Source organism: Caldicellulosiruptor bescii DSM 6725 (assembly GCF_000022325.1).
In the GTDB taxonomy this organism is placed as follows: domain Bacteria; phylum Bacillota; class Thermoanaerobacteria; order Caldicellulosiruptorales; family Caldicellulosiruptoraceae; genus Caldicellulosiruptor; species Caldicellulosiruptor bescii.
The window spans coordinates 2,825,343-2,883,013 of record NC_012034.1 but is presented as its reverse complement, the minus strand read 5'-3'; the positions used below and the strand labels follow the sequence as shown (position 1 = coordinate 2,883,013).

Sequence of the window (57,671 nt, the reverse complement as noted above, 5' to 3'; positions counted from 1 at the left end):
TTTTTGGGTCAAACATCAAAATTCCACAGTCAAAAAGCTCAGAAGAAAATCTTATCCCTTCCTTTTTGAAAAGCTCATCAAGAAGCTTTCTTCCAACATACCCCAAATCACCTGTGATTATCATGTCGTAGTATTCAAAACTTCTTTTTGTATCAGAAAAGTGCCTCATAATAGTGTCAAACGCAGCCGGTGCCATTGCCGCTCCCATGTTGTTTGGGTCTTTTATTCCAAAATCAAGTATCCTGCCAACTGTGAAGTGTGTAATTTTGGGGGAATGCAAACTATCTTCTTGTCTTATCAAAAAGGCAGCAGCTCCCGTCACTGTCCACTGGGATGTTGGAGGTCTCTGTGTTCCAAGCTCCAAAGGGTATCTAAACTGCTTTTCGGCAGAGCAAAAGTGAGACGATGTTGCAGCTATCACATTTTTTGCAAAACCACCATCAACAAATATTGAGGCAAGCCCAATGCTCAGGGCAAAGGTAGAACATGCGCCGTATATGCCAACAAACGGAATATCAAGGTCTCTTACAGCAAAGTGTGAGCTTGACAGCTGGTTTAAAAGGTCACCGCTTAAAATCAGGTCTATGTTATCTGGGTTTTCCCCTACCCTTTGCACAAGCTTTGTAATAGCAATATTTAATAGCTTTCCCTCTGCAAGTTCCCAAGACTTTTGTCCTGCGTACTCATCTTCAATAACCATGTCAAAATATATTGAAAGAGGTCCTTGACCTTCTTTTTTTCCAACAACTGTAAAGCAGTCGGATATAGCCACATTTGATTCAAATCTGTATGTTGACCTTCCCAGCTTCATTGCAATGGCAGCCTCACTTTCATATCCCAGGAAATACTTTAACAAGGTAGTACAAAAGCCCTACCAGTATGGATGTGGAAATTCCATATACAAGAACAGGTCCTGCAATCAAAAACATTTTGCTTCCAACGCCAAACACAAACCCCTCTTTTTTGTACTCAATTGCAGGCGAGACAATAGAATTTGCAAACCCTGTGATGGGAACAATAGAACCGGCTCCAGCAAAAGCTCCAATTTTATCGTATACACCAAGGCCTGTCAGAAAAGAGCCAAGAAATATCATTGTGATAGATGTAAGAACCTGGGCCTCGTCTTTTGGAAAGAAGTTACTATAGAGATTCAAAAACGCCTGACCAACATCACAGATAGCCCCGCCAACTAAGAATGCCAAGATGCAGTTTTTAAAAGAGTTTGTCTTTGGCTCGTTTACCTTTACAAGTACCTGGTATTCAGAGGCTTTCTTATCTTTGATGTTCACTTTGCAAAGCACCCCCGTAAACAAAACCTCAAGATGATATTATTTTAAATTTTTTTGAGATTTATTCACAACCAAGCGAGATTTAGAACAATCTGATTGATATTTAGCTTAAAATATCACTCAGATTTTACAAACAAACGTTCGAATAATTTTTGAAAATGTCCCTATCAAGAGTTTAAAATAGAGGCAGAAAGGAGGTGAGGCGAAGATGGCAGCAAAACCACTTGTAGGCTCATTGCAGCTCAAACTTGAAAACGGCACGACATCCACTGGCAAAATAAGGCTCAAGACACTCTCTTTTGATATCAAGCCAGAAGCACAGGATATGGATGTGTATCAGGTTGGTCAAGCAATTGCAAGCCTTCAGTCAAAGCCGTTGTACACAATTATAAGAAGCAACAACTTTGAGCTTTTATACTAATTGACATTTCAAGCTTTTGAAAGCACAAAAAATAGCAGAAAGGAGGTGAAATAAGGATGCTTACTCTGGTGTTGACATTCAAGCTTCAAAACGGAAAAAACTTCAGACTTTCAATCCCCGACCCAAAACCAAGCTTAACAGCAGCCGAGGTTGACAGTGTGATGAACTTGATTGTTCAAAAGAACATATTTGTAACATCAAGTCCGATTGTTGAAAAGGTATCAGCAAGAATTGTTGACAGAGAGGTAAACACTTTAATCGGACAATAAAAAAAAACATAGAATGTGCCGACCTGACATTTTGAGTTTTGGCAGGTCGGCTTGTTTTTAAAAACTTTTAGTGTCCATAACAAACTAAGGGGATAGGAGGTGAAAAAAATATGCAAGATATAATTGCCAACATTGCCAACATAGGTTTTCCGATTGTGCTTTGCATCTATCTTCTTACAAGGTTTGAAAGCAAGATAGACAAGCTCTCTGATAGCATTGACAAGCTTTCTGAAAAGATTTTGCAGATGAAAAACAATTGACATGCAAAAAAATGTTCGATATAATAAAAATATACTTTTAAAAATATGGAAAATAAAGCCTTTTTCAGGATGGTGATATCACTTATGAACAGCATTCCAAAAGATATCATATATTTTGTGCCACACTACACGGAAAATGGTGACAGTGTGCTGATTCTTTTTTTAAGCGGCGAAAAGAAGATTGTACCAATGTCAATTCGAAGTTTTTCCAAAAAACTATATTCACTTTATGCAATAGACTGCCAGGCAATCAAAAAACTTATCGCACAGAGAATTGGTCAAAAAAATCTTCTTCCCATTGTTCTTCCGGATGCTACCTTCATTCCTGTAAAGACAAGAAAAGCAGTTGTGAAAACAGACCCCATATTTGGTTATGTGAACATGAGCCAGATATTCAGAATTGACGATAAAGACGACCACTTTGAGATGCTTTTGCGCTGCGGAGCTGTATTGAGCTGTCTTGGTTCTGCAAAGTACTTTAAAAAGAGGATAACTCTTGCTTCTGTCATAACAGACTATCTGCAGGGTATCTGGTCGCAGGGTGCACTTAAAATAAAAGAAGAGTGTGAGCTTGAGAATGTGTTCGGATTGGAGTAAAATAATGTAGCAGGCAAATCGCAATTTTTGAAGGGGAAGAAATGAAAATATGCAGCAAAACATTCAGGGCATGGTAAGTGATATAATCTACAAGAATATGGAAAATAATTATACAGTGTTTGAGATAATATGTGACGATGAAGTGTTTACAGCAGTAGGGATAGTTCCAGACATTGCAATTGGTGAAAAGGTAAGCGTGTACGGTGAGTTTTATGTTCATCCAGTATATGGTCAGCAGCTTAAAGTAAGTTACCTTGAGAAGCTATTGCCACAGACAAAGGATGAGATTTATCTTTATCTTTCCTCTGGGGTGATAAAGGGTATCGGTCAAAAGACTGCTAAAAAGATTGTTGATACCTTTGGGGATGACACAGCAAGGATTTTGCAACAAGAGCCTGAAAAGCTTTTGAGCATTCGCGGCATGACACCTGAAAAGGTTGAGCGGATAAGGAATATGTTCGCATTCCAGAAATTTTTGAAAGATATCATGTCAATCTTTTCACAGTACGGGCTTTCACAGAACCACGCAATGAGACTTTTTAAGCTTTATGGATTTTCTGCTCTGTCACTTTTGCAGGAAAATCCATATTTTCTTTTGGATGTATTTCCGGAGCTTGACTTTAAAAAAGTTGACAGGCTTGCACTTGACATGGGAGTTATGCCAGACGACAAAAGAAGAATATCTGCCAAGATACTCAATCTTTTGACATTGGCAGCAAACAACGAAGGGCACACATGCCTGCCAGAAAATAGGCTCAAACAGCTCTGTATCAGAACCCTTGACCTTCCAGTGGAAAAAATAGAAGAGGCAATTGAAGCTTTAGCTCAAGAAAGAAGAATTGTGAAAGATGAGGTTGACTCTCAAGAGATGGTGTTTTTGTACGGCTACTATGAGTGTGAAAGGTATATAGCAGATAAAATCCTGTCAATGCTAAAAGAATATGATGACATTGCTGATATAGATGAAAAAATCTCACAGTTTGAAGAAAAAAACGGTATTGCATTTTCGCCAAATCAGAAAAAAGCTATCAAGATGGCGCTGACACAAGGTGTTAGCATCATAACAGGCGGTCCTGGAACAGGAAAAACTACAATCATAAAATGCATCATTCAGATTTTCGAGGGCGAAGGCAAAAAGGTTTTTCTTTGCGCGCCGACGGGAAGGGCTGCAAAGAGGATGCAGGCAGCATGTGAAAGAGAATCAAAGACAATCCATAGACTATTAGAAATAACAGTATTAGACACACATGTTATATTCCAGAAAGGACCAAATAATCCCTTAAAATGCGATGTTATTGTGGTTGATGAAATGAGCATGGTAGACAGTTTCCTTATGAACTATCTTCTTGCTGCAACAAAGCCGACGACAAGAATTGTCCTTGTTGGAGACAAAGACCAGCTTCCATCTGTTGGTGCAGGAAATGTCTTAAAAGACTTTATAAAAAGCCAGATTGTGCCGTGTACAACTTTGACCGAGGTGTATCGCCAGAGCGAAAATAGTTTTATAGTTCTCAACGCTCACAGGATAAACAGGGGAGAGTTTCCACATCTTCAAAAGGAGAGCGATTTTTATTTTATCCAGAAAAACTCTCAGGAAGAGATTTTAAAAACTGTAATTGAGCTTGTGACCAAAAAACTTCCAAACTATCTTTCGTGCGACCCGATGACAGACATTCAAGTTTTGTGCCCTTCCAAAAAGGGAATTGTTGGGATGTACAATCTAAACCGCGTGTTGCAGCAGTACCTCAACCCGCCTCATCCATCTAAAAAGGAGTATGCCTACAAGGAAAACCTGTTCAGGGTTGGGGACAAGGTCATGCAGGTGAAAAACAACTATTCGCTGGAATATGAGATTGTACAAGGAGAGGAGAAGGGCAGGGCCTCAACAGGGATATTCAACGGCGACATTGGAGTTGTAAAGGATATCGACAGGGCTCAAGGTGCTTTGGAAATTTTGTTTGACGATGAAAAGCTTGTGTATTACGACTTTTCGCTGCTTGACGACTTAGAACTTGCATATGCCATGACTGTTCACAAATCTCAAGGGTCTGAGTTTAGGTGCATAGTGATGCCGGTTGTTGAGACCTACCCCATTTTGATGACAAGAAACCTCCTTTACACTGCCGTAACACGGGCAAAAGAACTTGTTGTGCTGGTGGGTAAAAAAAGCGCCTTAGAGTATATGATAGCAAACCAGAAAGAGGCTATGCGATATTCAGCGCTTTGCGACTTTTTATTGCGCGGGCAATCAAATATGCAATTGCAAGCTTTATGATGTCGGGGATTATAAATGGCAGAACACCTGCTGCAAAAGCTTTTTTAAGTGTCATGTGTGCAGCCCACGACAGATACAAAAATCCAATGATATAGATAATTGCAAGCCCTAAGATGAGCGCCAAGATAGAGTTCGCTATTTCATTTTTTAATGGCTTTTTGGTATTTATGTAGCTTGTAACAAAAGCTGCAATTGGGAATGCTATCAAATACCCACCAGTGGGTCCTACAAATTTAGAAAGTCCACCGGAAAAACCAGCAAACACAGGCACGCCGACAGCCCCTAAAAGGTCATACACAAGAAGACTCAAAAACGCATACTTTGGCGGCAGAATCAAGCTTGCTAAAAAAATTGCTAAAACCTGCAGTGTAAATGGCACAGGCCCAATCGGAATTGAAATTTGTGCACACACAGCAACTATTGCCGTAAAAAGCGCAGACAGAACAAGCATTTTTGTTGTATATGTGGTCTTTGCATTTTCCATGTTCTTTACCTCCTTAATGTAAACCAATAATTTAAAATGGTTTACTAAAAATATAACAGCAAAAAATCAGCTTGTCAAGAATAATTGTTCAAATAAAAAAGGGGCCATAGCAAAAGAATTTTACTTAAGCCCCTCATATCAAGAATAATTTTCGATTATAAAATTATCTGAGCAACTTCATGTGTCCTGTCAAGTGTAAATTTTGATTTTTTATCTTTAAAAGATACTTCATATTCGCCCATAAAACCTGATACCTTCACAAAACCATCCTGGTCTGTGACAAGGTTTTGTGTGCCTGTCCACCATTCTTTTTTAATAAGATTATAAAGAGCATTATAAATTGGTTTTACCCTTCCGTCTTTTGTAATAAATCCTGCTGGTGCGCCAAGCCAAGCAAAAGTATCAATGAAATTCCACCAGGTAATTGCTTCAACAAGCGGATGCGCAAAGAGCATTTTATAAAACAGCGTTGCTTCCATTGCCTGCCTTTCTTCACACTCTACGGTTGATGGCCAACTTTCAGGTTTATAGTCGTTGAGGTCTTTTATATATGGAGGCATAAGCTTTCCTGAAATTAATGTGACTTCTGTAAAGTGAAGTGGCAAACCAAAACGTGAAAACCTTTCAAGCACCTCTTGAGTCTTCTCAACTCCCCAGAAACCCTGGTGCATGTGCGACTGTATTCCTATTGCATCAATCTTCACACCTTTGTCAAGCAACGCCTCAATCAGTATTTCATATGCATCTGATACAATATAGTCGTTGATTAGCAAAATAGCTTTTGGGTTAGCTTCTCTTGCCGCGTCAAACACCATTTTAACAAGACCCATCCTGCCAAATTGTTTGCAAATTCTTGTAATTCCATTATCGTATTTATTAAAGTTTGGCATTATGACAACCTCATTTATTACATCCCACATATCGATAAGACCGGCAAAATCGCTTACTTCGCGTTTTATACGCATAAGCTGTGCTTCTAAAATCTGGTTGTTAGTAAGTTCCAAAAGCCAGTCAGCAGTAACTGTGTGCCAGCAAAGTGGATGACCTTTGAGAACAAATCCAGCATTTTTAAGGAACTTGGCAGCGTTTTTGAGTCGCTGAGTATCTGGTTTTCCTCTGACAGGTTCGAACCTGCCCCAGTAAAAAGGAAGAGTGGCAAAGTTGAAAAGGTCAACAAATTTTTCAAAAGCCATTTCAGCTTTTTCTTTAAAGTCACCTGAAAACTCACCGTTTACAAAAGGAACAACTGAAAATTCTGCACATCCAAATAAAAACTTGTGTTTGATTTGACGAACTGTAATTTCAGCATTTTTCAAGGGTTTACCATCAGCTGTGGTAATTTTCAATAACATCTGGCTTTTTCGATGATTGTATCTATCCACCTTAAAAACCTCCCAAAAAATGTTTTTTCTCAATTATTTAAGAGTTACAATCTGACCACCGCTTACCTCAACAACATTGCCATTTACCAAAAGCCATACTGAAATAGCCGAAGGATTATAAACAACATCTCTTTCTACAGAAAACTCAAGCATTTTCAATGCCTTGACGTATCTTACAATTTCAATATTTGTCGCAAACCAGACAGAACTTGCTTTTGAAATCATCTTGCAGAACTCTTCAATCAAATCCCAGTTGTTTTCTCGTTCAAATTCAAAACTGTGTCCCCACACATACAAAAGCTGAAGCTGATTTTTGTTTTCTATTTCCAAAAATCTTTTTGTAATTTCCAGCAGATTTTGTTTGTGGTGGCATGTGGGATTCCAAACAATAAAATTTTCTGGCATGTTGAAGTTATAAGTTGAATTTACTGTCCTTGAATACTCAATGCCAAGTGATGGTAAAATTTTTATCACATCTTCATTATAAACTCCATATGGATATGACATTCCTTTGACAGGATATCCAACCATACCTTCTAAAAATTTCCTGTCCTCAATAATTTCTTCGATTATACCTTCAAGGGGTATAGAATCTAAAAAAGGATGGGTTTTTGCATGTATGCCAACTTCATGCCCTTTATAAAGAGTTACAACTTCATCAGGTTGGATAAAGATGTCTTTGCCAAGAGTTTCAGAGTTTAAAAAGAAGGTTCCTTTAATCCCGTATTCGTTAAATATGCTGACAAGTTTTCTGTCATATACCTGTCCGTCATCATAGCTTACTGTAAGAGCCTTGGACCTGCCATTAGGAAACAGATAGCTTACTTTCATCTATAATCACCCCATTTAAAAAAAATTTTAAATCTCATCTTCGGTTGTAAAAGGTGATGCAGGCAATCCTTCTTTGTTATAAAGATTTGCGCCTTCTGGATTGTCAGCCCAAGCGTATCGCACGTAAACAGGGTTTTTAATACTGTCGTTCCAAACAATAACTTTGTTACCTTCAATAATAGCATTTGCCCAAATAAATCTTTTATCTTTTTCAGCAATTGCAAAATGTTTAAGTATACTATCACCTTTTGCAATAAGTCCGCTTCCGACTTCTGAAAATTCCAAAATAATTTTATTTCCTTCAATTTTCATAGACTTGTATAAAGGCCCGGATGCAACCAAGTCCTTTTCACCGTATGCAACTTTTTGTGCAAGTAAAGCAAGTCTTTCACCCACATCTTTTTTGTTCGATGGATGAAGGTCGTTCCACTCACCAAGGTCAATTGCAACTGCCATTCCCACATTGTCAAGATGCAAAAGTGCTCTTCTTTGTTCTTCCCTCAACCTTGCCCAGTTGCTCTCACAAGGCTGCGGTTTTGGTTCCATAAAGTTCGCAAGCTGTACGTATAGAAAAGGTAGACTGCTATCACCCCATTTTTTTCTCCAATCATCAACAAGATTACACAGTTTATTACAGTAATCCTCAGGCCTGTCTGTATTGGATTCACCTTGATACCATATTATACCTTTTATACTGTAATTTAATAGTGGTGCAATCATTCCATTAAAAAGACCTGTAGGTTTGTACTGCCAAAAAGTTTGTTGCGGCAAAGGTTCTGGGCTTCTAACACCCACCTTGCACAGCCACTGACCTTTGAGGTCTATCTTGCAATCTTCTGTAAACAACTTGTATTCCTTTCCTTTTACAAACTCACCATTTCCATCATTGCTTATAACTCTTACAACAATTGTATTTTTTCCTTCTTTTAGAAGACCAGCAGGTATATTATACTTTCTTGGCGGATATCGATATGAAGTTGAACCAACAAGTTTTCCGTTGACATATGTAAAGTCGCTGTCAACAATTGTCCCAAGATATAACCTTGCTGGGTTTCCAACCATGCAAGAAGGTATGTTTATTTCTTTTTTGAACCATACAACACCTATTGTTGAATCAAGCCCCATCTCTTTCCATGTAGCTGGTATGGTTATAGCTTTCCAGTCCGATGTAGAACAATTTTCATCAAAAAATGGAGGATTGCTATTAAGACCAGTATCGTTTGCATTTAAATAATCAAACCAAGCTTTTATTTTAGCTTCCTCTTCTTTGGATACAGCTTCTATATAACTGTCATCTTTGAGTTTTTCAAGTTCATCGGGATTCTCAAGAAATTTGTATACTATATCACTGCTCATCCACGCCTCAATTGGTGTTCCACCAACACATGATTTAATCAATCCAATTGGTATATTGTATTTTTTATAGAGCGCTTTTGCAAAAAAGTATCCTACGGCAGAAAACTTAAGAAGTGTTTCTTTGCTGAGAACATCCCAAGTACCACCTTCTAACTCTTCCTGAGGACCTTTAAAATTGTATTTTTCGGGGACTGTAAACTGTCTGATAAGCGGAATATTGCAGTCATCAAGCTCTTCAGGATATAAATCGATGACTCTCTCCATCGGCAAAACCATATTAGACTGTCCAGAGCATACCCACACATCTCCAATGAGAATGTCTTTGATTGTAACAGCATGATGTTGGCATTTGATTTCCATAAAGTATGGACCGCCGGCATCCATGGGTGGCAAAGTAACTTTCCATTTTCCCAAGTGGTCAGCTACTGCCGTGTATGACTTTCCCAGGAAATTTACTGTTACCATCTTGCATGGTTCAGCCCAGCCCCAGATATTTATTTGTTTGTTTCTTTGAAGCACCATACCGTCGCTAATTAAATAAGGCATTCTTAACGACATACTCAATCACCTTAACTTTTAATATTTTAGATAGGAAAGCGATTTCATGAAAATAAAAAAATATACAACATAGTTTCTAAAAAGATTATATCATCTCACGAAATAAAATAAAACCAAAAAAATATTTTTGTTGTCTTTTTTGTCTGCCAAACTGCACTTGGCAAAATCTTTTAAAAGAATTATTTTAGCCTTTGAGTAAAAATTCAAAAGCAGCATAATGCTCCGTTAAAGGAATTTCAAAGGTCAAAAAATTTTCACTCAGACCCCAACCTTCTCAATCCCCAAAGGGGAGGCTACAAATTTTCATTGCGCTTATTTGCTATTTTTAGCAACTGCTGTTTCAATCCCCAAAGGGGAGGCTACAAATCGATGGTTTTTATATTGATGTTTTTGTTCAGAGGGAGTTTCAATCCCCAAAGGGGAGGCTACAAATCTCGGTCAGGTATTTTTGACAAGAGAGGTTGCAAAGTTTCAATCCCCAAAGGGGAGGCTACAAATTGAGGTAGTTTACACTTCTGAAGACGGTAAAGAAATGTTTCAATCCCCAAAGGGGAGGCTACAAATTGAGGTAGTTTACACTTCTGAAGACGGTAAAGAAATGTTTCAATCCCCAAAGGGGAGGCTACAAACTAAATAAAACATTTGAAGCAACCTTATCATAACTATCAAGTAAATTTAAATTTCCATTCTTATCAAATCTATAAATCATGAACATTCTTTATCTAGAATTTGGATTAAACGCTTCTTGTGCATAATATAACATCTTTTCATGATCTCTTGCTGTTGTTGCATTTACTAATCTGCCATCGCTGTCTATTACTTTAAACCATGGCCAGTCAAATACATAAGAATTTAAGTTTAATTTGTATACAAAATTATTCTCTATATTACCTCTACCTTCTATTATTTCTTTTAAAATTCTCTCTATACTTACTGTTGCGTCTGGTACTATTCCATCTGGAAGTTTTACATCGTTTTTTGCCAATTCTAAAAATGGAAATTTTATCGCTGTAGCATCTTTTAATTTAACAGCAACATCTTTTAAACCTGTGTTTATTTGCTCTCTGGTTAAATCTAAACCACTATATACCTTTGTTTCGTTTAATTTAGATTGAATGAAAAAATTGCCACTTGGTTGTAAAATATTTAAAAAAGGAATACCTTTAGTAAAAAATTTCTCTGCTATTAAATATATAAAATTATTACTATTAGACTCATTCGATATTACTGGTTGTATCAAATCACTTGTATAACCTTTTCTTTCTAACAAATCAACCAATCCCATTATATTTAAACTATACAAACCATGTTTTATCTTATAAAGCTTATCTTCTATATTGATCAATGGCTCGTATATAAATGATACTCTGTTGTTATTTTCCTCTGCTTTAACTGCATAAGGTTTAAATAAACTAAAAATAGTAATCATCATAATCACTAACACAACAAATCTCACAATAACTTTTATCTTTTCCCTAAAATTAATCCCTAAAATTTGACTCATCCAACTATACACCTCCAAATTTAATATTAGTTGCTTATGCTAAGTATATAAACATGGACACACAGGGTTACTAATATTAGTAACCCTGTGTGTTATATTATTTCTCAAATGCACTGCCTAAAATTGAACCGAAATATTTGGCTTTCTTTAAAATTACATCTTGTGTGATTGCATACTTCTTTGCTATTTCTATATCATTTTTTGTATAATTATAAGATGGACCAAAGTGTATACCAATAGTTTCTAAATCCTTACCTTGCTCTATATCTGACTTAACTGCCAGATTAGACCACCACCATCTCAATGGTATCTCTGCCCAATCTTTTGCTATCTTACCATCTGATAGTGGTATTGTTGGTTTATTATTAAATTTTACTCCTTCGAATATTATAGACTCTACTGCAAAATATGGGTATGTTGTTTTGTCTTTGTTTACAAACTCTGGGAAAAATCTAAAAATTATTGGCAATGTCTCACCTATAACACCATTTTTTTGTGATCTATACTTAAACGGCTTACCATTATTATCAAGCTCTGGATATCTGCTAGAAATAACCATTACATTGTATAAATGTGGCATTGCTGCTGGTACTAAATTCTTATAATCTTTTGTGGAATTTGCTTCAACAGAAATCGGTATTGCAAAATATTCTATATTATAATATTTGCTTAATATTGACTTGTTAGCAATCTTTTTATTCATTGCTTCTATTAATGTATAGTATTCTGGTGCATAGAAACAATCTTTTCCTATAGGCTTACCTACTCGATCCTCAAGATTGTATCCTGTAAATCCTACCTTCCCTATAGGCACTTTTCCTGCTACAAATACTGGATAAAGATCCTGTGATGTTTCAAAATCAAATAAATTTACTGGATCCAATGTTTTTTGGTCTGGTGTATTATAAACTGCACTAGCATATTTAGCTCCTAAATTCCATGCAGACTTAAAATCATCTAAATAGTCCATCTTGCTTAAAATATCGTAGAATATATCTACAATATACTTTCTCTTATAGTTTAAACAAGCTGCCCTGAATGTCGAAGTTGATGTTGTAACTACATATAATGGCTGCTTTGATTTGCCTAAATTTAAATAGGTGTCTCCTAACTTGGATGCATTTTTAAAATATTCATTAGACTTCCCACTTGTTAGCTTTGCTTTCTTTAAAAATTCAAAATACCCTTTTGCGCTTATCTTGCCGCTTCCTATTGCTTTATAAATTTTACCTAACTCAGTTAGTAATGGTCTCAAATCTTGCTCAGAATATAGTTCTGTTATATTGTATACTTTTTCAAATGAAATTGTATATGGGTCAAGCTGGATTACATATGCTAACTGATTTTTACCTATTTTTGGTACTTTTGTTTTAACTGGTTTTATATCAAGCGTAGGTTTAATATACATAAACTTTAAACTTATTGTGAATCGCTGTCCAGAATAATATTTTCCATACTTGAGAGGCTTACTTGACATTTTTACAGACACAAATGCATCTTTACCCAGCGACATTTTATATTTTTTAATTATAGAAGCCAATTTATTATAAACTTTTGTATCAAAATCCTTAAGAAATCTTACAGAAAGATAAGTGTATGCTCTTATCATGTCAAAATACTCCCAATTTATTAATTCAGCCTTAACATTGCTTCCACTATGTGATCCTATTTCCGATAGCTGTAAATAATCAGGGAATCTATCTTTTGCTCCATTTAAATCTGGCTCTAACTCCAAAACCAAATCGCAATTCATATAAAATTCTCTTCTATTTTTGCTTATATATTGATTGTCATACATATAAGTTGTATTTAACGTGTTACGATTAAGCTTAATAGGTGTAATTGCTGAAAACCAATTATAATAATAATTATACCACGATGCTACCATTCTCTCCATAAAAGACACTTGAGGATAATAATCTTCGCCTGAATCCCAACTTGCTTTATAAAATGGCTGTCCTATTCTTTTATAAAGCAATCCCCATCCTACTCTGTCATTACCCTCAACAACATACTTTTCTTTTACATCTTTTACCTCTAACTCATACAATATCCTGCAATACTTAGCTAAAGTTTCTGGAGAAACATCATTTAACCTATACAATTTTCCATTCTTCTGGTATATTACTGGGTTAATCTCCCCTGGCTGCCATACTGGAACTAAATATGGTGCGTCATTAACTATCTCATTATCTATATTGCCATCGCTGTCACTGTTTGTATTATCTGCATATGCTTTAAATATGTTCATCCAGTTGAACAATTTATCTGTTGTAATAGTGGATTTCTCAGATTTTAAATTGTTATCTGTAGTACCCATATTTATATTTTGCTTAATATCCCTTTTTGGAATTCTATCATAAAACACAGCACCAAATATTGTTACTAAAATAAATGCCACTACAATTATCAATGCTATAATCATTTTTCTACTAAATTTAACCTTTATCATGTTAATACGCCTCCTTCTATAAAAATAGATTTTAATTAAATTTTCATAGTTATATTAATTTCAACTGCAAGTTAATCTGATATATACATTTTTAATTTTTTATAAATACAAACTTCCATTCTTTGGTATATACTACCAAAACAAATCCCTCATGCAGTATACAAAAATAAATCTTATATATTACAAACTTTAATTCTGCATTTCCAGTAAAATAAGTTTATGTCTTTCCATAAGAGCCATTTTTATCATCCCTTTTATGTCATCATTAGCATTAACAAATTTTATTTGATTTCTAAGGACATCTTCTGATAAATCATAAAGTAATTTCCCAAATGCTTCATCTGCAAAAGAATGATTAATCATTTCAACACCTTCAAAATTAATTACAACTATATTACCATTTTTTATTTCCTTTAATATTTTTTCTCTTACTACTTCTCCATTTTCCCTTGAACAAATAATATTCCCATACTCATTAAGTTTTATCATAATTTTCCACCCCATTGTCACTAATTTCTTATAAATTTTCAAACATACCTTTCCACTATATTTCCAAAATACCGGTAAAATTAAGTAAACACTCTAAAGTATCTCAATTTTTAAACCAATCTCTAAACAACTTCCTACTTAAGTCAAACATCTACAAATGGAAACTTCTTACAAAACCCAAACCTCAAAACCAACAGCCAATCGAATTATACCCGAATTTTGCACAGAATTAGATCAAAATAAAACGAAAAAACATCGAGGGTTTCAATCCCCAAAGGGGAGGCTACAAACCAATTGAATACTGTGAGCGAGAAAACGAAAGCAAGTTTCAATCCCCAAAGGGGAGGCTACAAATGCTGCAAAATATGGATTATATGACCCAGAACACAAGTTTCAATCCCCAAAGGGGAGGCTACAAATCACCTCTTTTAAATCGTATATTCCTTGCTATCACATGTTTCAATCCCCAAAGGGGAGGCTACAAATAATAGGTAAAAAATAATTAACAGTTTTAAAAAGTCTGTTTCAATCCCCAAAGGGGAGGCTACAAATTAAGTAAAAGCAACATAAAAGTTGAAAAAGAAGCTGAGTTTCAATCCCCAAAGGGGAGGCTACAAATAAGAGAGGACAAACTGAATAGCGACGATGCGTTAATGTTTCAATCCCCAAAGGGGAGGCTACAAATTCAATTTTGATTTGATAAACCATCACTCTTCCCTCCAGTTTCAATCCCCAAAGGGGAGGCTACAAATTACCACTCCTCGAATTTGCAAGTCTTAAACTCTCTTGTTTCAATCCCCAAAGGGGAGGCTACAAATTACCACTCCTCGAATTTGCAAGTCTTAAACTCTCTTGTTTCAATCCCCAAAGGGGAGGCTACAAATAACGCTTATTCCGTTTGTAATAAGAAAAAAATACTTGTTTCAATCCCCAAAGGGGAGGCTACAAATCAAGATAAGAAATAAGATAGGGGGGTATTTATATGAGTTTCAATCCCCAAAGGGGAGGCTACAAATAAGGCTATATAACTTGTGTAAAGAGGCTGAGAGTTTGTTTCAATCCCCAAAGGGGAGGCTACAAATCAAGACAACTTACTTATCGTGATTTGGCAAAAGCTGTGTTTCAATCCCCAAAGGGGAGGCTACAAATTCGTCAAGCTCTGCTATCCACTGCCAATCATGCGGGTTTCAATCCCCAAAGGGGAGGCTACAAATTCTAAGGAAGAAGGGAAGACAGCATGACATACAAAAGTTTCAATCCCCAAAGGGGAGGCTACAAATGAACGCTGCAGCCTTGCGCCGCAGCCCCGATACTGTGTTTCAATCCCCAAAGGGGAGGCTACAAATAAATATTGCTTGTTATCACTGCCTATGTAGAGCTTTAGTTTCAATCCCCAAAGGGGAGGCTACAAATTGGCTGTTCCAAAAAACTCTCGCTGGGTAGTGGTCGAGTTTCAATCCCCAAAGGGGAGGCTACAAATAAAAATGTGCAGAAAATATTTTTATATAAATTTGTTTCAATCCCCAAAGGGGAGGCTACAAATGCGAGGAAATAGATGTTTTGCGTGGACAATTTAGAGGTTTCAATCCCCAAAGGGGAGGCTACAAATCAAATCTTGAGCAAGCTAACTGGGCTTTCAGGAAGAGGTTTCAATCCCCAAAGGGGAGGCTACAAATTTTTGGTGATGTATGATGCTCAAGAAGGAGCTGATTGTTTCAATCCCCAAAGGGGAGGCTACAAATAACGCTTATTCCGTTTGTAATAAGAAAAAAATACTTGTTTCAATCCCCAAAGGGGAGGCTACAAATCGGCACCCATGAAAACCTTACACGTGTCAAACCAGTTTCAATCCCCAAAGGGGAGGCTACAAATCATACCCCATTTGTGAATAAAACTGTTTATCTAGTTTCAATCCCCAAAGGGGAGGCTACAAATCTTGCACAGAAGGAAGCATATCTCCATGTTAATGGGTTTCAATCCCCAAAGGGGAGGCTACAAATGCTCATCATTTCTTGAGCATAGCTGTAAATTTTGTGTTTCAATCCCCAAAGGGGAGGCTACAAATTCAGGAAAACTATGAAAAACAAAAGAAAGAAGAATGTTTCAATCCCCAAAGGGGAGGCTACAAATTCAGGAAAACTATGAAAAACAAAAGAAAGAAGAATGTTTCAATCCCCAAAGGGGAGGCTACAAATTCAGGAAAACTATGAAAAACAAAAGAAAGAAGAATGTTTCAATCCCCAAAGGGGAGGCTACAAATTAAATCATAAGGTTAGCTATGATTTGCTCATTAAGAGTTTCAATCCCCAAAGGGGAGGCTACAAATTTGATTATAAAATAAAGGTTTCTCTTGGTTTAGTACGTTTCAATCCCCAAAGGGGAGGCTACAAATACGACATACGCCATAAAGTGGGGAGGTTTAAATTAGGTTTCAATCCCCAAAGGGGAGGCTACAAATAAGTTATTTTGCAGTAAAATGTATATTAAGAAATAGTTTCAATCCCCAAAGGGGAGGCTACAAATGAAACAGGCAAAAAGGAAATCGCACGTTTTTTATGTGTTTCAATCCCCAAAGGGGAGGCTACAAATACGTAGATAATTTGAGAAATCTCATAAGGAACAAATGGTTAAGTTTTCAAGCTGCAGTATGTTATTTCTATTATACACCTCAAAAGCCCACAAGTCAATACATGCCAAAATTTGTCTTTTGCTGTCGACCCCCGGGGGTTTTTGGGGGGATTGCAGGTCGACAGCAATTGGTAAATACAAAATCTAAAATTCTCTTTATTAGCAAAGCACAAAACATTATATGGCAATTAATGTATAAACATTAATAACATAATATAGAAAAATCAAAATAAATAGCAATATTTGATGAAATAATTTTATACTGTCCTGAGCAAATATATGGTAAAATAAAAATATAAAAGCAATGTTTTTCAAATCTTTTTGAATATCCTATATCAAAGAAGGAAGTTTACAGTAAGATGATTATTAGTGCAAGCAGAAGAACAGATATTCCAGCATTTTATGGTGATTGGTTTATAAACAGAATAAAAGAAGGATTTTCAATGTATAAAAATCCAATGAGATCCACTCAAGTTTTTGCAGTATCTCTTTTTCCTGAAGATGTTGATGCAATAGTATTCTGGACAAAAAATCCAAAAATTTTTTGAACAAGCTAAGGTACTTGGATGAGTATACATATTACTTTCTATTTACAGTTACGTCTTATGGAAAGGATATAGAACCGGGAATTCCTTCAAAAGATGAGGTATCAAAATTTTTATAGAGCTTTCAAATATGATAGGGAAAAAAGAGAGTTATCTGGAGAAATAACCCAATTATTATAAATGATAAAATGCTCTCAGTTACCATAAAGAAAAATTTGAAGAGCTTTATGAAAAACTTTCATCTTTTACCCATAAGTGTATAATTAGCTATGTTGAATTTTAATGCAAGTTGGCGGATAAGTTGAATAAAGTAAATGCAAAAGACCTTTCGGCAGAGGAGCTTTACAATGTCTTTAGTGAAATAGTCAAAATGGGGAAAGAATATAGCTTGAGCATTGAGATATGCGCAGAAGAGCTGCCAGTTGAAGAACTGGGATTGAAGAAGGCTCAATGTGTGGATGGAGATCTTATAAATGAACTAAAAAGAGAAAAAGGATTTAGAAATAATATAAAATACAAAAAAGATAAAAATAAAAGGAAGGAATGTGGCTGTGTTCAGAGTGTTGATGTAGGAATGTTCAACACATGCAGACATTTTTGCATCTACTGTTATGCAAATCATGGCAGAAATTCTATTGTTAAAACATACAAAAATATGATGTAAAATCACCTCTTTTATGCAGTTTTCTTGACATTGAAAAAGATGAGATAAGAATAAAGGTAAAAGATGATTCTTTGAAACTGAATAAAGAAGCTGTTCAAGATGTGAAATTGAACAGCATTAAATGGTATAGACAGCTTTGGTTTGACGATAGTAATGAAAGTCTGCCTGAAAGATTTAACGGCTGGCTTGAGAAAAAGGTTTTGGAGTATATTAAAAATTATACAACATCTTGTTACCACAAATGAAACTTTGGTATACTAAAAAGTATAATATTTATACTTTTAAGTATTAAAATAGATGAGGAAGATAACGAAATGGAGAAAAAAGTTGAAATGATGTTTAAAAAATTTTTAGAAGAACAGAAAAGAATGATAGGCAGCGATGTGGATATCAGTCAGATTGAGATGGGCTCTGTTACCAAATTATGTCCTTTTTGTTTGTCTGAATCTTTGTATAACTATCAGTATGATGCTTATTATTGCGAAAGATGCAACATTTGGCTTGAGCCAAAATGTGAGGATGACAGCTGCGAATTTTGCAAAAATCGACCTCTTCGCCCCTTATAGAAAATAGAATTTGTGGCAAGTTCTCTTGTTTGAAATAATATTAAATTAAACTAAAAGTTTAGGGAGTGACATAATTGAGGAAGCTGTTTTTGATTTTTAATCATGTTCTTACAGAAGAACAAGAAAAAGAAGCAAAAGAAGTGTTAAAAATAACTCAGATAATTTCTCTTCCTCAACACCTGCAAGATTTGTGGAGCAATATTCCCCCTGATAAAGAATTGAGCAGCGATTTATTTTCTCCAATCACATCTTATTTGCTTGTAAACAGAGGGGAAGAAGAAAATTATTGTCTCATTCAGGGTGATTTTGGCGCAACAGTGTATCTTGTTAGCTGGTGTTTCAAGCACGGTTTTATACCAATTTATGCAACAACAAAAAGAGTTGCTCAAGAGATTGTAAAGCCAGACGGTTCTGTTGAACTTATAAAGGTCTTCAAGCATGAAAGATTCAGAAGATATATCCTTTGCAGCTAAAAAGCTTTTTGCAAAAAATTTTATTGAAAAAGAAGGGGGTTTCAAATGAAGATTATCTATCAGATAGGGCGATTAGACAATCCAAAGACAGCAAAGAGAAAGTTTTTTATTACAAATAAATCCCAAAACGGAGATGAAATGATTCCAAAAGAATCAGAGCTTTCCAGCTTTGTTTTGAAAGATTTTTTGGAACAGCAAGGGCATAAGGTAAAAACAGTGGTGATTTATCCTGTCAGCATTCTTTTGAATGAGAAGATTAAAGAATACATCGAAGATGATGATTTAAAAGAAAAGCTTAAAAGCATTTGCGAAAACCCCTTGGAATATCTCAAATCTCCTTTTGATATAATAAACAAACTACCTTTAGAAAGTTTGAGAGATGATACGCTTGTAATTCATTCTCTGGGGACATATCTAAACAACGTGGAACTTGATGGCAGCTATGACGATATAGTCCTTGAAATACTGTTTGACATGATAGAAAGGTATATTGATGATAAAAAGGAAGAAAATATAGATGAGATTTATCTTGATATCTCAAGCGGGCACAACATATACATATCGGCAATGATTGAGGCATCAAGGCATTTTGCAGTTTTAACAAAGCTTATGCACTGGATTCATGAAGAAAGACAACCCAGAATTTATCTTACATTTTCAGACCCAATCACGGGAAGGACTGCAGAAAACTATGAGCTGCATATTCAGCCGCAAAGTTATACAGCCTTTTTCTCATCACCGATAAGCAAAAAAGAAGCGTGCGACCACAACTTTTCGTTTTTGCGAAACATTTACCAAGAACCGCAGGATGATAAGAATGGTAACAACAAAGTTTTGCAAAAAAAGCAGATACGCGAGAAGAGAAAAGCTTTAAAAGAAAAAATAGAGATGTTTACTATTTTATTTTCAGCAATCAAAAACAACGTCCCGCTGTATTTATACTACCATCCGTACCATTCAATAGATGAAATTAAAAATGAACTTAAAAATCTAATAAATCATGCAAAAGACCAACTTTCAAAAGATTTCAAAAGCTCACCAAGACTCAATAAAAAAGCATATCTGGATGCAATTTTAAGCCTTTGTTTTTACATGGGAATTGTTGAGGTTTTAGAAGAATACAATATAACAATGTTTTGCCAGCAGACAGGGTTTGATTTAGAAAAACTTGGACAGACTTTTGCACAGATTTACACAATATTTGGTATTCCAATGAACTGGACAATGCTTGGAAATGAGATTTCGAACGACACTGAAAAAATACAAGAACATGGTGAAATAGAGCAATGGACAAGGCTGAGAAAAATTGTCGACCCGGGGAAACCTATTTATGATGAGCCTGATAAGAGAAACTTTTTTGCACATTCTGGGCTTGAAGGCAATATTACAGAAGTAAGATATAACGGTGAAAAAGTTTATGTCAGATACATTCAAGTACTTCCACAGAGCACGATAGATTGCTGGTTAAAAGAAAGAGTGTAAAGAGAAAAACAACAAAAACTTTGAAAGTTATATAGAAAATAACAAATTATTTTTTTAACTTTTATGCAAGGGGTTTTTAAGGTGATAAAAAACAATATCGCAAATATTCTTATATGGGTCATAGGTAAAGGACGGTTAAAAAAAGATCAGACAGTAGGGTATGAACAGACTGAATATGTTTTCAATCCTGATACAAACAAGAAATTATGTTTTACGTGAAAAAGCAAGGGAAAGACTAAAATTAGAAATAGAAAATATTAAGAACAAAAGGTCAGATTTAACAAACTGATAAGGAACAGGATGAAGCAGATACAGTGAGAGAACTTGAATATGTAAGGAATGCTACAGTGCACGGTTCATCACCACATGGCAATTAAGAATACCTTGAAAATGTGGAAAAATTCAAAATATTATTAAATTCAGCCATGAATTTGTTTGAAAAAATGTTGCGAAGAAAATATTGAAAATTAATAAAGCAGAAGAGAAAGATTGACCATGAAAATGGGTATTTAAAAATTATGAGTTTTATGAAAAAAGGGGAAAGAAAAAAGTGATTCCACTTAAAGACACAATTCCAAGCAGGGAAAAGCCTTTTATGACATGGTTTATAATCATTGTAAATGTGCTTATTTTTTTATTTCAGGTCTCTATTCCACCTGAGGCAGCACAGGAATTTGTTTACAGATATGGATTTATACCAGAAAAATTCTCAAGGGCTTTGTCTGATGGACTTATAACAGGAATTATCTATTCCATATGGCCAATAATATGTTCAATGTTTATGCACGGAAGTTGGATGCACCTTATATCCAACATGTGGTCGCTCTGGCTTTTTGGCGACAATGTTGAAGACAGAGTGGGACATTTTAGGTTTTTAATATTCTATCTTCTGAGTGGGTTTTCTGCAGCTTATACTCACTGGTTTTTCAATGCACACTCTCTTGTTGCGGTTGTTGGAGCATCTGGTGCAATCGCAGGTGTGATGGGTGCATACTTTCTAATGTTTCCTCTTTCAAACATTGTTACACTTATACCGATTGGATTTATTCCACTTTTTGTAAACATCCCGGCTGTATTTTATCTTGGTTTATGGTTTTTATCGCAGGTATCATCTGGGATTTTAGAACTGTTTGGACCTGTATTTGGGAGCGGGATTGCATGGTGGGCTCACATTGGTGGATTTGTGTTTGGCGCACTTACAGTTAATTTCTTCAAAAAGAGGTACCGTAGATACAACAATTTTTTCGATGATGAAATTTTTTACTACAGGTACTATTAAAATTCTAACAAAGGGAAGTGTTTGTTATGAGTTTTTGGGATTTACTCATATTTTTCATAATAGCAAGTTCTCTTCAACCTGCTTTAAAACAGAGGATGCTTGAATCAGCAAGGCAAAAGTTAATTGCAAAAATAGAGAAAAAGAGAGGTTCAAGGGTAATACTTCTTGTTCACAGGCAAGAAACCATGAGTTTTTTGGGCTTTCCAATTTACAAGTATATTGACATAAACGATTCGGAAGAAGTAATAAGGGCAATCAACATGACAGACCCGTCAATCCCGCTTGATATAATTCTTCACACACCGGGCGGACTTGTTTTAGCTGCAACACAGATTGCAAGAGCTATAAAACGTCACAAAGGCAAAGTTACTGTTCATGTTCCGCACTATGCAATGTCAGGCTGTACACTCATTGCACTTGCAGCAGATGAAATAGTTATGTCAGAGGATGCGATTTTGGGACCTGTTGACCCACAGATTGGCGAATTTCCTGCTGTATCAATTTTAGAGGTTGTAAAACAAAAAGCTGTCAATGAGATTGACGACAAAACATTGATTTTAGCAGACATTGCTAAAAAAGCTATCAGACAAACAAAAGAAATAGTTTTGGAACTTTTGTCTGACAACTATTCTGAGGATGTTGCTCAAAAAATAGCAAATGAGCTTGTTGAGGGTAAATACACACATGATTTTCCAATAACATACGAAAAGGCAAGAGAACTTGGCTTGAAGGTAAACTGTTGTATAGACAAAGAAATAAAACAGCTGATGTGCCTTTATCCTCAGCCTGTTGCAAAAAAATCTTCGGTTGACTACTTATGGATACCAAGGAAATAATCAATATGGAAAGCTTTAGATGCAAAACTATGAATCTGCCATAAAATATTCCCTTATGGTTACCGGGCTGCCTGCAAAAACTGCAGACAGCCTATAGTTAGTCTCCATTTACAACATCTACAAAAGCATCCCATATTCTTCTCATTTCTTCTATGTTTTCATTCTTTATGATGTCGATATACTTTTTAATTTCCTTCTCTCTTATCTTTGGATATCTTTTCTTCCAGTTTTCTTCAAGTTTTTCGACAATTCTTTTAACCTTGTTTATGTTAACCTCACCGATGACAATAAGAGAACCAAATTCTTCAACAAACCATTTTATGCCGTTGTATTCAATTATTTCTGTTGGTTGATTTATGTCAACTGGAAGTTCTGGATTTTTTGCTGTTGAGAGAATTGAGAATCTGTAGACAAGGCACAGACCTTTTTTTGAAGGAATTATTCTAAAGTATCTTTTGCATGCCATCAAAGCTTTGAACACAAGCCTTGCGCTTTTTATTGATTTGATCAGCTCAAATAGTGTAGTGTAATCATCTTCAATTGGCATTCTAAAATCCCACCAGGAGTTTAAACCTTCTTCTTGCAAAACGTATTGGCGAAATCTTATTGATGAGAGCTTTTCAAGAAGTGATTTTTGCTGCATGCTTATCATCTCCCTTTAAATTTTTTGCTGCAAGCAGCAGCAAAGTTATTTTAACTGAGTTTTATTCTCTTTGAAAAGACAAATTTTTATGCGAAGTTGGTTTTTGATTAGAGTTAAAACTGTGATTTTCTCAGTTGTGCAGTTATTTTCTGAGAATAAAGTATTTGAGATTATGTTGTTTATGGCAAAAATTTATGGTGAAATAAATTTTTAATCTCACCTGATAAATTTGATCATTAAACTTCGCATAAATTTTGGAGTTGATCAAAAATGTGGCTGGTTGTAAACTGTATAAGAGGAATAAAGTGTGATGAGGGTGTAAGAAAAATAGAGTTATTAAAGCTTAGATGAAAAATGTTTTACTTTAAGAGGTGGCAAAATATGGGATAGTGTTTGCCGTCATTATCTTGATTATCCTTGCTCCAATCCTCCTGCCGCTAATACTCATTTCGCTTGGAATTTTATATTTAATGTTTAAATTTATCTTAGGAATTATTAAAGGCTTTTTTAGAATATAAAGAATCAAGGTGGTGATAGGGTTGAGTTATTTTTATATCGATGAAGATGGTGTGGTAAAACTTCATGAATCTTATTATGAACAAACTTTGATTGATTATGTTGGAGAAAGTTTGAGAACATTTGCAAGTTTGAGAGAACTATTAAAAGATGAAATTGGCAATTTCAAAAGGCCAAAAGAGTATTTGCAGGCAAAAAAGTGTCCTGGGTGGGTTGGACTTTGCCCTAATAACAAAGAAGAAAAAGACTCAAGCTGCAATCCTGACCAGTGCTGGAATACAAAAATAAAAACTATAAAAGACAAAATAGATAAGAAAGATCACTTTAAGTATGATAACATTCTAATTAAAGTTTTGTCCCCTTCAATATGTTCTGAATGCGGAAGTAGTGAGATGAAAATTGAATGGGGCAAAAGAGTCAATGTCAAAGTGGCAGGATACACCCTGAATTTTGAAAATGTTGCATATATGGTTTGCAAAAAATGTGGCATTTTCTACATGTCAACAGTAGATAAAAAAGCAATTGAAGTAATAAAGGAAAAGATAAGAGATTATAATCCTTATGAAGAAGCTATTGAGCAAGCTGGAATTGATAATGAAGCTGGTCTTGACGCTGATTGTTCAGTATCAGAATTTGAAATTCCCCCAGTTAAAACAATTATTCTTGATAAAGACAAAATAGGACTCGAAATGCTAATAGAAGATTTGAAAAAAGGTTGCATTTCTCTTACAATGGCACTTTTTCCGATTAGCTCACCAGTATCATCAGTTGATGTTACAACATTTAACATATGCCACTATGCAGATCCTGAGGATATGTATCCAGAAGGATTAGAAGATGAAGGAGAGGATATAATAGAGGAATGATGTCAATTTAAAACTGCATATAAAAGATGCCGGGGAGTTGTTTCTTTATCCCTGGCATCTTTTTATTCTCCCAGAAGTTAAAAAATTTTAACATACAATCCATTTCAACTATTTAAGAAGAGTCTTCATTTTCTACCTCTCAAATCCCAAAGGAAACCTTTCCCACACCTCAAACACCAAAGGTAAGGCTTCCTCTCAATCCCCAACGGGGAGGCTACAAACCTGGAAATCCACCAATACCTAGCTGTTTGTTCAGAATAAGTGATTGAGTTGGAATTACCGGAATAGATTTTGGTGCTATCTTACCAAAAAACCTATCACATTTCCACCTTTAGCTTTATTAATAGCTTTCATGAGCTCAATTATTTTTGCCTTGTCACCCATAAAAAAGTTTACCTACCTATAACCTTTATTTGTACACCTATAAAGTCAAGATAGTTTGTAAAAATATCAAGTAAAACATCATATGGAAGAGAGGTAAGAGGAAGACCAGAATACTCAGTGTAAAACAGTTCAATATAGTCACGCAAATCTCTAAGCTTATCTAAAGCCTCTAAAATCTTGAAATAATTAATTTCTTTTCCTTCAAACACAAGTCTTGAATTGTTATAAGTAACTTCATATACCATCAAAATGGTGCCGCCTCATCAAGTTCAAAATTGTCAAGTATATTTGTATCAAGTTCTTGCTCTAAAGTGTCAAAATCTTCATAATAACGTTTCAATCCCCAAAGGGGAGGCTACAAACTTTGCGCAGACAAACACGCAGAAGATTAAATTATGAGTTTCAATCCCCAAAGGGGAGGCTACAAACTGGTAAAATCACTTTGCCTGTAGCGAATACAAGGAAGTTTCAATCCCCAAAGGGGAGGCTACAAACTTTCACAAGCTCACCAACTTTCAATCCCTCATTATCGTTTCAATCCCCAAAGGGGAGGCTACAAACAAACTACTGAAGGAAGAAAGATTATTCTCGATATTGATTTCAATCCCCAAAGGGGAGGCTACAAACGATGTGTAGGTGGGGTAAAAGAATCTTTGATTATTTTGTTTCAATCCCCAAAGGGGAGGCTACAAACTTTTGACATTATTTCATCTCTTTCCATCCCACTGGAGTTTCAATCCCCAAAGGGGAGGCTACAAACTACAAGGCGACAAATTTAGCTACATTAATTTGTTTAGTTTCAATCCCCAAAGGGGAGGCTACAAACAATAGATTCTTTTGATTGTTTCATCGTTGTGAGGGACGTTTCAATCCCCAAAGGGGAGGCTACAAACTTATATTCTCAATTTAAAGACAAAGCGCTAAATATTTGTTTCAATCCCCAAAGGGGAGGCTACAAACAAACAAATAAAACGCAAGAAGAAATAGATAAACTTTGTTTCAATCCCCAAAGGGGAGGCTACAAACAATGTATAGAGTTTCCTATGCGAGCAACTATTATAGTTTCAATCCCCAAAGGGGAGGCTACAAACGTTTATATATTGCAAAAATCCTACAATCCTTCATCGGTTTCAATCCCCAAAGGGGAGGCTACAAACCCGTGGATAGCTTGCAGAATGCAACAAGGAACAAATGGTTAAGTTTTCAAGCTGCAGTATGTTGTTTCTATTATACACCTCAAAAGCCCACAAGTCAATACATGCCAAAATTTGTCTTTTGCTGTCGACCCCCGGGGGTTTTTGGGGGGATTGCAGGTCGACAGGAATTGGTAAATACAAAAGCTAATTTAAGTCTTATTTTTCTAAACACATGGAGCCATATAGAAGAATATAAACAAACATAAAAGTAAATCTAAGGACAAAATGAATGTAAAAGTATTATTTTGTTTTATTAAATTTTTGACACATATCTTTTTATTTTGAACGATAATATAATGACTATACAGGTTGCACACTGACTAAATAATTGCTATCATTATTAAAAGTTCGCATATTTTTTGAACTTTTCAACTGCCAAAAAAAGTTATAAAATAAACTTTGAGATGATTAAACTTACAACAGAAACTAAAAAATTGCCAGCTCAAAAAATAGAAGAGAAGAAGGGGAGTATAAAATGGGAACAGTTACCTGTTCTGTACTTGTTGGCGTCTGACACATGAACCATGGCGGGATTATTCCAGACTATATGTTAAATCTCTGGGGGAATGACAAGCCTGCATGGGTGCTAAGAAAAATTTTATATGATAACCACATAGAAAATGGCAGAAAGAATGCCACAGATAACCCAATTGTTTGGATTCCCAACCTATGATGACATAGAAGAAGAAAACCTTAAACAACTTTATGAGACTTGCAGAATGATAAAAGCAAATTACAAGATCATTGTAAGTATTCTGGAAGATTCATCAATTACAAAGGAAAAATTGAGATGTTTACAAAGTTATTCTATGAGTTTTGAGATTTTAAAGACAGTTTATAAAAGAGAATTCAGTGTGTGGACTAATAGCAAAGAAAAAATGGGAAGCCTTGATGATTTGTAATGTCAAATTTCAACAGAAAGGAGTAAAAACATGATTTTAGACCCACATTTAGCAAAATATCTATCGCAAGCCTCAGTGGTTGAGGAGATTGAAATCACTGACCAAATTGAAGGAGTATTTTTGCAAGCCAATGAATGTAACCTTCCGCTTATAAACTATCCTTTCAGACTTATAGGCAGAGATAAAACAACGGGTGAGATATTGTTTTCTGTCAACTTTGAAAAATCCTTCACTGGTTTTAACTTTATAGGGGCTCATGTTAAAAACGGGCATATTAATTTTGGTTTAGTAGATGAAATATACAGCTACAATGATTTCAAGGAAAAAGCTCTTGATTTTGCAAAGATAATTATTGAAAACAACTTGTTTGAGCTAAAGTAAATTTTTTATAAGTAAATCTTTCCTTTAAAGAGATTTTGTTTTATAATGGAATAAAGTGTATTTTAACGGACTTTTCGCAAGAAGTCTTCATCTTCTATAAAACGGAGATGAATTGCAGTTGATAAATATTCAGTTTCGGTATATAATAAAACTGGTGATGATTATGAAATTTGACTCAAATAAACATTCAGTATTTCTTCTCTACTACCATTTGATTTTAGTGACAAAATACAGAAGAGATGTGATAGATGAGAAAATTTCAAAAAGATTAAAAGAAATTTTTGAGTACATTCAACCCAATTACAACATAACCATAGTTGAGTGGAATCATGATAAAGACCACATTCATGTTTTGTTCAAGGCAACTCCTACAACACCACTTTCTAAGTTTATAAATGCTTATAAAAGTGCCTCTTCAAGACTCATAAAAAAAGAATTTCCTGAAATTAAGCAAAAACTATGGCAGGAATATTTTTGGTCAAGAAGTTATTGTTTGCTGACAAGTGGTGGTGCTCCAGTTGAGTTAATTAGAAGATATATCGAGAGTCAAGGTGAGAAAAGAAAATGCTAAAAGCATATAGGTATCGGATATACCCTGATAAAGCACAGGAAGAAGTTTTTGAAAAGACTTTTGGCTGTTGTAGATTTGTGTGGAACAAGATGTTAGAAGAAAAGTTAGAAGCACTGAGACAGGGTGGAAAGGCTCCAAGAATAACCCCAGCAAGATATAAAAAAGAATACCCTTTCGTGAGAGAAGTAGACAGTCTTGCTCTTGCAAATGTTTAACTTGAGCAGGAAAAGGCGTTCAGAGACCATTTCAAAAACCCGAAACATTTTAGAATGCCGAAGTTTAAGAAAAAGAAATATAAGCAGTCATACACAACAAACAACCAGCAACCTTTGCACAAGCTTTCTAAGGCCATCATAGACGAGAACCAAGTCATGATGGTCGAAAGTCTGAACGTAAAGGGACTATCAAAAACAAGATTATCGAAACACATTCTTGATAGTTCATGGTCAAAGTTTTTATAATATCTTAGATACAAGGCAGATTGGTATGGCAGGAGAGTTATATAGGTAGATAGGACATTTCCATCCTCGAAAATGTGTAGTAGATGTGGATATATCAACAATGAGTTAAAATTGAAGGATAGGGTATGGAAATGTGCTGAATGTAGAACAATCCATGATAGAGATGAAAATGCAGCGAAAAACTTGAGAAACTATGGGATTGTATATATAAGCGACAAGTAGGGTGGGAACCACCCGAATTTACGCCTGTGGAGATCTGTCGAACTACACAATAAAAGAAGAAGGTGGGCAGTAAAGATGATTTTTTACAATGCTTATCAAACAGAAGATAAAATTTTGGATTACAACATTTTTCTTGGCGCTATTTTACATGACATTGGCAAGTTTTATATGAGAACCGAAAATTCTGAGGCTAAAATAACAATATCGAGAGAATACGATGTATTTTTTAAAGAAGCTGGAAAGCATGCTCCTCGGCATGAGGATTGGGGGGCATATTATGTGCAGCAAATATTGCCAGAAAGATTTAAAAAAGAAATTTTGAAAGATGTAACAAATCTTATTCTTTATCATCACAAACCGTCATCATACGGTCAATATCTAATAAGCGTTGCGGACAAGATTTCAGCAAGTGTTGACAGAAAAGACATCGAAGAAGATGATACATCTGCTGACAAATCAAAGTATCTTATTTCAATTCTTTCTCAGATATGTCTTGACCAAAATGAAAAAAGTAGTCGAAAAACTTATTACAAAAATTTAACAAAAAGGTATGAAATTAAGTATCCCACTGACAGTTTTTATTCAAACGCAAGAAATGACTATCAAAATCTCTGGGAAGACTTTTCTAAAAAAGCCTTAATACTAAAAGATAAGTTTGAAAAATCCTTGAATGAAATACATTTTGATTTAGAAGAATATGCATCAGCAATTTACAACTTAATCAGAATTTACACATACAATATTCCATCAGCTTTTTATTATTCCAAACCGGACATATCACTGTGGGCGCACAGCAAATCAACTGCTGCTATTGCATTTTGTCTTGACAGGCAGCTTAAAAAAGAGTTTTCACAGGAAAATGAAAGAGTTAGAGTTTTAGAGTCAATCAATACAAAAATCTTATCCGGTAGAGGTTCTTCAATTAAAAAAGGAGAGTTTCCGTACTTTTGTCTTGTTAAGGGTGATATTTCTGGAATTCAAGATTTTGTTTTTGACACAAAGATGGATGGGGCGCTGAAAGCTCTTAAGGCAAAGTCGTTTTACATCTCATTTTTGCTTGATACAGTTGCAAGGTTCATTCTGAAAAAAGAAAATATGCCTATTTGCAACCTAATATTTAACGGTGGTGGACATTTTTATCTTCTGATGCCTGCATATTTTGCAGAAAAAGTGGAAGATTATCAGAAAGAAATTGACAAGCTTTTGTTTAAAGCACACAGAGGCTCAATCAGTATACTTCTTGAGACAGATATAGTTGATCTTTATGATTTTTCAGGCAATTTTGGGAATTGTTTTGATAGAGTTTCGTCAAAAATCTACAGGAAAAAGATTTCGAAATTTAGAAACGTTATTGAAAATCAAAAGTTGAAATTCTTTGAACCATACGAGGACTATGAACAAAAATGTCCTCACTGCCACAGAGCGCTGAGACCCAGAGAAGATGACCCTGATTTTTGTCCGTTTTGCGAGAGTTTTGTCGAATTTGGTGAAAAACTTATGAAAAGTGATTTTATCAAAGAATCATGGGGAGAACAAATCGAGTATTCAGATTTTAAAAACATAGAAGATATTTTTGAAGCCTTTGGAAGAAAGATTGAATTTTCAAACTACTCTGAAAAGGTTATAAACCCAGTGACAAATACAATTGTTATTGACAGAAATCGATTGGAGAAATTGTTAGAAAAAAATAATAATCTTGAAAACAGAAAAAAATCAGACGATAAATTTGAGATTGATTTTTATGAAGCGCTGGATATTTCAACCCATGCACCATTTAAAGATGAAATCAATCTTAAGACAATAGATGAGATATCAAACTCATCAAAAGGAATCAAAACATGGGGTATTGTTCGTGGCGATGTTGACAATCTGGGCAGGATTTTCAAAGAAGGGCTTGGAGATGATAATTCTATTTCGAGGGTCATGACTCTTTCTGAAGAGTTTTCGCTGTTTTTTGGATATTATTTTAACAAGCTTGTAAGCCAGCAGAATGGCAATATTGTTGTTATTTATGCAGGTGGGGATGACTTTTGCATACTTGGTCAGTGGGATGTGCTACCTCATACAGCACACAAAATTTATACAGAGTTTAGAAGCTTTTCATGCCACAATCCAGACATTACACTTTCAATGGGCTTTGAAATAGCACCAGATAAAAAGTATCCAATTTACAGGGTTGCTATTGTGTGTGGAGATCATTTAGACAAAGCCAAAGAATACCAAAGAGAAGATGGGCGAAAAAAAGACTGTTTTGCGTTTGGCGGCAATTTTGTTGGCTGGGAAGATTATGAGGATGTGGAAAAGCTAAAAGAGGTGATTGCAGATTTAATTGGTAGCAAAAACGTTTCAAAAGCGCTTATAAACGGCATCTATGCCGTTTGCAATCTTAAAAAGATGACTCAGACTCAAGAAGAACTTTTTAAGTCGTGGCGGTTTGTGTATTTCATGGCAAGGCTGAAAGAGAGGTATAAGAAGTATTCAAAAGAGCTTGAAGATATTTTGCCAAAAATTATTGATAAAAAATCAAATTCTTTGTACAAACACTCTTACTTGGCAGCACGCTGGGCTGAGCTTGAGCTGAGAAGGTAAAAATAAATTGCGGAGAGGTGAATTTGTTATGCCAGCGCAACAGAATGTAAATCCGATTGTTAGCTTGAAAAATGATATTTTGAGCAAGATCCAGACTGCGATTGACCCTTCAAAGGACAAAGATGGTACTGTTTTGGCTGAAGTTTCAGAAAAGACAGGTCAGCTTTTGAAAGATTGTGGTGTTACTGTTACTCAGCTTAGAAAAGTGTTCACAGAGGTAAAAAGACTTTCTCCTGATGATGAAAATTACAAATACAAATTGAATCTTTTGAAAGCAAAGCTTGCATACACAGCAGGAAGGTTTCCAAAAATAAAAGATTTCCAGGAGATAGTTAACAAAGCAATTCCTGTGGCTTTGCAAAGCCCTGATGCTTTGAGCAGGTTTAAAGACTTTTTTGAAGGCGCTGTTGCATATCACAAGTATTTTGGTGGAAGAGAATAATAATCACAAAAGGGGGAGACTATTGCCATGGATGTAATCTTGAAAGGAAAATACATCATAAAGTGCAAGATAGAAGCTCAAACAGGTCTTCACATTGGTGAGGGCAACAACAGCCTTGAGATAGGTGGAATTGACAATGCAGTTGTAAAAGATGCAAAAGGCAGGCCTTACATTCCCGGTTCATCTCTCAAAGGCAAGATGAGGGCTTTAATGGAGTTTGCTGAAGGGAAGGTAAGAGATAATTTGCTTGTTGTGTCGGTCAAAAGGGAAGGCAGACCGGAGATATGCCTTCACATGTGCGATGATTTGAATTGTCCTGTATGCGGACTTTTTGGCAGAAACCATGGTTCTCATGATTTAAAAAGTGGTGGGAAAATAGATCTTACAGATGCAGTTATTCCCACAAGGCTCATTGTTCGCGATGCAAAGCTGATAGAAACTTCTATCACAGAAGAGATGAAGGAGAACCTTGACCTTGAGTGGACAGAAGTGAAATTTGAGAATAATATAGATAGAATAACATCAAAGGCAAATCCAAGACAGAGTGAAAGAGTTCCTGCAGGCGCACAGTTTTCAGCAGAGTTTGTCATAAACAGATTTGAAGTTGACAGCAAAGATGACCAGAAATACTACCTTGAAAAGTTTATCAAAGCAATGAAGCTATTAGAAGATGATTACCTTGGCGGGCAGGGTTCAAGAGGAAATGGCAAAGTGAGGTTTGTTGATATAGAGATATTCTACAAAGATTCAAGCGATTATGAAAAAGACTCAAGTGAACTTCAGCCAATAGCGACGGCAAAAAGCCTTGATGAGCTAAAGCTTTCTTAACAAATCTGTTTTTTAAAAGGTGATTGAAATGGTCAAAAACAAAATTTGCAGAGTTGTGATGAGATTTAAAGCACCTGTGCACATTGGCGAAAAAGAAAAAATATACAACATCACCAGAACGTTTGCGCATTCCGATACGCTTATGTCTGGCATAATAAATGCATATTCGCTACTTTACGGCAAAGATGAAACTGAAAAGTTGATTAGTGAATTCGTAAACGGCACACCACCGTTTGAAGTTTCCTCTACAATGCCGTATGTTAACTTTCAGTATTTTGTGCCCATTCCTCTTGGCATGGACATGGAGGAGTATAAGAATAAAGGAGTAATAAATGCCGAACATCAGAAGGAGCTCAAGAAAATAAAGTTTGTAAAAGAAAGGGATTTGTTTGAAGGCTTTCCATTCAAATACAAGCCGGCAGGAAGCTTTCTAATACCTCAAAATGAATTTGAAAAGGATAAAGAAAGGGTCTCTCTTGGCAGAATAAAAGAAAGGGCAAGAGTTTCTATCGACAGGCAAACATCATCTTCTAACATATATTACTTTTCTCATTTTGAGTTTGAAAAAGAATCAGGTTTGTGGTTCTATCTTAAGATTAACATCGAAAAGCTGGAAAATAAAATCAAAGCAGCAATAAGGCTTTTGGGCGATGAAGGGCTTGGTGGCGATAGAACCTGCGGGCTTGGAAGTTTTGAAGTTGATTTTAAAGATGATGTACCGCAGTTTAAAAACGATAAATCAAGATATTACATGAGTTTGTCCTTAGTTAATCCGAAAGATGAAGATGAGATAAAAAGCGTTGTGTTTTATGAGATTTTGACGCGAAGCGGATATGTCTACTCCAAAGCAGGGCTTGGGATAAAGAAAAAAACTGTCAGTGTGTTTGGCGAGGGTGCGGTGTTTTCCAGTAAAATATATGGCAGAGTGGTAGATGTCACACCTGATAAGTTTACAGAGCATAGGGTATACTGTTTTGGACTTGCCTTTTTGCTTCCTCTGCCGGAAGGGGTGATGCTGTTTGGCAGCAGATAGTTTTGAAAGCAAAACATACGAGATTGAAGTTCTGACTCCCACAATCATAGGCGGACAGGATAAAATTCAGAGTTTTGAGTTTGTAAGAGAAGGAGAGTACTTGTACTTTTTGAACTTTGATAAGCTCTTTGAGCAAAACCTTTTTAAAGATAGCTTCATTGAAGAGCTTTCTCGAGAGCTTTCGTCAGGTGCAAGGGATTTTAATATAAAAGATATTCTGAAAAAATATAGCATAGATTTTAAAAAGGCGGTAAAGTACACTCTTAGACTTGAAGGTGTTACAAGCCCTTACAGAGAAGTAGTTGCATTTGTAAAAAGTGCAGGCAGGTTTTACATTCCGGGTTCATCCTTAAAAGGGGCAATGAGGTCTTCTATGACAAAAGCTCTTTCGAAAAACCTTTTGCAGTTTTATGAGAGTGCGCTCTCAAATGCTTATCAGAAAGTTCTGAATCGAAACAGAGTTGACCCCAAGTTTGTAAGCCGTGATGCAGATGAGAAGATTTTTGGAACTCCTTATGAATCGCCGTTCAAATACCTAAGGGTAAGCGACAGCAGCTTTGTAGGTCAAGAGAGCGCAGGGATTTTTGAAATAAAAGTTTTGAACATATGTTCAAATCAGCCAAAATGGTTTTCGAGAAATGGCAATATTGATGATCCAAAGCAGGCAACTGCCATTGTTGCTGAAGGATTGAAACCTGGTGTAAAGCTTTATGGAAGTATCAAGGTTGAAAAAGATTTAATCGAAGGAAATGCTGCAGTTAAAGGGTTAAAGGAGAAGCTTTTGGCAAGCGGATTATCATCTTCACCATATGAATTTGTTGCCCAAATTTTAAATTCTGTTGCAAAGGATTATATCCAGAAAGAAATGACCTTTTACTCTAAATACAATCAAAAGCAGATTGTTTCTGAGTATCAAAGACTTTTGAATATTTTAAATTCTCTTGACAAAAATAAATTTTTGCTCCAGATAGGATTTTCAACAGGATATCTTTCAAAAACTGTGGGAATATTTTTCAATAAGAGCCATTTTGAAAAACTTTCAAGGGTAGATACTCAGTCAAAAATCTATCCTGATATTTTTCCAAAGTCACGACGTCTTTTGTTTAAGGATGGACAGGTTTGGACAGTACCCGGCTGGATAAAAGTAACCATTAGATGATGGGCTGTGATGAAAAAGTGGCAAAATACTTTACATTTCATTTTTGGGCAAGGGAGGATGGTATATTTTTGCCATCCTCTTATTACTCTAAGGTATATGAAGCTTTGAAAAGTCTTTTTTCTACTGAGCTATTTACCATCTCACCTATAAGAACAAAAAACAAAAAAGAGGTTGAAGATGGCATATGGGTGTTCGAAGACTTTAGAATATACCTTGCAACACCTTTTTTAGAGCTTGTTACACAGAACGTATTAAAGGTTTATGAAAATTTAAATTACTTATTTGATGGCATTTACTTGAAGAGAATTTCATGCAGGACCCAGCAGCCAAAGACAAGTGGAATTTTGCTCAGCGGTGTGTTTGTTCAAAAAGATGGTGTTTGCTTAGAATATGACAGGCAGCCAGAGATTTTTTCAGAAATGCTAAGAAGACAGCTTCTGAGCATATACTACCAAAGGTTTGGAACATATCCAGAAGACCAGAGGTTTTTCTTTGTCATAAAAGATGGCTTGAAAAAACAGTATGTGGTTCCTTCAAGAATTGAGTATTTTGGTAGATACGAAGTATTTGCCTCAACAGAGCTTCTTGACATGTTTTGTCAGATGTTCTGTGTAAGGTAGATTATGCAAAACTCTGCTATTTAGTTTGTAAAGGCAGCAAAACAATTTTCTTCACAGAAAATTGACTTTCGTAAACTTTTCATTGAAAGTAAATTATAGGTATTAGAAAAGTTCAACGATGTGAGAAACGATGTCGCTAAGTTCTCTTCTTGGCGAATCAATAATGCTCAATAGGCTTGCCGAAGGGTTAAAAGTTTTTAAAATTGTTGTTCAGGGTTTTGTTATAAAACTGTTTTGGCAGGGCTCTACAAATCTTCACTCCACCTCAGTCCTCAGTAGAAAGGCAACAGACCCTGCCTTGCAAATTTTCCACCACCGCCCAAACTGCTTTCGAATCTCCACAGGGTATAATACGAACTCCCTTCTCCCTCAATTCCCAAAGGGTAGGGTACAAACAAATCCTCTAAAAAACCGTTTGACTACATCAGCTAATTTCAATCCCCAAAGGGCAGGCTACAACCACAACAATTTTTTTCCTTTCTTTGCCATCAATATTTATTTCAATCCCCAAAGGGCAGGCTACAAATTGATTGAAAGGTTTAATTTTATTATATCAACATTATGCACCACTGTCAATGTTTTTATTTTAGAACATACCTTAAAAACAAACTCAAAGCCAGCAATATTAAGTTTTAAAGCCTAATCAAAGGTTTCCGTCTATCCAGCTGCTGCCAGCAATTCATTAAAACCCATGTCCCGCATACATTAAATCTTATATAAATCAGTCAACAAAAATTTTGCATCTGAGGATGACAGATATGACTTATAGTCAAAGTTAATATATATTTATAGAATAAACATACCATATGCATAATCATAAAATAAACTCGCGTTGTTTCTTCAGCTAAAAGATAATTGGAACTGATAAATCAGCATGGTCAATTGTATTTTAAAAATAAAATTGGTATAATTTAATATAAAATGAAGACAAAATTTTGTTGACAGGAAAAGGTGTTATTTAAAGCTATAGTTTGCCAAATGTAAGTAGTCAAGCACAAAACACAAGGAAGGGATTAATTATGGATGAAAAAACAGTAATAGAGAGCTGGTGGGATAAAGAAAATATACAAGATGCTACTGTAAGAGAGGCAGATATTCTAAATGAAAGAGAAAAATCAACTATGACAACATTTAGAAATTACAATATAGTAGAGGAATTACCAGCCAAAGGTGGAGAATGCGATGCTTACATTATAGAAAATAATGGTAAGAAGATGTTTTTAAAGCTATACAGAAAGGGTATTACTCCCAAAATTGAAGTATTAGAAAGATTAAAAAAGATTTCTTTTGAACTAAAAGAACATGTTGTAACAATTTTTGAAGTGGGTAAAGATGAGCAGACCGGCAGGTATTTTGAGATAATGGAGTATATTCAATATGGTAGTTTAAAAGATAACTTAGAAAAGGTAAAAGACAGAGTTGATATTGTAGTAAAAGAAATTGCAGAAGCTATTGAAGCACTGCATAAAAAGGGAATTGTTCACAGAGATTTAAAACCCTCTAATATTCTTATAAGAGATTTAAAATCATTGGACCTTGTGCTGATTGATTTTGGGATATCTTCTGCTATGTCTGAAGAGATGTCTAAGGTTATCACTACATTGAAGGGAACATATTCTTATATGGCTCCAGAAGAAATTTCGGGTTATTTTGGCAAAGAAATTGATTGGTGGCATTTAGGAATAGTAATATACGAAGTGTTAAAAGGTAAGAATCCCTTCTCTAATTTATCAGAAGCTGTTATTATAAATACTCTTGCCACCCAGGGAGTACAAATTCCAGAAGATATTCCTGAAAGATACAAAATTTTATTGAAAGGACTTCTTACGAGGAATAACAGAAAAAGATGGGGATATGAACAGGTCAAGCAGTGGTTAAATAATGTGAAAAACATACCTGTATTCTATGAAGAATATGATGAAAGAACTAAAAAATACGATATTAAAGAATGGAACAGACTTGGATTTTCTTCTGACTCTGAGTGGGTAAAAGTAGGCATTGAAATAAATCTCAGTCCGCAAGAAGCAAAAACTTTTTGGGAAGCTGGATTTTCTGCAAAAGACATGAAAGAATGGGTCTTAGCTGGTTTTAGAAAGGGCAATATTGCATTGGAATGGTATAATTATGGTTTTAGCCCAAAAGAATCTGCTATATTTGACAACCTTGGACTCAGTCCTAAAAATGCTTACGAGTGGCAAAGAAAGTGCATTACTGCTTTTGATATTCTTGAATTGTTAGAAAAAGGAATAGATAAGAATAAAATATTTGATTTTGTTGAAAAGGGTATTTTTCATTATATTATGAATGGTCTTTCAGAGATAGATGCTCAAAAATGGAAGAAATACGGATTTGATATTAATGAAGCAAAGAACTGGGCTGAAAAAGGATTTAGTGCTGAGGAAGCCGAAGAATGGAAAAAAAATAATGTTAGTGTGATTGAGGCTGTCAGGTGGAAAACGATAAAAGTAAAGCCAATATTAGCATTAAAATTTATAAATTTGGGATTCAGCATTGATGAAGTTGAAGAAATGGTTTTTAAAGGGGCAAAAGATAGTAAGATTTTAGAAAGAATAGCAGATGAAATAGTTGAATGGTGTAAGGCAGAATTTTCAGTGTCTGAAGCAGTCGATTGGATAATAAAAGGTTACAAATTACATCAAGCAGTTCGTAGAAAAAAGCTTTTAAGAGATATTAAAAAAACATTAAAAGGTATATATAAAGTGGCTGTATTTTACCTTATGGGTTTGATAGCAACAAGGTTGATATTATATTTTACCACAGAAAAGTATTTTTACGGTGTCATAGCTAAAAAATATTTTGATAACAGTAGAAATTATTATATGTTTGTATTGATTGTTATATCATTATTATCATATTATTTATATAAAAAATATTTTCATTTTACCAAGATTAAAATTGCAGGATTATCAATTTTGTATGTTTGTGTTATTATGTTCTATTTTTCTTACATTTCATCCTATGAATATTTCATTAATGGCACAGCAAACAAGATTTTAATTAACTCAGTGTATTTTTATTTTGTCTTATCTGTTATTTCAGTATTATCCAAAATTTTAAGACGTTATGATAATTAAACATAAATTTAAAAATTAAGAGGATGATAGCATGAGTAGCTTTACTTATTGTTGGACCTTTGTCGGCAATAAGAATTTGACTGAAACTCTCAGAGAAAATAAAGAGTTTTTTAAAAACCAAATAGATAATTCTATTGGCCATGTAAAAGACATGCTAAAAAATATTGATTCATACTTTTTAGGTGAGGATTTAATAGAAAATCTTGAGAAATGCAAGAAAGATTTTTTGGAAAAATACACAATGGAAATTTTATTAAGTGAAAACCATACTCAGTGGGTTGACGCGCAAATTGCAAAACTGCAGGATATTGTTCGAAAAACGAAGGAGTATATTATTTTAGTTAAAACAGAGCTGACAGATAATTTAGATATTCAAACACTAAAAGCTTTTATAGATGTATTACCGGATGGTGCTCTGGAGACCAAAAAAAAGATACAAAAAATTATAGAATTGTTTGAAAATTTAGAGAAAGAATTTAAAAATCCCAATGCAAATGTAAAGGTTATAAAGCAGTATCTGAACAATTTCCCAAAAGATTTATGCAATATAAAATATTACAAAAAGATGCAACAATATGCCGAAATTCTAAACACTATAGAAAAGTGTACATTTGATAATCCTTCAGATATTGAAATACTAAAGAAGTATTTAAAAGAAGTACCAAGTGAGTATCATGGTATTATAAGAAAGATAAAACAAAAATTGCTTGAGCAAAAAACTTTTGAAGTAAAAAAGCAAATTGAAGTAGAACAAATTTTTAAAGAAGAGAACCTCAAGGTTACAAAAAAGGAAGAGATGTTAGAAAAGATTGAAGCTATATTTGGTAAGCTAAAAAATATAAATCTCAAGTTGGCTGAAGAAAAGAAACAGTTAATACAAGAGGCAAAAGAAACAGATGATATACTGAGAGTAGAACTTATTTTTGAAGACCTCAAGTTCAGTTACATAAAGGCGAGGACAATATATATTCAAACTGAAGTTTTAAAAAATGATTTAAAAATGTACGAAACATTTGCAGAAGAGGTAGGAATGAAAAGTGAATTTAATGATTTAATGCAAATGGACATATTGCATAAAGAAGCAGTTGATGACTTTATAAAAATGTTACTTGACAGGAAAAGGCAAATTATGGAACAGGAAATCAGAAAGGTTTCAGTGGATAAGTTTATTAGAAAAATAAGAGAGTTAGGTTATTCTGTTGTAGAAGAAGGATTAATGGAAAGATTATCAAAGGGTGAAATAGTAGAAATTAGAACACCTTTTGGAGAGGATTATATTTTGAGGATAAAATATGAAAATGACGGAATAAAAATTATGTTTGTAAGGTATGTTGAAGATGAAGGGAGTTTAAGTGAATATGAAAAACATAAGGATATATCTATAGCAAAAAAGTGGTGTTCTGACTATGATAAAATTAAACAACTTTTAAGTCAGGAAGGGATAGTGATTGAAGACAAACAGAGGATTGAGCCTGAAATGAGATTTTATTACCTGAAAAAAGAAAAAATGGAATACGCAAAAAGACATCAAAATATTAAAAGCAATGATATACAACATAGACAAAGGAGTGTGTAAAGTATGGCAAACGAAATAATACCTGAAAAAATCAAAGGCATACCAAAGTTTGCAAAAGAGCTTCTAAGGTTTTGTTCTATAACATCTCAGTTTATTCTTTTTGGGAATATTTATGACCTATTTCCATTTCCACAGGGTGAAAAATATATACCCATGAATATAACTCAATTTATTGCTCATTTGCTTACTACATATGACAACTACAAAATTGTAATAGAGTATGTTCCTCTTGAAGGATTTAGACTATTAAAGGGAGATGAAGGAATATTTGCAAACCTTACTCGAAGAAAAATTGGTGATAAAGTTGTGTCTTTGCTTGATGTGTATGAAACTATAGAAAAATTTATTACAGGAGATGAAAAGACAGCTGTTGTTATTAACTTTTCATCGAGATTGCCAGAGATTTCTTGCAGCAAAGATTTACCAGATTTTCTTTACCACACATTCAAGCTCTCTATTAACATAAACCAAAAAGGTAATCCACCTTCTTTTAATCCAATAATTTTCCTTGTAGAAAAAGAAAATGATTTACCGCCATGGTATACTGTAGAAAATCCAAGAATAAGAACAATTCCTATTCCAAAACCTGATTTTGAGATAAGAAGATGGATAGCACAGGCTCTTTTACCGCGAATGGATGAGTGGACAAGTTTACCTGACAGCAAAAAAGAAGAATTGATAAAAGATTTTGTAAATCTGACATCTGGCATGTTTGCAAGGGAAATGCTTTCTATAGTAGTTTTGTCAAAGAGAGAAAATCTGAGTGCAAGAGAAATTGGTGAAGCAACAAGGAGATACAAAGTTGGTGTCAGCGAAAATCCATGGGCAAAAGTAGATAAAGACAGGTTGAATAACGCAGAGGAATTTTTAAAAAGAAGAGTTATGGGGCAAGAAAAAGCTATAAAACAAGCAGCTACTATATTGAGAAGAGCTTTTTTCAATCTTTCGGGTTCACAATTTTCGAGATATTCAAACAGACCTAAAGGCGTTTTGTTTTTTGCAGGGCCAACCGGTGTGGGGAAAACTGAACTTGCAAAAGCTATAACAGAATTAATATTTGGAAGTGAGCATCATTATATACGATTTGATATGTCAGAGTTTTCACACGAACATTCTGACCAAAGACTCATTGGTGCGCCGCCCGGATATGTGGGATATGATGTTGGTGGAGAATTGACAAATGCTGTAAAACAAAATCCTTTTTCAGTAATCCTCTTTGATGAGATAGAAAAAGCTCATCCCAAAATACTTGATATTTTCTTACAAATACTTGACGATGGTAGACTTACCTCTGGCAGAGGAGAAACTGTATACTTTTCTGAAAGTCTAATAATATTTACATCTAATCTTGGTGTTTTTGAAGTGACGTCGGATGGCAAAAAAATACAGCGTATCTCACCAGAAATGAGTTATGATGAAATTGAGAAGATTTTGACTGAAGCCATAAAAGAATATTTTACATTCAAGATTGCAAGACCTGAAATTTTGAATCGTATAGGAGAAAACATTATTGTATTTGATTTTATACGCAATGAAAATGTAAAAAGAATATTGGATAAAATGTTGAATAATGTTAAGATAAAACTTGAAGAAGATAAGGGGGTAAAGCTTGAAATATCAGATAATGTGCAGCAAAAGATATATGAAGAAATTGTAAAAGACCTGTCCATGGGTGGAAGAGGAATAGGCAATAAACTTGAACTATTATTTATAAATCCTCTCTCAGAGCTTCTGTTTAAGTTGTTTCCTCAAGCAGAAAGTACTGTGGTGATTAATGAATTACTTAAAAAAGATGACAGGTGGGAACTTAATGGAAGAGTTATTAGTTAATATTATACATTATCCTGTTTACACACTTGGACCTGGTAAAAGAGTTGGTATTTGGCTGCAGGGATGTTCAATAAGATGTAAAGGATGCATGTCTTCGCATACATGGGAATTTGATAAAAACAGAGCAATTAAAATAGAACAGGTTACTAATATCCTGAAGAGTTTTGGTTGCAAAAGACTAACAATAAGTGGTGGAGAGCCATTTGACCAGCATGTACCACTGCAGATTCTTTTAAGTTCTATAAGAGACTTTTTTGATGACATTCTTGTTTATACTGGATACACATATGAATACCTTTTGAATAAACATAAAAATATCTTGAAACTAATAGATGCAATAGTAGATTCCCCTTTTATAAAAGGGCTTGAAAGTGAATTGATTTGGAAAGGCTCAGAAAATCAGCGATTTTTCCTTTTTAATAAGTCTTTGAGTAATGATTATTCACTCTGGATAAAAAAGAAAAAAGAAAGAGTTCTTCAGATTATTAATCAAAAAGATAAAATAGTTATAATAGGCATACCATACCAAAAAGATGCTGAGGTGTTCATAAATGGAGAGATATAAGATATGTCCGAATTGTAATTGGCAAAATCCTCCTGACGAAATAATCTGCGTCAAATGCATGGCAGATATAATAAATGTGCCTGTAACTGAGAACAATGCAGTCAGAGAAGCTAAGAAGGCTGAAGGGATAGAAAGAAAAGAATCTTTTAAAAAAGAGTCTTTCGATGATAGAACAATGGTTGAAGTTTCCAAAATTATTTTGAGAGGGAAAGATTTTGTGTTAGAAGTTTTTAGTGGCGATGTGGTAGGCAGACATGAAAAAGGGAAAGAATATTTGGGGGAATATAAAACTGTTTCAAGAAGACATGCAAAATTTTTCAAACAGGCAGGTATCTGGTATGTTGAGGATTTAAATAGCACAAATGGAGTTTATATAAATGGAATGAAGATAAAGGGCAAAGATGTAATCAAAAAGGGCGACAGAATATCTCTTTCGTTATCCTTAGAACTTACAGTAGATGAATTACAATAATAAACATAGATAGGAGTTGAAAATATGTTTAAAGTTTTTTATTTTACAAATAAAGGAAATTCGAGAGATACAAACGAAGACGCCTTGTTAGTTTTCGAAAAAATTATAAGTAGTACAAATATGGAAAAATGTGAGAGTATAGATATTGATGGTAAAAATATTTTTCTTGCTGTTGCAGATGGTATAGGAGGACACACCAAAGGTGAGTTGGCATCAAAGATGGTTTTAGAAATTTTGAAAAGTTATAAAGATGATATCATTGAAAAAAAGCTTTCTGTTGAAGATGCAATTAAAATTGCAAGAGATGAATTAGAAAATTACGCGCGGACAAATCCAAACAGTTTTGGAATGGGATGCACAGTAGCAGGAGTCTTGATTGTTGGCAGCAAAGTTCAGGTTTTCAATGTAGGCGATTGCAGAGTGTATAGATTACTTGGACAAAGAGCAATTAGATTAACAAAAGACCATACTGTGGTTGAAGATCTTATCTCAAGTGGCTACATAACTGTGGATGAGGCAAAGACTCATTCTAAAAAGCATGCTCTAACTTCTGCAATAATAGCAGATAATTATCGTACAGAGGTCCAAATTTATAGAAATGAGACAGAAATTATTGATGAAGATAGATTCATCATCTGCAGCGATGGATTCTGGGATAAATTTGAGAAAGAAATACCAGAAATTTTTTCTTCTGATGAATTTTGTATGGAATTTCAGAAAAGATTTCACCTTGGAAATTTCAATGACAATATTTCTTTTATTTTGCTATCATAACTTTTGAGAAGGATTAAGATGAGTTTGTTGAAAAAAGAAGAGACTATATTGAGCTTCAATATTAAGCTCAGTATGTCTTTCACTTGAAAAATGCTTTCTACTTGGTTTAAGTCAATCCAATATATACTCAAGATCAATTACGCAATTAATGTAAAAGATAATCTCTTTCTCTTTTAAATTTACTTTATAAAGGATGTCACTTTCCAGTTCAGAGAAGTCTGGCAAAACATAACTTTTGTCAATTCTTTCAAGCTGGTCTTTTGTAAGATTTTTAAATACCCCAATTTCATCAAGTCTTTTTTAAAATCTAATAATACTTCGTTTAAAAAATATGTACTATGTTGTTGAATAAAAGAGATTAACATAAAAGATAATAAATAGATATATAAAAAGCCATCCTCCTTGAGGTAAAATTATAGGAAGAGAAGACAAAAACCACATAACAAAGGAGGATGGCAATGACCAATTTTATTAAAACACAAAAACAAAAATTATTAAAGATACTTATGACAGTTGAGAAAGTAATAAAAGCCATGGGATTAAAGATAAAAAGCAGCAGAAGTAAAAGACCAAAGAAGTTTAAGTTAAGCCATATAATAGCTTGTTTTGTTTACAAAGTCAAAAACAAGATAAACAGCTTCAGGGAATTAGAATACAAGATAAACGAAGATGAAGAATTTAAAAAAGCTATAGGGAGATAGAGAAGAGCTTTTGACATTTCATATTTTTCGAAATGGGCAAAGGTAATTGAAGAAGAATATATAGAAGAAATAGCAAGAATTTTAGCAAGAAGAATAGAACCGCAGACAAAAGTTTGTGCTATAGATTCTACCCCTTTGAGAAGCTCGAGGGGTGACAAAGAGGCAGAAGTAGGAGTATGTATTAGTTTAGGTTTTTTCAATGGGTATAAATTACATGTAATAGCAACAGTTGAAGATGAGGTTATACCAATAGCATGGTGGTTGACACGTGCAAATGTCCATGACAGTAGAGTAGTAGAACTTTTGTATTGATCTAAGATATTTGGCTTGATGTGATATTAGCGGATGCAGGTTATGATTGTGTAAAGTGGTTTGAGGTGGCAGATAAACTTGAGATAAAGTTTGTAGCGGCGGTAAATAAGAGAAATAGTAAGGGTTTCGGTAATGTAAAAAATATTTTGAGGATAAAAAATATGGAATTTTTAAGAAGTGAAGAAGGGCAAAGGTTGTATAAGCAAAGGACAAAAATTGAAAGATTATTTGGGAAATTAGAAGGAGAATACAATTTAGAACAAGTAAGGTTAAGAGGTTTTAGAACATATAAGAGGCATGTAGAGGGGAATAATGATTACTTATTTGATAGAGGTCTATACTCAAAAAATTGGAAACTGTAAATTTTCTTTTAAATATACGTGGAATAATTTGTAGTTCTATATAGTAACATTAATGGTATAATTATTTATTAGACAACTTATTACATTAATAAAAAATTATTGAATTAAAAAAGTGGAAGTTACTAATAAATATGAACTGGGTATATAAATATAAAAATGTTAAAAAATAAAATCAATTGTTTGAAAGGGGACTTAAAACTATGAACGAGTATGTTGGCAGAGAAAAAAATATGATTGTGCAGGGAAGAGAGACTAAAAATGGAAATTATGAAAAGCCAAATTACAGGTTGTTTTTGAGAAATGAACTTAAAAATGTGCTGGAATTTGAAAAATTTCAATTTGAGCTTGAAGTGCTTACAATTGCAGGTGCCAGCAAGTGCTTGAAAGAAAATAGCAAATTTATCAGCTTATCAAAGTTTATAAAAGAGAAGCTTGGTAAGTACCAGTTTGATTTTAAAAAAATTCAACTGATAGAGGATTATATATATTCAGAGAACTTTGCATTCAGACTTATTGTAAATGATGGCTTAGAAAATGTAAAAAAGGATAGATTTATAATTGAAGCTTTTGTAAGAAGTTTTATAGTAAGATATTTTGCAAATGAAATGAATGAAAAGACAGAAGATGTTTTTAGTAATATTAAAAGAAGCCTTTATGAAATCTGTGGCGAAAGAGACCCTCAGTTTTTCGGAGAATTAAACAGAAGATTGATTATGATTGACCCAAGATCAAAAACAGCTTTTAAGCAATATATGGAGATGGCATCATCATACAAAAATGAAATAGAATATATTTATAACAAACTATTAAAGGAAGCCGAAAAAAGAGGTTTGTTTGTATACAAAAGAAATGCGATAGAGAATAAAAATTTAGAATCTGTAGAAGAAAAAAATATAAAACAATCTTTAGAAAATACAAACAATTTAGAGAACCGTGAATTAGAAAAGTTCAAAGAAAAGATTAAAAATTATGAGCTAATGCTTAATATGTATCAAGAGCAGATAGAAGAACTAAAAGCAATCAACTCAGAACTTCAAAGAGAAAAAGAGGCTCTTTTGCAGGATAGACAGCAGCTGCCAGAAAAAATTCTCATAAAACTTTTCAACGATTTGAATTCACCACAGTTTGGAAATTTATTGGACAGAATTTACATATATGCAAATGGGTTTGAGCAGGCAGACGTCGGCACGGCGCATGAAATATTTACAAACTTTCTTGCAGTGTTAAGTCTGTACAATATCATAGGACATTTGGATAAAGAAGAGTACAATTCTGAAATAAATGTCAAAAAAGAAGAGATAGGTTCAATATACAGGAGCGACAAACCTGTGCAATCTGCCAAACAGACTTTTGTTGCGAAAGTGCTCTATCCCAGATGGACTTTGAATCAAAAAACAATTGCACACAAGTTTGTAAAGATAATATCTTGAGGGGGATGATAAAAATGCACATTGGCATTGACCTTGGCACAACAAATACAGTTGTATCCTATGCTAAGCGAAAGGCAAGAGGCGGAGTTGAACCGCATGTTATGAAGATAACACAGCTTAATGAATACAACAGTTCGGTTCAGGAAGAAATATTGCCTTCAGTTTTGTTTTTGGACTTTGACAAAAATATTGTTGTGGGCAAAAAGGCAAAACAGATGAAACAGTATCATCCAAAAAGGACAATATCAAATAGCAAGCGATATATGGGCACCTCTGCAATGTTTGAAATAGATGATATGAAATTTACCCCTGTTGATGTTGCTGCTCATATTTTGAAGATGTGCAAAAGGACAATTGAGTTAAATTCGGGCGAAAAACCTGTTCAGCAGGTGACAATTACAGTCCCAGCATCGTTTAACACAGATCAGATAAGAGATACACGCAATGCAGCCATAAAAGCAGGTTTTGACCCTGAAAAGATAAGAATAATTCCAGAACCAACAGCAGCTTTCATTGACTTTATAAACGACCAGTTTGAACTTGTTGAAGAGGATAGAAAAATTGATATTTCTACTCCCAAAAGAGTGCTTGTTTTTGACCTTGGGGGTGGGACGTGCGATATTGTTGTGATGGACGTTGTCCAGAGTGAAAACTGTCTTAAAGTTGAAGAAAAGGCTGTTGGCAGGTATAGCGAACTTGGCGGAATTGACTTTGACAAAGCAGCTGCGCTGTATTTGCTTAGCAAATTTTTTGATGAAAACAGAATAAAAGAAGGTGATATTGAATCTGAAGAGCAAACACAAATGGCAAACAAACTCATGGTATTTTGCGAGAAGGCAAAAGAGTTTTTTTCAAACCAGGTTATGCTAAATCCTGAAATTGAAAAGACAAATCCATCGTTCAAGATTAACATTCCAGAGTTCTGGCGTGGCAAATCCTGGCTTTTTAGCATTACACTAAAAGAATACAATGATGCAACCAGAGATTTGTATTATTCATCAGGAACAAAATTAAAGACAATTGAAGAGTTTGAAAAGTGCAAAAACATAATTGATCCTATTTTTGAAACACTTGAAAGATACGAAATTGATAAAAATTCAATAGATTATGTTTTTGCAACAGGAGGAATGAGTTTTTATTACAGGATAATTCAGAGATTAAAAGAACTTTTTCCAAAAAGTCAGGTTATAAGAGCCCCAAATCCAATTGAAGCTGTGGCAAGAGGTGCGTCAATTTTTTCATTCTATGAGGTAGAAATAAAAAGACAGACAGAAAAACCCTCTGTTTTAGACATAGCTGTAAGAAAGGAAGCTTCTGCCGAAATGGAAATTGTAACCCGAACTGTTTTGGCAGAGGCTATAATGATAGACGTTGAGGAAGGGCTGCCAAGGGAGATAATTACCAAAAACCAGCCTGTTCCTTACAAAGGTGTGATTAAAAATTCTTTCAGAGTTTCAAGCCCAAGTGGCATAAAAATTGATATATATGCAGGGGAAGATCCTTATGACTGTAAAATGAGAATTCAAAAGTCGTTTATAGGCAGCTTCAGATCCCCTGTTACACCAGGCACTCCTATTGACATAGAATACGAAATAGACGAAAACAAATATTTAAAACTCAGAGTTATTGTTAATGACAGTATGAATCCTCCAATAGACCTTGATGTTGACTCTGACGTGAAGACTGCAAAACAAAAGATATAAAGAGGAGTGATTTTAAGATGGAAAAGGTGATAAAAGACTTTGGAGAACTTGATATTAATCTTTTTGAACCTTTTTATCGTCCAGATGATAAAATTTTTGAAGGTGCCATTATTGGGACAAATAAGATTAATTATGTTTCAAACAGACTTTTTATGTGGATGTTTTCAAGAGAGGATGTTGAGGAGTTTGAACTAATCTTTGGGCTTTTACGCCAGCCAAAGTATGGTTATGTTCGCTCAGAATTTAAAAGAAAACTTATATTTCAATGCAACAAATTGCTCAGGGAAGGAATTTGTCCTATTGAGCCGATGCTGTATGCATCGAAAACTGTCAATAGAATAATTTCTAATGACGTAGAGGATCATGAAGACATTTCAGATGTCATCTGTGAAGTTGCCAAGTATGATAGAAATGTGGCGGTAAAAACTTTGGAGCACATAATATCAAGATGGAGCTGGTATCCACAGATAAAGATTGCGCTTTTAGCAATTGGCAAAATTTCTGACAGCGAACTTATTCAAATGGCATACAGCAGATTTTCAGATATCAAACATTTGAACTATATAAAGTTTGAACTTTTAAAAATGCTTGTATATTCAAAAAATACAAATTTTATTAATCAAATGATTTTTCTGCTTACCACGCTTGAAAGAGATAATACAACAGATAGAGCAATTGCAAACTTTTTTAAAGAAAAATTTGACGTATACATGGGAAAAGAAGGTGTAATTGAACTTAAAAATTATTTTGAAATAAACTACAATTTTCTTAAAAATTTTGCAAAAAGCATTATTCAGGCAGTTATAAAAGATTATATAGCGGAAGAGTCAGCAGAAAGCCAGAATAATCATGCTGAAAATATCAAAAACGGGTCAGAAAAAAACTTTACTTATTTTAAACAGCTTTGCATTGCTTATTCTAAGCAGAAAAAGAATGAAGATTTTAAAAAAGAGATATTAAATTATCTATTTGACAGCAACTATTCAGCTTTTTCTTCTATGGTTTATTGTTTGAGATATACAAAAGATAAAGATTTGGCTCCGTATTTGGAAGATGCTGTTTTGAAAAGAAAAGATGCAAAACTGGGAGATTATAAAAACGCAATTTTAACGCTTGGCTTTTTAGGTGCAGACAGTCTTAACTTTGTAAAGGAGCTTGCTCAAAAAGAAAAAGACCTGAAATATGCAGAGTATGCGTTTTTTATAGTACAGGGTTCAGAAACATACTGCACACTTATGGCCGATGAACTGCTTTTATGCAAAGATTTATCAGCTCTTTCGTCAATTCATCGCGTTTTGAAAGAGGTAATAACAGTAAGTCCAAAGCTGAGGGAAATTATTAAAGAAAAGTTGAAAAACATTTTGCTTACTGACAACAAAAATATAAGAAGAATAGCTCTGCTGAACATACAGCCATACTGGAAAAACATAGTTGACAAGGATATTCTAAAGTTTTTATATGAACAAATGGGCTATCCAGACAAGCCTGTAAAACTTACAAGCGAAGAGCAGGCAATTGTTCTGCAGATAACAAAAGATGTGCTGAACAACTTTAGCAAATCTGATATATACAAATATTTGGATTATATCCGAAAAAGAAGCGATTTTGATACAAATATAAAACAGGCAGCAACACGTATACTGCTGAATGACTTTGAACCTGCACCGCCTCAATAAAAGCAATAGCAAGCAGGTGATAAAATGACTTCAGAGGTACATGAAAGTTTCAAAGCTCTTGCAAGAAATGATGTTGCTGAACAAAAAAGACTGTGCAGAGAACTTTATAAATCCGAATATTACATTCCCTGTTTTCTTTTTTCGTCAAAACTAATCGATATGGGTGAAGAGAGCGAAAAGATTATTTATATTGCTTCACTTGCTAAAATGGGCTATACAGATTTAGCATTTCATATTTTTGAGTCAGAAAGGGAAAAAATAGAGAGATATTTACTGATATGCAATGAGGAAGATTTAAATATTGCTTCAGATTTGCTGTTTTTGGTTGAGGAATTTGAAAAAGTTCCAAAAGAGATTTCAAGAAGGATAGATAAGGTTTCTGGGAATCTGCAAAGCTGTTTTATCTGGAATGAAATTAGAAAGCTAAAAGAAAATTTAGGAACATTTAAACTCTGTTTAAGTGGCAAAAACGATATTGTGAAGATAGTAGAAGATACAGACGATGCTTTTGTCAAAACACGTGCAGGTTATTGTCTTTACAATTTGGGAATTGTGGAGTGCAGGAAGCATTTGACTGAAAAATATTTGAGGCATGAAGAAAAAGTAAAATTGGGGCTTGATGCTTCTGATGACATCTATTATTTTGAGAATTTAGAGGATATTTCAAAAAAGGTGTGGTATTTTAATTATCAAGATGAGCACATGCATTTTTTCACATATCCTGAATATAACATACATTTTTTGAGATTTGAAAATGAAATTTTAGTTATCGACTGCGGAAGTCAACCAAGAGAATTTTGCATTGTTGACATAGAAGGATTTTTAGCACAAAAAGGTTATTCAACAAATATGATAAAAGCTGTTTTAATTTCTCATGCGCATTACGACCATTACAGTTTTGTCCAGTATCTGCCTCATCAAATACCAGTTTATGCCACCAAAGAGACAATTGATCTTATATTCATCATGAACAGGGAATGTCTGAGAGGGAAGAAAATTAACTTTATCCAATATGCAGAAGAGTTTGAGATTGGCAAATTCAAAGTATCAGCGTTTCCAAACGGACATATTTTGGGTTCTGCAGGGTTTGACATTTATTTTGGCAACAGAAGACTCATATACACAGGCGATTTTTCTCTGCACAGTCAGATGATATTGGAAGGCATGTCATTGCAAGAAATTTTGAAAAAAGGAAAGGTAACCTATCTTGTCTGCGAACACACATATGGAATAAAAGATTTTGCTATCAAGTATGAGGATGCTGCAAGGTGTTTGGCGCATGCGGTGGATTTTCTGGTAAAATTAAAACTGAAGGTTTTTATACCTGCGTTTTCTATCGGCAGAGCTCAGGAAGTTTTAGCAATTATAAATGCCTATTGCAGAACAAGGCCGAAGGTGATTGTTGACGGGCTGGCAAAAGAGATAAGTCTTTATTACTTAGAAAAAAGAGAGAAAAATTTCTTCTACAATGTTAGTCTTGGTAATTCAAATAATGTTGAAAATAATATTAAAAAAGCAGAAGTTGTGGTTGCAAGCTCTGGTATGCTTCAGCCAAACAGCATTGCAGTAAAGTATGTTCAACTTTTGAACGGCAGTGCATTTGGGTTTATCAAAAGCGGATATATAGAAGAACAGCAGTATATTCATGAGATGATAAAGGTAATAAAGAATTTTGAGGTTCACTATTTTGATATTCCTCTTTCTGCTCATTCTAACTACTTTGAAATTTTACGCACATTAAGAATTTTAGAACCTGAAAAGATTATACTTGTTCACGGACAAGGATTAAAGGGGCTATGAAAAGCCCCTTTTTTTATAAAATTGGTGAGAAACTTTCCTTAACACAGTTTTCTAAAAGAAGACACTTCTTTTTATTCAATTCTTAAAGCAAAAACTCTTTTATTTCCCTAATTTCCAAAGTAAAAGCATACAAACCATGCACTTGCACTACCATATTACCACCCTGTTGGTAGCAATTTAAATCCCCAACAGAAGGTCTCCTTTTCTCTTCTACTTCCAACACTCAGACTCCTTATTAATCCCCAACGGGGAGGCTACAAACTATGCTACTGAGGCATTTTGATATGCTTTAATTGTCAGTTTCAATCCCCAAAGGGGAGGCTACAAACATTGTGTTTTTTTGTTTTATATAATCTTCAAGCTCTTATTTCAATCCCCAAAGGGGAGGCTACAAACCTTTTTGTTCTACTTAGTTTTACCGTTTTTACTTATGTGTTTCAATCCCCAAAGGGGAGGCTACAAACCAGGAAATTGAAAAGCAGTTAAAAGAAGGTGAGGTGTGGTTTCAATCCCCAAAGGGGAGGCTACAAACATGATTATGAGAAGTTGCAGTCCGCATTACTCGATGGTTTCAATCCCCAAAGGGGAGGCTACAAACTATATTTGAAGAAGAAACAAAACAGAATATTTCACAATTTCAATCCCCAAAGGGGAGGCTACAAACAATCTTGAATTACAAAATCTTTTCCAGATACCGCACATTTCAATCCCCAAAGGGGAGGCTACAAACGAACAAGTGTTATAAGGGTAACAGGAGAGCCGGTTAATTTCAATCCCCAAAGGGGAGGCTACAAACTAAGAGGGTGATTGAGGTGGTAAGAAGGTCAAATATATTTCAATCCCCAAAGGGGAGGCTACAAACTTTGTTGTTCTTCTTTTCTTTTTCTCTCTATTTCTTATTTCAATCCCCAAAGGGGAGGCTACAAACAAAAGCAATATTCCCTGACAGATTAATGTACATTGTGTTTCAATCCCCAAAGGGGAGGCTACAAACACTGTTGAAAAGTTGATGGACATCATAGATGAAAAGTTTCAATCCCCAAAGGGGAGGCTACAAACTGAAGAAACACTACAAAGTATAGCTCTGCTATATTAGTTTCAATCCCCAAAGGGGAGGCTACAAACTCTCCTTTCGTCTTCTGCATTATCTCATTCAAAAAATATTTCAATCCCCAAAGGGGAGGCTACAAACCGGCTATGTTAGCTGAAACAGAAAAAGAATTAATGCATTTCAATCCCCAAAGGGGAGGCTACAAACCATTGAGGACGTTATGGACAGTTTACCTGATTTCTCCAATTTCAATCCCCAAAGGGGAGGCTACAAACAACACGTTCACCTTCAGCCATCCTTTTTAAAACGTTATTTCAATCCCCAAAGGGGAGGCTACAAACAATCTTGAATTACAAAATCTTTTCCAGATACCGCACATTTCAATCCCCAAAGGGGAGGCTACAAACGAACAAGTGTTATAAGGGTAACAGGAGAGCCGGTTAATTTCAATCCCCAAAGGGGAGGCTACAAACAAAATAAAAATTTCGAGTATAATAGTAATTGTAAAAATTTCAATCCCCAAAGGGGAGGCTACAAACAAGACGTTGACAAACCATTAGCAACTACTGAAATAGATTTCAATCCCCAAAGGGGAGGCTACAAACTAGTAAGCAGCAAAGCTAAAGGGATAAGCAAAGCAAAATTTCAATCCCCAAAGGGGAGGCTACAAACTTTGTTGTTCTTCTTTTCTTTTTCTCTCTATTTCTTATTTCAATCCCCAAAGGGGAGGCTACAAACTCTCCTTTCGTCTTCTGCATTATCTCATTCAAAAAATATTTCAATCCCCAAAGGGGAGGCTACAAACCGGCTATGTTAGCTGAAACAGAAAAAGAATTAATGCATTTCAATCCCCAAAGGGGAGGCTACAAACTTTAAAAAATAAAAAAAGTACTTGATTTTTTGCATTTCAATCCCCAAAGGGGAGGCTACAAACGGGCGACACTGAAAAAAACTAACAGAACCCAGCCAGCATTTCAATCCCCAAAGGGGAGGCTACAAACTATTGTAAGAACGCCTAACTGCATCATCTGTGAAATATTTCAATCCCCAAAGGGGAGGCTACAAACTAGTCATCGAAAATTGGGCAGGTAAAAACATCCCCGATTTCAATCCCCAAAGGGGAGGCTACAAACTCTTGCTCCAGTTCCTGATGGAGACAAGAGGTTAAATTTCAATCCCCAAAGGGGAGGCTACAAACTGTTAAACTTGTTAAAACAAAAAGTGGTCTTAAGAATTTCAATCCCCAAAGGGGAGGCTACAAACCTACTCCCTACACGACCCATGAGGTTAAAAGGATTATTTCAATCCCCAAAGGGGAGGCTACAAACTTGCTTCAACACCATTTATGTACAAATGAAAATTATATTTCAATCCCCAAAGGGGAGGCTACAAACTGAAAATTATGTGTATGAAAGCTATGAAAATATTGATTTCAATCCCCAAAGGGGAGGCTACAAACCATCACAGCTGGTATTTTCCTTCTTTACAATTCCCTATTTCAATCCCCAAAGGGGAGGCTACAAACTTTAAATCTATCATAGATAATTCATCAATAAGGCAATTTCAATCCCCAAAGGGGAGGCTACAAACCAGCTGGTATAACGGTTTTTGCGACATTTTTAGCAAATTTCAATCCCCAAAGGGGAGGCTACAAACTCGTCCTGATAGAAAATCACTTTCCTCAGCTTTTTATTTCAATCCCCAAAGGGGAGGCTACAAACCAAGCAAAAAAGACGTTGAAGAAATTTTAGAAAGCCTATTTCAATCCCCAAAGGGGAGGCTACAAACCCGTGGATAGCTTGCAGAATGCAACAAGGAACAAATGGTTAAGTTTTCAAGCTGCAGTATGTTGTTTCTATTATACACCACAAGCTCTTGAAAGTCAACACATACCAGAAATTACCTTTTGCTGTCGACCCCCGGGGGTTTTTGGGGGTACTGCAGGTCGACAGCAATTGGTAAATACAAAAGTCATAATTTATTTCATAAAACTAAATACAGAAGCTGAAAAGGAATAAAATGTAATAACAATAATGCAAAATAATCACAATTATTATTTAAAAATCAAAGATAAAACTAATAAAAAATCAATTTTTCTGAAAATTGCATTAAAATAGAGGATTATGTCAATATATGTCGAAAGGTATTATATAAAAGTATTTTATGTAAATAACTATCACACTCAATGGGGGTATAAACTATTTTAAAGATAAATCAAAATTGAAAGGTATGATTGCCCATGTCCAAGCTCTCTCAGATATATGGATACTGGAAAGATTCTATAAAAACCTCAATGAAAAGATATGATGAGAACTTGGAGAAAAGTTTAAAGTATCTGCAAGACTTTTGCAATACAGTATTAAAATAATACATAATTGACTGGAATAAATATTTTTAAAACTAAACTTTTCATCACAGCCTCACGCAGAAGATAGAAAGCTTTTTGGGAAAAGAGAGATAAACTTTGTTGCAATAGACGGAACATGCATTAAAGATGAAGGCAGCAACTTTATAACCTTCTTTGCAGGCGCTTATAGAGCAAGAGGAAAAATAATAATGAAGCATGAGGATGAAAAAATCAAATATGAGCGATGGGATTTTGCTCGGGATGTAACTATGATGGCGCAGATTCCAGTTTACCGCGACTGGGAAGAGCAAGAAGAAGAACCTTTGGACGATGCAACAAAGATAAGATGCCTTGCAATTCCGACAAATTTTGAGATTATAATCGACAGCGACCAAAGTATTTCGATAGGGATAGAGTCAAATCTTCCCATGGTTGGTGCAGAGGCGTTCTTGCTTGATGAGGAGTTGACAAATCGTATGAGGTATGAAGAACTTAAAGAGTTTGGATTTTCAAATGAAAATGTTATTGACCAAAATTGCTCATTGACATTCTCAACAGACCAGACGAAAAAGCGCTTGTGATATTTCAATCGCATGATCCTGATGAGCTGCGAAATATTGCATATCAGATTGGCATGGCGATTTTTGAAGACAGGCGCAGAAGCGGCAAGATTGACCCTGTTGTAAGTTTCATATTTGACGAGGCTGATGAGTTCATTCCACAGGATGCAAAGGATTCTTACGAGCGTTCAAGCGAGGTTGTAATGCACTTGGCAAGGCGAGGAAGAAAATTTGGCTTGGGGATAGGTATTGCAACCCAGAGGATTACTTACCTTAACACCAATATTATGGCACAGCCGCATACATACTTTGTCAGCAAGCTCCCGAGAAAATCTGACCAGGAGAGAATAACAGATGCTTTTGGTATAAGTGAAGATATGTTCAAGCAGACATTCAAGTTCAAAAAAGGATGCTGGCTACTTGTAAGCTATGATGCAATTGGCTTAGAAGCTGTGTTGTTACCTATCTATGTCCAAAATGCAAACGATGCTGTGCTTGAATTTCTGAGAACTCTTTAATATAACTAATCAAGGCAAGGAAAATACATTTTATTCAATTCTAAACAGACTCAAAAACTATCAGCATTTACATCAAACATCTCTAAAAAATATTTTTGACAAGTAAAGAGAAAAGAGCAAAATTGTTTAAAAAGAAAAAAATAAAGATGATATGATATTGAAGATATTCTTCACGCTGACACACAAAATATACTTTAAAGTATAATAAAATAGAGTATAATAAACATGAGGTGATTTTTATGAAAAAGTTTATAAACCGCAGCAAAGAACTTGATTTTTTAGAGAAACAGTATCGAGAGCAAAATTCATCGCTTGTTGTTATTTATGGAAGAAGGAGAATTGGCAAGACTGCACTTATTAAAAAATTTATTCAACACAAGCCTGCTATTTATTTTTTGGCTTCTGAAGAGGCGGAGAATCAAAACATAGAGTATTTTAAAAAAGCTGTAGGCAATTTTTTAAAAAATCCTTTGATTGAAAGATTATCTGGTGTAGGTTGGGATGATATTTTTGATGTTATAGTAAATTCAAAAATTGATAAAAAAGTAGTGATAGTATTTGATGAATTTCAAAATTTGTGCAAAACAAACCCAGCTTTTGCTTCGGTTGTTCAAAGAATCTGGGATGAAAAGCTAAAAAACCACAGTTTTATGCTTATTTTGAGTGGTTCTTTGGTGGGAATGATGCAAGAACATGCTCTTTCTTATTCAAGTCCTTTGTACGGTAGAAGAACAGGACAAATAAAGCTAAAGCAGTTTTCTTTCAAAGATGCAAAAGAATTTTTTTCTGAAGTGTCAGACGACCAATTTATATGGATATATTCCATCGTTGGCGGTGTTCCAAAATATTTAGAGATGTTTAAGTTTGAAGGCGATATTTACAAGGCAATTGAAGAAAATATTCTAAGCAGACAGAGCTTCTTATATGAAGAGCCTGTATTTTTGCTTGAAAAGGAAGTTCATGAGGTAGGAAGCTATTTTTCGATAATTAAAAGCATTGCGCTTGGAAACCATAAACTCAGCCAGATTGCCCAGAGCCTTTCTGTAGCGCAAACAAAACTTACAAAGTATTTGAATACTTTGATGGACCTTGATATTGTAAGAAGAGAAGTTCCAATAACAGAGGAGTATCCAGAAAAAAGCAAAAGAGGGTTATATTTTATAAACGATAATTTCATAGATTTCTGGTTTAAGTTTGTATATCCCTACAGAGAACAATTAGAACTTGACAATACTAAATATGTAGTTGAAAATATCAAGTCAAAAATTGTGACAAATCACATAAGTTTTGTTTATGAAGAAATTTGCAGGCAAATTTTAATGGATTTAATAAAAACAAAAGAGATTGATATTCAGTTAGACAGAGTAGGCAAGTGGTGGGATTCAAAGTCAGAGATTGATATAGTAGGAATTGGTAAAAATACAGGTCATGTTGTTTTTGGTGAAT

At 34.6% G+C, this 57,671-nt stretch carries 47 protein-coding genes, 3 pseudogenes and 4 CRISPR repeat arrays (2 of these 54 cut by a window edge); of the genes and pseudogenes, 39 read left to right on the top strand and 11 right to left on the bottom strand.

Annotated elements, in window-relative coordinates; translation table 11 throughout:
• On the bottom strand, positions 1-811 hold the 5' portion of the coding sequence (spoVAD, locus tag ATHE_RS13800) for a stage V sporulation protein AD (RefSeq protein ID WP_015909025.1). Its footprint begins 200 nt before the window's first position; the window shows 811 of its 1,011 coding nt (coding positions 1-811); its start codon is at positions 809-811; its stop codon lies off the left edge, out of view.
• Between the two features lie 19 nt (positions 812-830).
• Complete coding sequence (gene spoVAC / locus ATHE_RS13795) at positions 831-1,289, bottom strand: stage V sporulation protein AC (RefSeq protein WP_015909024.1); 459 nt, start codon at positions 1,287-1,289, stop codon at positions 831-833.
• Between the two features lie 208 nt (positions 1,290-1,497).
• Between spoVAC and ATHE_RS13790 the strand changes: the two genes are divergently transcribed.
• From ATHE_RS13790 to recD2, 5 genes are all read left to right on the top strand, one after another.
• Complete coding sequence (locus tag ATHE_RS13790; protein WP_013404410.1) at positions 1,498-1,710, top strand: DUF1659 domain-containing protein; 213 nt, start codon at positions 1,498-1,500, stop codon at positions 1,708-1,710.
• Positions 1,711-1,766: 56 nt separating this feature from the next.
• Positions 1,767-1,979 (top strand): DUF2922 domain-containing protein, encoded by a 213-nt coding sequence (locus tag ATHE_RS13785; protein WP_013431413.1) that lies wholly within the window; start codon positions 1,767-1,769, stop codon positions 1,977-1,979.
• A 110-nt stretch (positions 1,980-2,089) separates the two neighbouring features.
• Positions 2,090-2,239, top strand: a complete 150-nt coding sequence (locus ATHE_RS14435; protein WP_013404408.1) for a YvrJ family protein — start codon at positions 2,090-2,092, stop codon at positions 2,237-2,239.
• An 84-nt stretch (positions 2,240-2,323) separates the two neighbouring features.
• Positions 2,324-2,836, top strand: coding sequence for a hypothetical protein (locus tag ATHE_RS13780; RefSeq protein ID WP_015909023.1), 513 nt, complete (start codon positions 2,324-2,326; stop codon positions 2,834-2,836).
• A 49-nt stretch (positions 2,837-2,885) separates the two neighbouring features.
• Entirely contained in the window at positions 2,886-5,111 is a 2,226-nt protein-coding gene (recD2, locus tag ATHE_RS13775) for an SF1B family DNA helicase RecD2 (protein ID WP_015909022.1), read from the top strand.
• On the opposite strand, the gene ATHE_RS13770 is transcribed toward recD2, so the two are convergent.
• From ATHE_RS13770 to ATHE_RS13735, 7 genes are all read right to left on the bottom strand, one after another.
• Positions 5,041-5,595, bottom strand: a complete 555-nt coding sequence (locus tag ATHE_RS13770) for a biotin transporter BioY (protein ID WP_015909021.1) — start codon at positions 5,593-5,595, stop codon at positions 5,041-5,043. The two genes, recD2 and ATHE_RS13770, sit on opposite strands and share 71 nt — an antisense overlap.
• Positions 5,596-5,750: 155 nt before the next feature.
• Entirely contained in the window at positions 5,751-6,977 is a 1,227-nt protein-coding gene (locus ATHE_RS13765; RefSeq protein WP_015909020.1) for an endo-1,4-beta-xylanase, read from the bottom strand.
• A gap of 33 nt (positions 6,978-7,010) precedes the next feature.
• Complete coding sequence (locus tag ATHE_RS13760) at positions 7,011-7,808, bottom strand: polysaccharide deacetylase family protein (protein WP_015909019.1); 798 nt, start codon at positions 7,806-7,808, stop codon at positions 7,011-7,013.
• Positions 7,809-7,835: 27 nt separating this feature from the next.
• Positions 7,836-9,722 (bottom strand): sialate O-acetylesterase, encoded by a 1,887-nt coding sequence (locus ATHE_RS13755; RefSeq protein WP_015909018.1) that lies wholly within the window; start codon positions 9,720-9,722, stop codon positions 7,836-7,838.
• 271 nt (positions 9,723-9,993) lie between these two features.
• Positions 9,994-10,353: direct repeats of the CRISPR family, unit length 31 nt; unit sequence GTTTCAATCCCCAAAGGGGAGGCTACAAATC.
• Positions 10,354-10,440: 87 nt separating this feature from the next.
• Positions 10,441-11,226 carry a hypothetical protein gene (locus ATHE_RS13745; protein WP_015909016.1) on the bottom strand — a complete coding sequence of 262 codons (786 nt, stop codon included), beginning with the start codon at positions 11,224-11,226 and terminating at the stop codon, positions 10,441-10,443.
• Between the two features lie 97 nt (positions 11,227-11,323).
• On the bottom strand, positions 11,324-13,678 hold the full coding sequence (locus tag ATHE_RS13740) for a hypothetical protein (protein WP_015909015.1): 2,355 nt from the start codon (positions 13,676-13,678) through the stop codon (positions 11,324-11,326).
• Between the two features lie 189 nt (positions 13,679-13,867).
• Positions 13,868-14,167 carry an STAS-like domain-containing protein gene (locus ATHE_RS13735; protein WP_015909014.1) on the bottom strand — a complete coding sequence of 100 codons (300 nt, stop codon included), beginning with the start codon at positions 14,165-14,167 and terminating at the stop codon, positions 13,868-13,870.
• A 261-nt stretch (positions 14,168-14,428) separates the two neighbouring features.
• Positions 14,429-16,756: a CRISPR direct-repeat array (repeat unit 30 nt; unit sequence GTTTCAATCCCCAAAGGGGAGGCTACAAAT).
• A 398-nt stretch (positions 16,757-17,154) separates the two neighbouring features.
• Between ATHE_RS13735 and ATHE_RS15415 the strand changes: the two are divergent.
• From ATHE_RS15415 to ATHE_RS13700, 8 genes and pseudogenes are all read left to right on the top strand, one after another.
• Positions 17,155-17,459 (top strand): annotated as a pseudogene (locus ATHE_RS15415) (DUF1848 family protein).
• A 182-nt stretch (positions 17,460-17,641) separates the two neighbouring features.
• On the top strand, positions 17,642-18,004 hold the full coding sequence (locus ATHE_RS15115; protein ID WP_231503197.1) for a DUF1848 family protein: 363 nt from the start codon (positions 17,642-17,644) through the stop codon (positions 18,002-18,004).
• 71 nt (positions 18,005-18,075) lie between these two features.
• Positions 18,076-18,249 carry a hypothetical protein gene (locus ATHE_RS15110; protein ID WP_231503196.1) on the top strand — a complete coding sequence of 58 codons (174 nt, stop codon included), beginning with the start codon at positions 18,076-18,078 and terminating at the stop codon, positions 18,247-18,249.
• Between the two features lie 69 nt (positions 18,250-18,318).
• On the top strand, positions 18,319-18,570 hold the full coding sequence (locus ATHE_RS13720; protein ID WP_015909013.1) for a hypothetical protein: 252 nt from the start codon (positions 18,319-18,321) through the stop codon (positions 18,568-18,570).
• A 74-nt stretch (positions 18,571-18,644) separates the two neighbouring features.
• The gene (gene csx20, locus ATHE_RS13715; protein ID WP_041727263.1) at positions 18,645-19,043 is read left to right on the top strand and encodes a CRISPR-associated protein Csx20; all 399 of its coding nucleotides are present in this window, start codon (positions 18,645-18,647) and stop codon (positions 19,041-19,043) included.
• A 45-nt stretch (positions 19,044-19,088) separates the two neighbouring features.
• Entirely contained in the window at positions 19,089-20,525 is a 1,437-nt protein-coding gene (csx1, locus tag ATHE_RS13710) for a CRISPR-associated CARF protein Csx1 (RefSeq protein ID WP_015909011.1), read from the top strand.
• A 550-nt stretch (positions 20,526-21,075) separates the two neighbouring features.
• Entirely contained in the window at positions 21,076-21,804 is a 729-nt protein-coding gene (locus ATHE_RS13705) for a rhomboid family intramembrane serine protease (protein ID WP_041727261.1), read from the top strand.
• Between the two features lie 26 nt (positions 21,805-21,830).
• Positions 21,831-22,640: an SDH family Clp fold serine proteinase gene (locus tag ATHE_RS13700; RefSeq protein ID WP_015909009.1), complete on the top strand. Its 810-nt coding sequence runs from the start codon at positions 21,831-21,833 to the stop codon at positions 22,638-22,640.
• Positions 22,641-22,737: 97 nt separating this feature from the next.
• Here the strand turns inward: ATHE_RS13700 and ATHE_RS13695 are convergent, their stop codons facing one another.
• Positions 22,738-23,283 (bottom strand): hypothetical protein, encoded by a 546-nt coding sequence (locus tag ATHE_RS13695; RefSeq protein ID WP_015909008.1) that lies wholly within the window; start codon positions 23,281-23,283, stop codon positions 22,738-22,740.
• A 539-nt stretch (positions 23,284-23,822) separates the two neighbouring features.
• Here ATHE_RS13695 and ATHE_RS13690 point away from each other — a divergent pair.
• Positions 23,823-24,665, top strand: coding sequence for a hypothetical protein (locus ATHE_RS13690; RefSeq protein WP_015909007.1), 843 nt, complete (start codon positions 23,823-23,825; stop codon positions 24,663-24,665).
• Between the two features lie 392 nt (positions 24,666-25,057).
• On the opposite strand, the gene ATHE_RS13685 is transcribed toward ATHE_RS13690, so the two are convergent.
• Positions 25,058-25,294 (bottom strand): hypothetical protein, encoded by a 237-nt coding sequence (locus ATHE_RS13685; RefSeq protein WP_013404392.1) that lies wholly within the window; start codon positions 25,292-25,294, stop codon positions 25,058-25,060.
• A gap of 88 nt (positions 25,295-25,382) precedes the next feature.
• A CRISPR array of direct repeats spans positions 25,383-26,206; the repeat unit is 30 nt; unit sequence GTTTCAATCCCCAAAGGGGAGGCTACAAAC.
• A gap of 659 nt (positions 26,207-26,865) precedes the next feature.
• Between ATHE_RS13685 and ATHE_RS13675 the strand changes: the two genes are divergently transcribed.
• From ATHE_RS13675 to ATHE_RS13550, 25 genes and pseudogenes are all read left to right on the top strand, one after another.
• Positions 26,866-27,147, top strand: a complete 282-nt coding sequence (locus ATHE_RS13675; protein ID WP_015909006.1) for a hypothetical protein — start codon at positions 26,866-26,868, stop codon at positions 27,145-27,147.
• Positions 27,148-27,177: 30 nt separating this feature from the next.
• Positions 27,178-27,528 carry a hypothetical protein gene (locus tag ATHE_RS13670; protein WP_015909005.1) on the top strand — a complete coding sequence of 117 codons (351 nt, stop codon included), beginning with the start codon at positions 27,178-27,180 and terminating at the stop codon, positions 27,526-27,528.
• Positions 27,529-27,691: 163 nt separating this feature from the next.
• Entirely contained in the window at positions 27,692-28,099 is a 408-nt protein-coding gene (tnpA, locus tag ATHE_RS13665; RefSeq protein ID WP_015909004.1) for an IS200/IS605 family transposase, read from the top strand.
• Positions 28,093-28,782 (top strand): annotated as a pseudogene (locus tag ATHE_RS13660) (RNA-guided endonuclease TnpB family protein). Before tnpA ends, ATHE_RS13660 begins: the two are co-directional and overlap by 7 nt.
• Positions 28,783-28,857: 75 nt before the next feature.
• Entirely contained in the window at positions 28,858-31,371 is a 2,514-nt protein-coding gene (cas10, locus tag ATHE_RS13655; RefSeq protein ID WP_015909003.1) for a type III-A CRISPR-associated protein Cas10/Csm1, read from the top strand.
• A 28-nt stretch (positions 31,372-31,399) separates the two neighbouring features.
• A complete protein-coding gene (gene csm2 / locus ATHE_RS13650; protein ID WP_015909002.1) occupies positions 31,400-31,813 on the top strand; it encodes a type III-A CRISPR-associated protein Csm2 in 414 nt (137 codons plus the stop codon).
• A gap of 27 nt (positions 31,814-31,840) precedes the next feature.
• Positions 31,841-32,641: a type III-A CRISPR-associated RAMP protein Csm3 gene (gene csm3 / locus ATHE_RS13645; RefSeq protein ID WP_015909001.1), complete on the top strand. Its 801-nt coding sequence runs from the start codon at positions 31,841-31,843 to the stop codon at positions 32,639-32,641.
• A 28-nt stretch (positions 32,642-32,669) separates the two neighbouring features.
• Complete coding sequence (gene csm4, locus ATHE_RS13640; protein ID WP_015909000.1) at positions 32,670-33,674, top strand: type III-A CRISPR-associated RAMP protein Csm4; 1,005 nt, start codon at positions 32,670-32,672, stop codon at positions 33,672-33,674.
• Positions 33,661-34,833, top strand: coding sequence for a type III-A CRISPR-associated RAMP protein Csm5 (gene csm5 / locus ATHE_RS13635; RefSeq protein ID WP_015908999.1), 1,173 nt, complete (start codon positions 33,661-33,663; stop codon positions 34,831-34,833). The genes csm4 and csm5 overlap by 14 nt, the downstream gene beginning before the upstream one ends.
• Complete coding sequence (locus ATHE_RS13630) at positions 34,830-35,453, top strand: hypothetical protein (RefSeq protein ID WP_015908998.1); 624 nt, start codon at positions 34,830-34,832, stop codon at positions 35,451-35,453. The genes csm5 and ATHE_RS13630 overlap by 4 nt, the downstream gene beginning before the upstream one ends.
• 163 nt (positions 35,454-35,616) lie before the next feature.
• A complete protein-coding gene (locus ATHE_RS13625) occupies positions 35,617-36,096 on the top strand; it encodes a hypothetical protein (protein ID WP_179121851.1) in 480 nt (159 codons plus the stop codon).
• Between the two features lie 376 nt (positions 36,097-36,472).
• Entirely contained in the window at positions 36,473-38,548 is a 2,076-nt protein-coding gene (locus ATHE_RS13620) for a serine/threonine-protein kinase (protein ID WP_015908996.1), read from the top strand.
• Between the two features lie 31 nt (positions 38,549-38,579).
• A complete protein-coding gene (locus ATHE_RS13615; RefSeq protein WP_015908995.1) occupies positions 38,580-40,124 on the top strand; it encodes a hypothetical protein in 1,545 nt (514 codons plus the stop codon).
• Between the two features lie 3 nt (positions 40,125-40,127).
• Complete coding sequence (locus ATHE_RS13610) at positions 40,128-41,954, top strand: AAA family ATPase (protein WP_015908994.1); 1,827 nt, start codon at positions 40,128-40,130, stop codon at positions 41,952-41,954.
• A complete protein-coding gene (locus ATHE_RS13605; protein WP_015908993.1) occupies positions 41,935-42,519 on the top strand; it encodes a 4Fe-4S single cluster domain-containing protein in 585 nt (194 codons plus the stop codon). The genes ATHE_RS13610 and ATHE_RS13605 overlap by 20 nt, the downstream gene beginning before the upstream one ends.
• On the top strand, positions 42,506-42,991 hold the full coding sequence (locus ATHE_RS13600) for an FHA domain-containing protein (RefSeq protein ID WP_015908992.1): 486 nt from the start codon (positions 42,506-42,508) through the stop codon (positions 42,989-42,991). Before ATHE_RS13605 ends, ATHE_RS13600 begins: the two co-directional genes overlap by 14 nt.
• Positions 42,992-43,015: 24 nt before the next feature.
• Positions 43,016-43,765: a PP2C family protein-serine/threonine phosphatase gene (locus ATHE_RS13595; protein WP_015908991.1), complete on the top strand. Its 750-nt coding sequence runs from the start codon at positions 43,016-43,018 to the stop codon at positions 43,763-43,765.
• A 458-nt stretch (positions 43,766-44,223) separates the two neighbouring features.
• Positions 44,224-45,174, top strand: a pseudogene (locus tag ATHE_RS13585) (transposase).
• Between the two features lie 166 nt (positions 45,175-45,340).
• The gene (locus ATHE_RS13580; RefSeq protein ID WP_015908990.1) at positions 45,341-46,570 is read left to right on the top strand and encodes a hypothetical protein; all 1,230 of its coding nucleotides are present in this window, start codon (positions 45,341-45,343) and stop codon (positions 46,568-46,570) included.
• A 14-nt stretch (positions 46,571-46,584) separates the two neighbouring features.
• Positions 46,585-48,273 (top strand): Hsp70 family protein, encoded by a 1,689-nt coding sequence (locus ATHE_RS13575; protein WP_015908989.1) that lies wholly within the window; start codon positions 46,585-46,587, stop codon positions 48,271-48,273.
• A 17-nt stretch (positions 48,274-48,290) separates the two neighbouring features.
• Positions 48,291-49,949, top strand: coding sequence for a hypothetical protein (locus ATHE_RS13570; RefSeq protein ID WP_015908988.1), 1,659 nt, complete (start codon positions 48,291-48,293; stop codon positions 49,947-49,949).
• Positions 49,950-49,973: 24 nt separating this feature from the next.
• Positions 49,974-51,749 (top strand): MBL fold metallo-hydrolase, encoded by a 1,776-nt coding sequence (locus ATHE_RS13565; RefSeq protein WP_015908987.1) that lies wholly within the window; start codon positions 49,974-49,976, stop codon positions 51,747-51,749.
• Positions 51,750-51,981: 232 nt separating this feature from the next.
• A CRISPR array of direct repeats spans positions 51,982-54,588; the repeat unit is 30 nt; unit sequence ATTTCAATCCCCAAAGGGGAGGCTACAAAC.
• Positions 54,589-55,356: 768 nt separating this feature from the next.
• The gene (locus tag ATHE_RS15105; protein WP_049760271.1) at positions 55,357-55,728 is read left to right on the top strand and encodes a hypothetical protein; all 372 of its coding nucleotides are present in this window, start codon (positions 55,357-55,359) and stop codon (positions 55,726-55,728) included.
• Positions 55,683-56,225: a hypothetical protein gene (locus ATHE_RS14425; RefSeq protein ID WP_231503195.1), complete on the top strand. Its 543-nt coding sequence runs from the start codon at positions 55,683-55,685 to the stop codon at positions 56,223-56,225. Before ATHE_RS15105 ends, ATHE_RS14425 begins: the two co-directional genes overlap by 46 nt.
• 239 nt (positions 56,226-56,464) lie before the next feature.
• Positions 56,465-57,671 carry the 5' portion of an ATP-binding protein gene (locus tag ATHE_RS13550; protein WP_015908985.1) on the top strand. It continues 185 nt past the right edge of the window, so the window shows 1,207 of its 1,392 coding nt (coding positions 1-1,207); the start codon lies at positions 56,465-56,467; its stop codon lies off the right edge, out of view.

Bases quoted from the DNA above. Each gene is read 5' to 3' on its own strand.
- ATHE_RS13790 (WP_013404410.1), top strand. From the start codon at position 1,498: ATGGCAGCAAAACCACTTGTAGGCTCATTGCAGCTCAAACTTGAAAAC.
- ATHE_RS13785 (WP_013431413.1), top strand. From the start codon at position 1,767: ATGCTTACTCTGGTGTTGACATTCAAGCTTCAAAACGGAAAAAACTTC.
- ATHE_RS14435 (WP_013404408.1), top strand. From the start codon at position 2,090: ATGCAAGATATAATTGCCAACATTGCCAACATAGGTTTTCCGATTGTG.
- ATHE_RS13780 (WP_015909023.1), top strand. From the start codon at position 2,324: ATGAACAGCATTCCAAAAGATATCATATATTTTGTGCCACACTACACG.
- recD2 (WP_015909022.1), top strand. From the start codon at position 2,886: ATGCAGCAAAACATTCAGGGCATGGTAAGTGATATAATCTACAAGAAT.
- ATHE_RS13770 (WP_015909021.1), bottom strand. From the start codon at position 5,595: ATGGAAAATGCAAAGACCACATATACAACAAAAATGCTTGTTCTGTCT.
- ATHE_RS13760 (WP_015909019.1), bottom strand. From the start codon at position 7,808: ATGAAAGTAAGCTATCTGTTTCCTAATGGCAGGTCCAAGGCTCTTACA.
- ATHE_RS13755 (WP_015909018.1), bottom strand. From the start codon at position 9,722: ATGTCGTTAAGAATGCCTTATTTAATTAGCGACGGTATGGTGCTTCAA.
- ATHE_RS13745 (WP_015909016.1), bottom strand. From the start codon at position 11,226: ATGAGTCAAATTTTAGGGATTAATTTTAGGGAAAAGATAAAAGTTATT.
- ATHE_RS13740 (WP_015909015.1), bottom strand. From the start codon at position 13,678: ATGATAAAGGTTAAATTTAGTAGAAAAATGATTATAGCATTGATAATT.
- ATHE_RS13735 (WP_015909014.1), bottom strand. From the start codon at position 14,167: ATGATAAAACTTAATGAGTATGGGAATATTATTTGTTCAAGGGAAAAT.
- ATHE_RS13720 (WP_015909013.1), top strand. From the start codon at position 18,319: ATGGAGAAAAAAGTTGAAATGATGTTTAAAAAATTTTTAGAAGAACAG.
- csx1 (WP_015909011.1), top strand. From the start codon at position 19,089: ATGAAGATTATCTATCAGATAGGGCGATTAGACAATCCAAAGACAGCA.
- ATHE_RS13700 (WP_015909009.1), top strand. From the start codon at position 21,831: ATGAGTTTTTGGGATTTACTCATATTTTTCATAATAGCAAGTTCTCTT.
- ATHE_RS13695 (WP_015909008.1), bottom strand. From the start codon at position 23,283: ATGCAGCAAAAATCACTTCTTGAAAAGCTCTCATCAATAAGATTTCGC.
- ATHE_RS13685 (WP_013404392.1), bottom strand. From the start codon at position 25,294: ATGGTATATGAAGTTACTTATAACAATTCAAGACTTGTGTTTGAAGGA.
- ATHE_RS13675 (WP_015909006.1), top strand. From the start codon at position 26,866: ATGGCAGAAAGAATGCCACAGATAACCCAATTGTTTGGATTCCCAACC.
- ATHE_RS13670 (WP_015909005.1), top strand. From the start codon at position 27,178: ATGATTTTAGACCCACATTTAGCAAAATATCTATCGCAAGCCTCAGTG.
- tnpA (WP_015909004.1), top strand. From the start codon at position 27,692: ATGAAATTTGACTCAAATAAACATTCAGTATTTCTTCTCTACTACCAT.
- cas10 (WP_015909003.1), top strand. From the start codon at position 28,858: ATGATTTTTTACAATGCTTATCAAACAGAAGATAAAATTTTGGATTAC.
- csm2 (WP_015909002.1), top strand. From the start codon at position 31,400: ATGCCAGCGCAACAGAATGTAAATCCGATTGTTAGCTTGAAAAATGAT.
- csm3 (WP_015909001.1), top strand. From the start codon at position 31,841: ATGGATGTAATCTTGAAAGGAAAATACATCATAAAGTGCAAGATAGAA.
- csm4 (WP_015909000.1), top strand. From the start codon at position 32,670: ATGGTCAAAAACAAAATTTGCAGAGTTGTGATGAGATTTAAAGCACCT.
- ATHE_RS13630 (WP_015908998.1), top strand. From the start codon at position 34,830: ATGATGGGCTGTGATGAAAAAGTGGCAAAATACTTTACATTTCATTTT.
- ATHE_RS13625 (WP_179121851.1), top strand. From the start codon at position 35,617: ATGCTCAATAGGCTTGCCGAAGGGTTAAAAGTTTTTAAAATTGTTGTT.
- ATHE_RS13620 (WP_015908996.1), top strand. From the start codon at position 36,473: ATGGATGAAAAAACAGTAATAGAGAGCTGGTGGGATAAAGAAAATATA.
- ATHE_RS13615 (WP_015908995.1), top strand. From the start codon at position 38,580: ATGAGTAGCTTTACTTATTGTTGGACCTTTGTCGGCAATAAGAATTTG.
- ATHE_RS13610 (WP_015908994.1), top strand. From the start codon at position 40,128: ATGGCAAACGAAATAATACCTGAAAAAATCAAAGGCATACCAAAGTTT.
- ATHE_RS13605 (WP_015908993.1), top strand. From the start codon at position 41,935: ATGGAAGAGTTATTAGTTAATATTATACATTATCCTGTTTACACACTT.
- ATHE_RS13600 (WP_015908992.1), top strand. From the start codon at position 42,506: ATGGAGAGATATAAGATATGTCCGAATTGTAATTGGCAAAATCCTCCT.
- ATHE_RS13595 (WP_015908991.1), top strand. From the start codon at position 43,016: ATGTTTAAAGTTTTTTATTTTACAAATAAAGGAAATTCGAGAGATACA.
- ATHE_RS13580 (WP_015908990.1), top strand. From the start codon at position 45,341: ATGAACGAGTATGTTGGCAGAGAAAAAAATATGATTGTGCAGGGAAGA.
- ATHE_RS13575 (WP_015908989.1), top strand. From the start codon at position 46,585: ATGCACATTGGCATTGACCTTGGCACAACAAATACAGTTGTATCCTAT.
- ATHE_RS13570 (WP_015908988.1), top strand. From the start codon at position 48,291: ATGGAAAAGGTGATAAAAGACTTTGGAGAACTTGATATTAATCTTTTT.
- ATHE_RS13565 (WP_015908987.1), top strand. From the start codon at position 49,974: ATGACTTCAGAGGTACATGAAAGTTTCAAAGCTCTTGCAAGAAATGAT.
- ATHE_RS15105 (WP_049760271.1), top strand. From the start codon at position 55,357: ATGAAGCATGAGGATGAAAAAATCAAATATGAGCGATGGGATTTTGCT.